The organism is Methanobrevibacter thaueri (genome assembly GCF_015062905.1).
Lineage (GTDB): Archaea > Methanobacteriota > Methanobacteria > Methanobacteriales > Methanobacteriaceae > Methanocatella > Methanocatella thaueri_A.
This window is the reverse complement of the sequence record NZ_SUTK01000003.1, coordinates 1-57,671: the sequence shown is the minus strand read 5'-3', so window position 1 is coordinate 57,671 and position 57,671 is coordinate 1. Positions and strand designations below refer to the sequence as shown.

Here is a 57,671-nt window from a genome sequence, read left to right as displayed (position 1 = left end):
ATCCAAATCAAAGCCCATGACCCCATGAGAACTACTAAAATCATGAATGGAATCCATTTAAAAGGATTTCTCAAAAATAGGTTATAGGTTTCATCTAAAATCTGAAAACCCCAAATAAAAAGATAATGAGTTAGGTAGATTCCATAGCTGCAAAGGCTTAAAGATAAAATTAATTTTCCTAATTTGGAATATTTAATTCCAAAATATATTTTCGAAATTAATGAACCCTCTCCGGATTCGGCAATTTTAGCGGAATATCTTAAAAATAAATATAATCCAGAAGCCTGGAATACAGGAATTGGAGTCAAATAGAAATTTCCTAAATCAATTGAATATAGAATCACATATAAATGTATGCCTGTAAAGACCAAAAACATTATACTGCTTATTGCAATCATTGCTTTATCAGACCATTTAAATTCCTTATTTGATAAATACCAACCCAATACAAAATAACCTAAAAATCCTGAAAAATATGTTAAATTAATTTTAGGAGGTATAAAGTGAAATACATTAGAGAAAAATGTAATAATCCAAATTATTAAGAAATATTCGGCACCTTTAAACTTAAACTTTTTAATGAAAGGACTTAAGACAGGAATAAACAAATATAATCCTGCCAATGTCCAAATGAACCAAACATATCCCTCTTTAAATATGATGTTCATGATATCATCAAAACCATAAGCATGGTCCATTAGGAACACTTTAAAAAGTATGACCACAGCCATCCAGAAAACAAACGGAACAAATATTCTACTGAATCTGCGTTTAAAAAATGATTTAAATTCATAGTCCCTATCCAATAATAATGCCCCACTAATCATGAAAAATAATGGAACTCCCAAATCACCCAATACTGCAAAAGAAGAAGAGAAATTACAATACAAAGTATTTGGAGTCTCCGCCCATGCAAACCATTTGCTTACATGAATAAAGATAACAAAAATGATGGCTAGTGCCCTTATTTCATCTAAATAAAATATTCTCTCCTTTTTTAATACCATATATTGACCTCAATTTTTCGATAAAGTCATAGTTTGAAAGGGTTAATGAGTGTTAAAACAGGATTAAAACTCTTAACATCCAATTTGATATAATTCAAATCCAATGTTTCTTATTTTTGGATTATAAATATTTCTTCCATCAAATATTATCTTTTTATTCAGCTTATCTGCAAGAAGATTAAAATCAGGATTTCTGAATTCCTTCCATTCAGTGATCAATATCAATGCTTCACAACCGTCCAAAGCTGAATATCTGCTGTCTGCAAATTCAATAGAATCCAAATATTTGTCATCAATGAACTTTTTAAATTCCTCGATTGCTTTTGAATCATATGCCTTAATCTTTGCACCTTTATCAATGAGTGATGAGATTACAGTAAGTGATGTAGCTTCACGAACATCATTTGTGTATGGCTTGAATGAAAGACCCCAAATTGCAAAGGTAAGGCCACTTAAATCATCTCCAAACCTACTGACCACCTTATTCACCAAGACCTTCTTTTGATGATTATTGACCTCTTCAACATTGGATAAAATTTTAGGGTCATAACCGTTTTGCTGGGCGGTATTAATCAAAGCCTGAACATCCTTTGGAAAGCAACTTCCTCCATAACCGCATCCGGCATAAATAAAATCATAGCCTATACGTTTATCAGACCCAATTCCCAAACGCACATTTTTAATATTGGCTCCGGTAACTTCACAGATATTCGCAATTTCATTCATGAATGATATTTTAGTTGCAAGCATTGCATTTGCAACATACTTGGTCATTTCAGAGCTTTTAATATCCATTAAAATAAATCGGTCATGATTAAAGACGAAAGATGAATATAAATCTTTTAAAGTTTCAAATACTTCGTCCTTTTCAGCACCCAATACTATCCTATCCGGACGCAAACAATCATTAACCGCACTGCCTTCCTTTAAAAACTCTGGATTGGATGCAATATCAATTTTAACATTTGAATTGTTTTCAGATAGAATATCCTCTATTTCCTTTTTTACTTCAAATGCAGTTCCTACAGGAACTGTGGACTTAATCACTATTAAGGAATCATGCGACAAGCTGTTTCCAATATTCCTTGCAGCTTCAAAAATATAGTCCAAATTTGCGCTTCCATCATCTTTCATAGGAGTGCCTACAGCTATAAAGATAATATCCGTATTATCCAACGCATCCCTAATGTTAGTGGTAAAAACTAGATCCCCTCTATCATGTGAAGTTTTAACGATTTCATTTAATTGAGGTTCGAAAATAGGTATAACATTATTCTTAAGGCCTTCAATTTTTTCACTATCAGTATCAACACAATAAACTTTATTTCCCATTTTTGAAAAGCAAGCGCCGGTTACAAGGCCCACATAACCGGTTCCTATTATAGTTATATTCATATAATCATCTCCATATTAATATTTAATAAAAAAATTATATAAATATGCATTATTTTTAATAGAAATCAAAGGATTAATACTAATCCAAAAAAAAGAAAAAATCAGTACTCAATTAGAATGTTTGAGTACCTGCTTCCGGACTTAAGCTTACACTTTTTGTATCAAGTAATTTGCTGCCTGATTCGTCGTATAAATTAATTTCAGCAAAGTCAGGGAAATATTTGTATGCATCTGCACTAGATACTTCAAGATGTCCGCTTGAATCCACGGTTACCGGAACCATATTACCATTGTTTAAAGTGGATCCGTCACGTGAATAAAAGATTTGCAAAATAACTTTCTCACCGGCATGCTGTGAACCTACATCAATAGAAGCATAAGTCTTGTCCTCCAGTTCCCCGCCAGTTGTAAAGCTTCCACCCCGTATGGACATGGAAGTGGTTTTTGGAGTGCTTTTAGAAGCTTGTGAAGCTTGTGATGAAGAAGAGCTTTCGGCCTGAACTGGTTCGCTGTCATCATCAGCACTTTGAATTTGTTGAGGTTGGGAATCATTACTTTGATGTGAACCAAATCCATAAATATAGACAAAAGCACCTGCAAGAACAATTGCAACAATTGCCAATGCAACAATTAGGTATTTGGTAGTATCATCTTTTCCTGATTTATTGTTCATAGAGTTAATCATGTTTTCATGACTCAGTTCTTTTTTCAAGGGAGTTCCACATTTTTTACAAAATTTTGCGGAATCATTATTTTCACTATCACAGTTAGGACAACGCATTAACTATCACCTCATATAAATCCATAGTTAATCATAATTTGTATACCATATTAAATATAATTATCCTATCTCATGCAATTCAGTCAAAATAAGAAAAATCTTAACGATGCATCCATATGACAATATACATAAGTATTCGAAATAATATGTGAAATGAAATAATTAAAAATGTAATTAATTAAATAATACGTTTCATTAAAAAATAATAATCTACATGAACGTGATTTTAATTATTCGAATAGTAGAAAAATATGAAAAAATAGATGATTAAAAAATTTAATCATAAAATTTACCTAAGAAATCCTTCATCCTCTGATTATCAGATGAAAATACTTCCTCAGGAGAACCTTCCTCCACGATAACTCCACCATCCATAAATATAATGGTATCAGCGACGTTACGGGCAAAGGCCATTTCGTGAGTTACAATTACCATTGTCATATGTTCAGCAGCAAGCTCTTTAATAACTGTCAAAATTTCCCCAGTCAGTTCAGGATCAAGCGCTGAAGTTGGTTCATCAAAGAATAGAATATCCGGGTTCATTGCAAGTGCACGAGCAATTGATACACGTTGCTGCTGACCACCAGACAACTCACAAGGATAGGCATCCTCCTTATCCTCAAGACCCATCTTTTTAAGTAAATCTCTTGCATGGGCATAAACTTCACTTTTTTTCCTCTTTTGAACACGCAACGGCGCATTGGTAATATTTTTCATCACGGAGTGATGTGGAAACAGATTAAAATTCTGGAACACTAAACCAAAAGTTCCATCAAATTTGATTTCACCGCTGTCTTCAGTTTCCAAATCTGTTATACATCTAAGCAATGTGGATTTTCCGGAACCTGACGGTCCTATAATAGCTAAAACTTCACCTTTTTCAACACTTAGAGAAATATCTTTCAAGACCACATTATCATCAAAACTTTTCTTAAGATTCTTTACTTCAAGTAAACTCATTTTACCACCTATTCATAATAATCCAATCTTTTTTCTAAGTGTTCCATAGCAAATGCCACTAAAACGTTGAATACATAATAGAATATACCTGCTACAAGCAATGCTGCAATTGAAGCGTCAGCTGCTGCAATCTGTTTAGCCACAGTGAACATTTCAGGAATTGCAATTACAAATGACAGTGAAGTATCTTTTACAAGTGTAATTACTTCATTAGTTACAGAAGGAAGAACTACCTTAACCACTTGAGGCATGATGATTATGAAGAAAGTTTCCAATTTTGAATAACCGAGTACTTGAGCCGCTTCATATTGTCCGCTGTTGATAGATTCAATTCCTCCCCTATAGATTTCAGCAAAGTAAGCTGCATAATTCATAGTGAATGCAATAATAACCGCAATGAATCTGTAATCAGGAGACAAGCTCATACCAAACACATAATATGGTGCGAAAAATACTACGATTAATTGTAACATCAACGGTGTACCTCTCATGATTGAGATATATACCTTCATCAGCCACCTTATCGGTGAAAAACTACTCATTCTTCCTCCGGCAATTGCTAAACCTAAAGGAAGAGAGAATAGTAGAGTAAGTAAGAATATCTCAATTGAGGTAACCATACCTCCAAGCAATTGTGAAATAACATTACTTAATATCATTTACTAATTCTCCCTCACAACTAATTTAAATTATTTAGATATTAAAGCGTCTTCAGAAATACCGTATTTTTCAGCGATTTTTAAAACGGTACCGTCTGCAAACATTTCATCTAAAGTTGTTTGTACTTGATCTTTTAAATCAGTGTTTCCTTTTTTAAATCCAACACCATATTTCTCAGTTGTGATGTATTGATCTAATATTGAGAAATCATCGGAGTTGTTTTTGTTTTTGATATCGTACTCTGCTACACCAATATCCATAGCTACTGCGTCACATGCACCGGATTCTAAATCCATGAATGCAGTGTTATAGTCAGCTACTTGATTTAATGTTGCGAATTTATCTGCAATAGTTTTGTTGTCACCTTCAAGTGCGGCTAATGCAGAAGAGTCTTTTTGTGTTTCTACAGTTTTTCCGGATAAGTCATCAATTGATGAAACACCAGCATCTTTTTTAACAACAAAGACCTGTTTGTTGTCAAAGTATGGGTCAGACCATAAGTAATCGTTTTCCCTTCCGTCAATGGTGAATCCGTTCCAGATACAGTCAATTGAACCAGATTCTAATTCAGCATCTTTAGCATCCCAATCGATTGGTTGTGCTTTGAAAGTCCAATTGTTTCTTTCACAAACTTCTTTTGCTAAGTCTAAGTCGAAACCAGTGTAGTTTCCACTATCGTCCTTATATCCGTAAGGCGGGAATTCTGCATCGAATCCGACAATGAAAGTGTTTTCATCGTTAGCAGTAGCATCGCCAGATGCTCCATCTCCCCCTAAAAAGTCAAATAAACCAGCGCTTGCAGTACCCATAACTAAAAAAGCTAGTAATACCAAAGCAAATAAAATACCTATCTTTTTATTCATTTTAAAACACCAAAATAGTTATAACTATATGGTAGAAATTTTTATCTACCAATAATATTTTTTATTTTTTAATATATTTAATTATTGTTTTGAGATTAATCAAAATTTGAATTTTTTAATAAATTTAAATAATTTATTTAAAAAAGTAGATTCATTATCAGATTTTTTATTACTATTTTTATTTAGTTTATCCAAAAATTCCGAATAATCATTAGATTCTAAAACACAATAATATTTCTTTAGATATTTCTTTTTAATTGATTTTTCATTTTTTATTTCAGTATTTGCAAATTCTTCTTTGGCCCTATTGAAATATTCTTCAGAATCTGTTGAAACGATGTATCGTAAAATCTGTACAATCTTAAAATATGTGAATTCGTTTACAAACTCTTCATAATAATCGTTATCCCTTAAATAATCTTCAACCAAGTCAATTGCATTAAATATATAAAAACCGGTTTCTTTTGTGTTAGAAATTGAAGTGGGATTGGAACGATAGTTATATAGAAATTCAGGTACAAAAGATATCCTTTTAGCATTTAACATTACCTCAACATGGACAAGCACATCCTCAAACCACAATCCTTCAGGAAATTCAAATGGAATAATGAATTCTCTTCTATATAACTTTAAACATGCAGAATAAGCGGAGTTCATAACATGCCGTCTGACATCATGATATGTAAAAGTGAAATTATTGTAATCTATTTCACCGAATATATCATCAATCTTGAAATCTACACCCCTTTTATGCAGATTTTTATGGTCATCGACATTTTGGAACTTGAATAAAACAACATCCGAATCATTTGAATCAGCATTGCTTACAAGCTTCTCCAAACAGGTCAAATCAATATAGTCATCAGAATCCAAGAAATAAACATATTTACCTGATGCCTCTCTCAAACCTGTGTTTCTGGATGCACCAAGACCTCGGTTAGATTGGGATATGATTTTAATCCGGCCATCCCTTTCGGCATAGTCATTCAATATATCAAGTGAACTATCAGTTGATCCATCATTAACGCAAATTATTTCAATATTTTCCAATGTCTGATTGCAAACGCTATCCAAACATTCTTTTAAGTATTTTTCAACATTATAAACCGGTATAACAACTGATACATCATACATTTGAACACGACTAGAATATTTTAAATCTCTTTTTGGATTTCTCTCTTTTCAATTTCTTTAATTCTTTTTTAAGTTTAAGATTTTTCCGGAATTCTCCTTCATATAATTCATTTAGAAAAGTCAATCTGCGGTTGTAATACTCATCAAATGAAAATTCCTCATCTACAAAGCCTTTATCATGTAATATTTCAACCAATGTTTCACCACAGCTATTGAAATCATGAATATCTGATTTATATCTTACATCAACAGAAGATAACGTGCTTCCCATTTCACATAAGGCCCAGATATCGCTTGAAGAGCCCAAATAATCTGATACCTTTGATGGCAAATACGGATTGACCTTAAAATTATCCTTTGTCATTACATCATTGACAATCAAGACATCAAATTTTGTGGTTGCATTAAGGAAACTCAAATAATCCAAGGGTTTCCTAATAGCAATATTCTCCTTAACAGAAAATTGGGATATCAGTTCCTTAATTAATTTTTTATCGTTCATATATAAATGTAATTTGATTTTATTTTTGTATTTATGATTTAAAGATTCAAGTGCATAAAACAATGCTTCAAAGTGCCTTTTACCATAATAATCCATTCCGAAATAGGCAATGTTTATAAATTCATCATTTAAATTTAAATCTAACTCTTTAATATGGTAATATTTGCTTTTCAGGGTAGGATGCCTTCTGATTTCGCTTTTGGCTAAAACAAAATCATAAATGTCAACAGGAAACTGCCTTAGCATTGTTTCCCTCTGGTTATCATTCGTGAATATCACATTATCTGCAAATAGATAAACCAAATATTCTGCAATAAAATAAGCGGATGAGTTATTTTCAACAAAAGGAAAAGACTTATTGTTATTTTGATTGAAAGTACCGATTTGATCATTTATTTTATCAATATACTTTTCATCATCGATTAACATCTTTTTATATTTTTTCGGCTTGTTGGACAAGTCATAAATTAATGGGTCTGAAAATTCTGCACTCCAAAATGCAGCAGGATGATTCAGTTTATATTCAAAAGCAAGAAAATGGTTAGACATTAGCCATGACCTTGAATAAATCTTTTTATAATCCTTTTTGATTGCATTAATTCCTAGCTTAACAAACTTAAAAATACAGTTGGCCGAATCTGTATCACAATCAATATCAATTAATATTCTATCATCAATAAAATCTTCTATAATTTCATTCAGGCCCGAATTAGAATTATCTTTAACGTTAGCATGAAGCACATCAACAATCTCATCGTTTTCGATTATCCTTTTAAATACCGTTATTCCTGAGACATAATCTGATGGGGGAAACATGAAAGAAATAACCAATTCATCGCTCATTGTAATTACCATACTTTTTTAATGTTTAAATTAATGTTCTAACAGCCATTCATAGACACGCTTACAATTGTTCCTGTCCGTGAACTTGAAGAATGAATCAACTCTTCTTTTATACTCCTCCTCCATTACACAGTCATTCTTCATATATTCAATTACCTTGTCAACAAGTTCATCCTCATCAAAAATGACTTTTCCAAAACCCATTGTTTCATAATCATAATATCCTTCACCATAATGATAGTTACCATCCTGATAATATATTACAGGCTTTTTAAGGTATGCAAAATCAAATGCCACTGAAGAATAGTCAGTAATCATCACGGAAGCTGTTTTGAACATTTCCTGATAAGGCCCTTCGGATAATTTTACATGTTCCAGGTTAAAGTAATCCAGGAATTTCCATAATTCCGGATGGGGTCTGAACACTAAAGTATAACCCATTTCATTGGCAGCTTTATTTAGTTTTTCATTATTCAAAAAGCTGTTGATGTTTTTAAGGAAATCCGAATTGATAATCTCTTCAGGAGTGTCCAGATCACGTCTCCATGTTGGCATGAACAATATTTCATTTTTGGGGTCATTCGACAGATTATCGTAACGCGGAAAACCCAGTACAGGAATCCTGAACTCCTCATAGTTATAATGACCATTTACCATTGAATCCCTTTCCAAATCGGAAACGGTTACAAACAGGTAAAGATTCTTGTGGAATTTCTTAATCCACCAGGATATGTCATCCTTTGTTACACCATGCTGCAGGAAACAGAACTTATAGGTGTTCAGGCCCTCATAGTTATAGCTGTTTTCATGGGTAAACGGATTCAATATTCCACGGGTTACCTGAGAAATCATGATCTTTTCTGAGAACAGATACTTAATCCTATGCTTGAATGAACCGAATGGAACTATTTTATAGTCTTTGCTCAATCTTTCAAAGTCGGGACTGTCCTTATTTAAGATAAAATACTTTTCAATGCCATCATCCTGCTTTATGCAGTATTTGAACAGATGTTCCGCATTATCATCAGCAAAGGTATCCCTATCAATGAATAACCAGATTTTCCTGTTTCTCCAGAACGGATATAAGACTAGATGCAATAACCTATAAAAAATCGCCTTGCCTAAAAATGGCCCATGAGCTTTCAGTATCCTGAATAGTGACTTGAACTCCAATTTGATCATAGTTTTATATGAATACGGTTCAACATAGAATGTTCTGCCCCTAAAGTAAAATATCCTATCATTTTTAATCAGATAATTACCATAAATTGACAGACCAGCAAATTCCCTAAACATAATATGATTGTCCATTTCGAGCTCATTTCCATTCTCATGGTAAACTAATCTTAAGTTTAATGTAGATTTCTCATCCTTTTTAAGAGGGATTTTAAAATCAAAGTTATAAGGAAATTCCCAAGTAATTCCTAAAAATGTCTGTTTTGCCCTATTGGTAGTAGGATATTCAACATATTTGGCGATGAACTCCTCTTTTTTAGAATTTGGGAATTCCTTTATTATCTTGACTGACAGATTCCGGTAATCACAATTGCTTGAAAGTGAACCGGATAAATTCAGGGTATCTCCTATTATTTCTACAATGTCAATACGTATCTTATGGAAATGCAAACTGTTAATAAGATAATCATCAGATTTTACAAATACCTTACTCTTTTCAGGTTGTAACTCAACGTGAAAATCATCATTTTTCAGATACACCAGAAATGACCTGACAATCCTAGGCATTTCCTCATGAACTTCCAAATATTCGAATTCCAATTTATCCAGAATAGCATATAACTGATTCCAAAAACCTTCAATCTCATCTTTAGTGTCATAAATGGAATTCAAATCAGCGATACGAATGATTTGAGTTAATTCATTAGCAAAAATATATTGCAAATAATTTGAAATATTGCCGTTGGTTTTAACAATCAAATGATTGAAAAACAATTCAAATTTGTTGTTAACATAATCCTTTGTGTAAAAATCCTGGTCATACTTATATTGAGGTAATGTTTCTAAGAAAACATTATTTACAAGAGCATATTTATCTTTTTTAAGCAATATTTCTGTTAAAAATAACGTTTTCTCACAATCCACCAATTCTTCTGAAAATCTGTTTTCAATAGCATCATACTTTATGAATGAAGCTCCCAAATGAATTGTAGAATGGTTATAATCTTTAGTTAAATCAATGATATCCTCATTGGAATACTCAATTTTTGGAATAAACGCCTTAAATTTACCCCTGTAATACTTAACAGGAAATGAAACAATGTCAACTTCATCATGATACTTTTTCATATATCTTTTTGCATTTAAAAATGCATTAAACGGCAGTTCCCCTTCATTATCAAAAAAGTGGACCCACTCTCCTCTTATATGTTCAAATGCCAAGTTATAGTAATGGCCCATTCCTTCATATTTTTCATTATTTTGAAGTAAAACTATATTTTCGGGATATTTTTCTTTAAATTCCTGCGCAATTTCATATGACCCGTCACTACTTCCCAAATCAATTAATATAAGTTGGATGTTCAGTTTAAAATCAGAATTGCTTTCAATAATATATTCAATCCTTTGCTTGACTGATAGAATATCATTATTTATTATATCAATTATAGAAAGTTTAAAATCACTCATGCCTATCCCTAACCTTTAATATTAATATATAGATTTATAATTAATAAAATAAATACTTTAACTTATTTGTGCATGAATTCACCGATTTTTTAAAAGCCATGGAGGTTCAATGTTCAAATAACCACTTATAAACACGAACACAATTTTTCTGGTCAGTATATTTGAAAAACTTGTCAACTCTCTGTTTGTATTTGTCTTCCATTTCACAGCCATTCTCCATATATTCAATGATTTTATCTACCAAATCATCTTCATTATCGATTACATCACCAAAACCCATTTCCTCATAGCTGAAATATCCGTCGATGTAATGGTAATCGTGCCCCTCATGGTAATAGATTACAGGTTTCTTTAAAAATGAAAAATCAAAAAACACGCTTGAATAATCTGTAATCATGACTGCAGAATTGTTAAAAATGGTTTGATATGAATCATGAGTGTTGACTTCAATAACGTCCTCATCAATGGTGAACAGATCCAAAAACGGAACCAAATCATAATGAGGTTTGAACACAAGCTTATATCCGTGGTCCTGAATGGACTTCAGTAGCCTTTCATTGGTCAAGAAACTATTTAGCCTGTAATAATAATCTGATTTTTCAAAGGCTCTCCTATTGATGAGATATTTTCTCCAGGTTGGTGAAAACAGTATCTCCTTTTTGCTTGCCCCAAACTTCAAGTTATCATGACGTGGAAGTCCAAAAGCCTGAACGACATCCTCTGAATAGTTATAGGTATCTCCAAGTATAGAATCCCTTTCATAGTCGGAGGAAGTTAAAAAGAGATGAAGATTCTGGAAATACTTCCTTAACCAGTCAGATAGGTCATCCTTAATTACGCCGTGCTGGAGGAAACATTTCTCTACTGTCAGTAACCCATTAAAGTAAGGGTGATGAGGATTGAAAAACGGATTTAACCAGCTGTGGTTAACGTGAGAGGAAATCATCTTTTCCGCAAACATGTATAAAAACCTGTTTTTGAATGAACCTAACGGAACAATGTTCTTATCGATTTTTTTCATCTCTGCAAAATCATCACAGTCTTTGCTTATCACATAATATTTTTTGATTCCGTCATCCTGTTTGATTGCATAGCTGAACAAATGCTTTGCATTGTCATCGGCAATGTCCACCCTATCCTGGAACAGCCAAATGCGCTTGTTTCTCATGAACGGATACAGGAATAGGAACAATAAATGATAAAAGATCCCTCTCCACAAGGAGGAATTATGGTCCTTATTCATTTTTAAGATTGATATTATCTCCAATTTTGCGGATTTGATAAAGGAATATGGCTGCAGATGCAGGGATTCATCTTTCTTGTCATATATCACCATTTCATTATCCTTGATTAGGTAGTTTGACACTTTTGAAAGCCCTGCATCATAGTTTTGAAACTGCAGGGGATTGTGCATTTCGGCATGCCTGCCGTCCTCATCATAAATAAGATTGAAATAGATTCTTGAAACTTCATTGGAATCTATTGGAATTGTAAAGTCAACGCTGTAATCATATTTCCAACATATGCCTACTGATTCCATAGGATATCTATTAGTTGTTGGATATGAGAAGAATTTGCCTTCATAAACTTCCTTACTTCCATTTTCTTTAATCCTAATGGCCTGTAACCTAAGGAAATCATAATCACAATTGCTTGAAAACCATGCAGAGATATTCAGATTGTTATCAATTATCTCAACAATATCTAGAATCAGAAGCATGTTATGAAGCTCATTAATTGTATAATCATTTGATTTGAGAAAAACCTTATTCGATTCGACATCTATATGGAATTCATCGTTTTTGAGATAAATCAGCATTGTCTTTATGGTTTCCTCAAGGTATTTATGGTCAGAAATGATTTCATCATCGATGAATGATAATGTATGCTGCAAAACATTTCTAAACTCATTATATTCAGATCTGTTCAGAATTTCGGATGTAGGTACCCTATAAAAGTGATATGCATCATATGCAATGGCATATTTGATGAAATCCGGCAAAAATCCCTTATATTCTATGGAGTAATCAATCAGATGCTGGTAACAATCAATTACCTTAGGTGTGAAGAACTCCTTTTCAGACTTGATTGTATCTGCAAGGGATGATTCATCAGGTCTTTTACGATAATAATAATTTGTATCATTGACCAATGCATATTTCTCCTCATGGAGCAACAACTTATTAATTAAAAGAGCCCCTTCACCAATCCTCAATCTTTCCTCAAAAGTCAAATCTCCTAAACTCTCCCTTCTAATAAAACAGGAGGAAATGTGCAATTGAGGATAAGTGTAATCCTCATATACATTAATCACTTTGTTTTCAATAAATTTTTGAGCCAACATGTGTTCATCATCAGAATCCAGATATGTCAAGGGAATGGAAACAATATTGATATCCTCATGATGGTTTAAATAATCAAGAACAATCTCCAGTGCGTTTGATTCAAGCTTATCATCACTGTCCAAAAAGTTAATATACCTTCCTGTGGCATGTTTCAAACCCAAATTTCGTGCTGAAGACGGTCCACCATTTTCCTTTGTGAGAACCAAAACGTTATCAGGATACCTTTCCTGATAATCCAATGCTATTGCTGTTGAATCATCACTGGACCCGTCATCAACTAAAATCAATTGGGCATTCTCTTTGAAATCAAGTGTTTGATTAATCACTGACTCGATACATTCTTGAATATAGAGTTCAGAATTATAAAATGCAGTAATTATCGAAAAATTATAATCCATAATATTATTTATAAAAAGATAATATTTAAATTTTAAAAACAAAAATAAAAAAATTAAATATAATTTAGTAAATTCCTAAAATTATATTTAATACGGTAAATGCAACAAATGCAATAGTGATTGCAATTATATAGTTGTCCATTTCCAATTTATCCCCGGACATATGGTTGAAACCGAAAATGAATGGAATCAATGGGAATAACGTATAGAAATATCTCGCTTGAACACCTGCAATCTCATTCAGTTGTCCGACTGGAGTCCAAGTCAATAAAAGAACAATATATGTTCCGACATATATCATCATAAGAACAATGAACGCCCCAATCCTTGACTTTAAATTAATCTTTTCATGAGGATACAGCAATCCGACAGCACCTAAAAACATCAGGTACACAGGAATCATATGAACCCATGAAAATGCCAGATCATTTTCAAAGTAGTTAGGAATCCTCAATATCTCAATAATTGCATCTTTTTTATGAGCCAACATGTAATCCACTTGCTGAGTACTGTTAACGTCATAGACTATCCATTTCTGAAGCCTGTATGATTCAAAGAACCCTGGATTTGCATAGAATTTAGACCATAAAAGCGCAATTACAGCCAACAATACTACACATAAAAATCCATAATAGTAATTTTTTCCTTCAAATCTGTCCCTTGGAAGGAATACCAACAGAATTATGAATGCAAAGCATGTCACCTTACACAATCCAATCAAAAGCACCAATAATGAGAATATGAGCAGATTCCTTTCATTCAAACTGCCTTTAGGAGATTTATACATGCTAAAGAAGTAAGCTATCACTATCAGACCCATTCCGTTTATGAACGAATCGATACTCATTGACGCGCCTATATAAATCATGGTAGGAATGCATGCCATTACAAACAAGGGCACTTTAAGGATAGGAGTCTTTTTGATAGCCACCGCCGCCAAGCTAGCATACAGCAACACATTGAACATCCTTCCCAGCCACAACATCCATATTGCATTCAAATCCAATAATTTGGCAATGAAAATACCTAAAGCCTGAGGCAGATAACCAAAGAATGGGTTTTGAGCAAATGCATTACGATATGGCACTTTGGTATCATTGATCGGTTTCGTGTCTGCATCCGTGCGCAAAATCGAAGAGTTGTCATGGTCCATCTTTTCCGCACCGGATTTAAGGTGCATTACACCTCTAGCAGTCAAATCCAATACTGATTGCGAAACCTGAAACGAATTATTCTCATGGTGTGGGAACAAATCACCTGAAGCAGTAATATCTGCCCGAGCGAAATGCTCAATTTCATCAGGTATAATACAAATCGGAGTAATAACAGAACATATTATACCAAACATCAAAATAACAACAAAGGCCGTTTTATACAAGCTCTTATTATCAGACTTATAATAGGCAATGGATAAAACACCTATTATTGAAATTAAAAGCAAGGTCACTAATTCCAATTTGGGATGAGCATAGTTATCAAACCCAAACCTGATTAAACAATGAAACACAATCAATAGAAGGAACAGTATCCAATATTTTTTTGTATTTAACAGGTTGGATTTCAAGTCCACCCAATTATTCTCAATATTTTCCTTGATATCCATAATTTTAACCCTTAATTTTAAATAAAATCTTTACCATAAAACATGAAACGTCTTGCTAAAAAATTCCAGAACAAGACAATGATTGCCGCAATGACTTTAGAAATCAGATAATATAATCCCAAAATATCAGTAAAGAAATACAGCAATATTTCAGTGAAAACCAGCCCTATAGTACTGATTACAATAAACAAATTAAACTCTAAAACCTTATTATCAATATTATCCTGGTTGAAAACCCATTTTGTGCTCATCAGGTAATTGACCAAAACAGAGATAATAAAAGACAGAACTGCAGAAATCAGATAGTAAATTCCGCAAATGTCACTGAAAAAGTAAAGAAAGAAGAAATCCACAACAAATGCTGTTCCGCCTACAAAAATATATCTGAAAAATTGCAGGTAGAAATTATCTGTCTTTTCCTTAAACAGTTTGTTGATCAATATTATTCCTCTTTATTCTTTTTTAACTCATTCAATATAATCAAATGATGTTCAAGGCTTTCAGAATGCTGTTTTTTAAGAACATGCAATAACACTCCAGTGAAAAAGATTATGACAGCAACTATCACTACAGTTGAAATCACAATGAGTGTCGGGATTTTCAATACAACCCCTGAACTGAAATATTTAAACAGAATAGGGAAGAAGTAAATTCCAGCAATTATCAGTAGAATCAATGAAATCAATGAAAAGAATAGCAATGGCCTTTGATCACGTATCAAAGCAAAAATCATATTTATTACTTTATAACCATCCTTATATGTATTTAATTTTGATTCACTGCCTTCTATACGATCACGATAATTAATAGGAATCTCTTTAATTTTAAAATCATTAATCAAAGCGAAAACAGACATTTCCGTTTCAATTTCAAACTCCTTGGATGAAATCGGGAATGACTTGACAAAATCATAACTGAATGCCCTCATACCTGTCATGATGTCCTTTAAGTCGCTTTTGAAGAAAACATTAATAAATTTCCTGACTACTTTGTTTCCAGTATTGTGGAACGGCCTGTCATTCTCTTCAAAATAAGTTGAAGATAGCCTGTCTCCAATAACCATGTCCGCTTCTCCGTTAAGGACTAATTTTTCAAATTCTAATGCCTCTTCAGCAGGATAGGTATCATCTCCATCGACCATAATGTAACAATCGGCTTCAATATCCCGGAACATTGACTTTACTACGTTACCTTTACCCTGTTTATATTCATAACGAACGATTGCACCGCTTTTTCGTGCAATATCATCAGTGCCGTCAGTAGAATTATTGTCATAAACATAAATTTCAGCATGAGGCATTACTCTTTTAAAATCCAAAACAACCTTTTCTATAGTTGCGGATTCATTATAACACGGAATCAAAATAGCAGTTTTCATAAATAACACAACAAATTTTATAAAATATATAATATAATATAGTTTAAATGCTATATAAACCTTATTATAACAATTTAATCCAAGAAAAAGATTAATTAGTAATTATTCATCAAATATGAATAAAAAAAATAAAATATTGTAAAAATTGAAATTTCATAACAAAATAACTAAGTTCCACTCACTTTTTTTAGATAAGGGATTTTTGAAAAAATCCATACCAATCCCCATGAACCCACAAGCACTATCAGATAAACAACAGGAATCCATTTAAATGGATTTCTTGCAAATATAGGGAAAACATGTTCACTGATATGCAACAATGTCCAAATGAACAGGTAATGAGTCAGATATATTCCATAGCTGCAGACACTGATTGAAGTAATCGCCTTTCCAAAAGAAGAGCTTTTCATTGAAGTAAAAAACCTGTTTATGGATGACTCTTCATGGTCATTAGAATATTCCTCAAAGAATCTGAAGAATACAAAAACGCTGGTAGCCTGAATAACAGGGAAAATTGTCCTGTAGAAACTATCCCATATGCCCATATGATGATTGAGGATTAAAAAGACTACAAACGCAGTAGTTATTAAAAATGCAATCAGAGAAATTATCATGATATACTTCTTGGAAAGCTTAGGCTGGAAATTCTTCAAGTAATAGCCCAGCATAAAGTATCCTACATATCCCGCAAAGTAACTCAGTTCAATCTTCATAAATGGGAACATGTTTAATGTTGTCAAAATAATAGTCACCAGCCAGATAACTAAAAAATACTTGACACCGTCAAGTCCCTTGTCCTGAACAAATGAATTAATCACCGGAGTGAACAGATAAACTCCAAGCAACATCCATATGAACCATACATACCCCTTCTGGAAAATCGCAGCTATAACAAAATGAATAGTTGCATTGTCAGGATTCAGATAGATCCTAAGCAATATTGCAATTATTATCCAAAATACAAATGGAATAAATATTCTTAACAGTTTACTCTTTAAGAAGAATTTGATATCATAATCCCTGTTAAGCAATAAGGCTCCGCTTATCATGAAAAACAAAGGAACGCCTACGTTTCCAAGTGCGGCAAATGATGATGAAAACGCCCAGAACAGTGAATCAGGTGTTTCAACATGGGCAAACCATTTAGTAACATGGATAAGCAAAACCAAAAGGATTGCCAATGCCCTTATCTCATCAATATAGAAAATCCTATTCTTAACCTTAGCCATGATATCCCTTAATCTATTTTACACCAATCACTTCATTGACATATGGAACCTTGTTTAAGAGTGTCAGCATTATCAACGGAACAAATATTGCAACAAGCAGCAAGATAATGTTCAATATATAATAATTCACTGTTGAGAAAAGAAACTTGGATGCAATCTTCAGGAAACACAAGTGAGTCAGATAAATTCCATAACTGCATTTAGCCATACTTGCCACAAATTTGCGGAAAATTCCATTAGGATTATATAAGAAGTTAGGCTTGAAATTAAATTTGCCAAAGTTTTTGAATAAAGTAAATACACCAATGACCTCAATAGCGCCGAAAATGGAATATCTGTCAAATGTATAAAACTTATGTGGAGTTGAATTCATATATGAGATTGCCATCATACATATAATTGGTATTACAATTAATATGATTGAGAAATACGGATTATTAAGTATTTTCCTTTCAGTGTGCCTTAAATAATAACCTAAAACTACAAGACCTATAGGGCTTGTGAAATAAATTAATTTGATTGGGAAAGGCTGGAACAGTGTAAAGTCAAAAATACATGTGATTAACCAGAATACCAAAAAGTATTCAGCCTCTTTCAATTCCGCATGCAAAAGCCACTTATTGAATATTGGCATTATGAAATATGTTCCCAGAATCATCCAGAAGAACCAATACGGTAAAAATGTTGGAGACTTATATAAATATGCATTAAATACAAAATGCAATACTGAATAAACACTTATAGAATCTATCCAATGAAAATTAAAGTAATATGAAAATGCTATTACTATCAGACTCATGAAAAATCCCCAAAATAAAAATGGGGCTACAATACGAGGAAGACGCTTGCCTAAAAATGACCTTATCTCCCAGTCACGACCCAATGACAGTGCACCTGAAAGCATAAGGAACAATACTACTCCAATCCTGAAAGATATCAGGTTAAAATCTGCAAAAAACCATCTGAATGTTGGAATTGTTCCATAACCCATTGCAGCCAGTGCATTGGTCTTATAGAATACATGAATCATGATAACTGATATAATTGCTAATGCCCTTAAGGCATCAAAATAAAAAATACGCTTAGATTTCTTTTTCCCTACGTTTGCGTTCGTCATAAATTTTCCCATCCCAAGTTTAATATAGATTACTTTTTATAAATTAGAATATATAAAATTAATGTAAAAAAAAGGATTTGATTAAATATATCAAGTTAATGACTGATTATCCAATCATAACACCGTTTAGAGTTGTTATGGTCATGGAATTTGAAAAATTCGTCGACACGCTTTTTGTAGATATCCTCCATCTCACAACCATTGTCAATATAATAAATTATTTTTTCAACCAATTGTTCCTCTTCGGACACTACTTCGCCGAATCCCATTTCCCTGTACTGGAAATATCCATTTTCTGAATCATAGTGATAGTCATTGGCATATTGATAATATATCAATGGTTTTTTGAGATATGAAAAATCAAAGAATATTGAAGAGTAGTCTGTAACCATTAGTGAGGATTCATTGAAAATATCCTGATACCTTCTGTTCAAATCAATCTTTACATAATCATTTTTTGAAAAAAGATCCAAATAGGGAGTCAGTTCAGGATGAGGCTTGAAAATAATTTCGTAGCCGTTTGATTTTGCATGTTCAATGAGTCTTTCGTTATTGATCAGTGAATCGAAACGCCTGAAGTACTCAGAATTTACGAGTTCCTCATCGTTTGTGATATAATTCCTCCAGGTCGGCATGATTACAATCTGTTTTTTCAATCCGGAATTGTCCAAATTGTCGTAGCGAGGAAGGCCTAAAAGCTGGATTACCTTATCCGAATAGAAATAACCCTCATCAAAGAGTGATTCGTATTCCTTTTGAGTGGATGAAACGATCAATTTCGGATTTCTGTCATATTTCCTAAGCCATGAGGACATGTTATCCTTAATCACTCCATGCTGTAAGAAATAAAAATCCAAATTTGTTATTCCTGCCATCAGAGGATAATTCTTATTCAGAAATGGATTTAAATCGAATTCTGACCCCTGAGATGAAATCAGCTTTTTGGTAAACATATAATAGAATCTGTGTTTAATTGAATCGCAATCCAGGATGTGCTTATTGAAAAGTTCAGTTAACCTATTGAAATCTCTTGATGAATTGTGAATGGCAAAAAACTTGCGGATGCCGTCATTCTGGCCGATTGCATATTTGAAAAAGTGTTCCGCATTATCATCGGCCATTGTTTTCCTATCCATGACAATCCATATTTCCTTATTTTTCATGAAAGGATAGAGCAACAGGTACATCATTCGAAAAACAAGTGCCTGAGCAAAAAAAGCGGGCCTTTCCTTAATTAAATTAAGCAATCCTTTAGATTCCAAACTTAATAATTTTGAATATGAATAATCCACTACATTAAACGACCCGTCATAAAAAACAATCTTGCCATCTTTCACATAATAATTACTGTATTCAGATAAATTGCAGAATTTTCTGAATCTTATTGGACAAGATTCACTGTTATCAGGCAGGATATCAATTTTCAATTCATTATCTTTAACAGGAACATTAAAGTCAAAATTAAATATGGATTCATCCCTTCTTGTTGGATAGTCATAGGAATCCGGAGAGAATTGTTGTCCGTTTACAAAAAATACGATTTTCGTGTTAACGTCATCCCTTTTAAGATAACCAGAAATATTTATGATTCCATCACGCAATGTGATGAAATCTATTTCCATTTCAGCCATTTCTTTCACGTTCAATACTTAATAACCATATCCATCGTCAATAACCAATGCATTCACACCATGATAAGCCTTGTTGAATAAAGTTCCGTTATAGTTGGTATGAATTGTATAGTTTCCATTATCATATGTTGATAAAACAACTGAGGCTTCACCTGAATCATCGGTTACAACATCATAATTGTTTGCCCATCCTGAATCATCAAGAATTTTAATATGGACAGGTTCACCAGGATAAACGTTTCTATACTCATCAGTCAAAACGATTTGGACCGCATCACCATTTTTCAGGGATGAATTACTGATTACATCAACTTTTGTATTGTGGGAATTTGCCTGGACAAACAAGAATCCGCCAATAAGGATTAAAAGAATTATTATCACTAATGTTATGATAGCTTTTGAATTCATATTCCACCTAATCATTGTGAACTAACAATACGTCCACATCACTGTTTTTAAGCACCTTTTCAGTTACGCTTCCAAGGACAAATTTGTGAATTCCACTTTTTCCTGAGGAAGATATCACAATCAAATCGACACCTTCACTTTCCGCCACTTTAATAATTGTTTCAGCCGCAAAACCTGTTACAACCATCTTTTTAACATTTACATCATCTTCAAATTTTGCAGCCATATTGTCAACAAATCTTTGAGCATCCTTTTTAAGCTTTTCATTCACTTTTTTGACTTTTTTTCTGGATTGAAAAGCACTGGATGTCAATCTGCCGGCAACAGATAAAACAATTACTTCACCGTCTTTATCAATTAGTTTTTCTACTCTATCAACTTCCTGGTCGGCATATGTTGAACCGTCTGTAGGTAATAAAATTTTTTCATACATTTGCTTGCACCTTTATTATGTAAAAATATCTCTGTATTTCATAGTTAATAATATTTAGTGAATGAAAAATCAGCTGAAAAACTTTAAATTAAAAAAAAAATTTAAAAAAAAGATTATAAAAGAGCTTTAATAGCTTCTTTTACGTCGTTTAAATCTTCTGTTGGCTCGAATCTGCGAACAACATTACCTTCACGGTCAACTAAAAATTTAGTGAAATTCCATTTGATGTCATTGTTATCCTTGTAATGCCTGTCCTTCATCTTAACGACAACCTTAAGTTTTCCAGCTCCTTTGCCTGTCAAGCCAGTGAATGGCTGTTCATTCTTAAGATATTCGAATAATGGGGATGCATCTTCACCATTGACATCAATCTTTTCAAAGATTGTATACGGCACCAGCCATTTGGATCGGCAAACCTCTGTGATTTCTTCAGTAGTTCCAGGTGCCTGACCTCCGAATTGGTTGCATGGAAAATCCAGGATTTCAAAACCTTGAGGGTTGAATTCTGCGTATATTTCGTTTAATTCTGTATATTGTGGTGTGAATCCACATTTTGTTGCTGAGTTTACTATTAAGAGTACTTTGTCTTTGTATTGGGATAGAGAAACTGTATTTCCATCACCGTCTTTTACTTCAAAATCATATACTGACATAGAAATGCCTCCTTGCAATTAGATTAACATTGAACCTATTTAAAAGTATTGTGAAAAAAACTATATAATTATGCCAAATAAATTTTAATGTATGACAAGACAGGAAAAAATTATAAAAACCAGCGTGATAGGCATCATTGTCAACCTCATTCTTGTTGCGTTCAAGGCATTTGTAGGAATAGTGACAAATTCCATTGCGATTACCTTGGATGCGGTCAATAACCTAACCGATGCACTATCATCCATTATTACGATTATTGGAGCGAAGCTTGCAAATAGGCCTCCTGATAAAAATCATCCGTATGGATATGGGCGTATCGAATACTTCTCATCAGTAATTATTGCAGCAATCGTATTGTGGGCTGGAATAACAGCCTTCATGGAATCCTGGCCTAAGATTTTCACACCGGATGTTACAAACTACACTACAGTTTCACTTGTAATCATTGCTGTTGCAATCGTTGTTAAGCTTGCATTGGGCAGATATGTGAAGAGCGTTGGTGAAGACATCAACTCACAGGCGCTTGTAGCTTCCGGAAGCGATGCCCTTTTTGATTCAATACTTTCACTGTCAACATTGGTTGCGGCTTTAGTCTCAATATTCTTTCACATTTCACTTGAGGGAATTCTAGGGGTAATCATATCAATTGTTATTATCAAGGCAAGTATTGACATGATAAGGGAAACTGTCGACAGCATGATCGGTTCAAGGATTGATTCAGAGTTATCCAGAAAAATCAAAGAGTCAATATGTGAGCTTCCTGAAGTCTATGGGGCATATGACTTGAGTTTGCACAACTACGGACCTGAAGATATGCAGGGATCAGTGCATGTGGAAGTCGATGACAGCCTGACCGCATTGGAAATACATAATTTGACACGCCAGATTTCACTCAAAATCTATGAGGAATTCTCAATCATACTGACAGTTGGAATATATGCCCGAAACAATAAATTCAATGATATCAAAAATGACCTATACGAAATTGCATCAAAATACGATGAGATTATTGAAATTCACGGTTTCATAGTCTATGAAACCCAAAAGCTAATAACATTTGACATGATTGTTGATTTCGATGCAGACAGGCAAAAGGTCAAAAACAAAGTATTAACAGAAATCAAACAAATGCATCCTCAATTTACCTATCAGGTAATTGATGATTTTGACGTGAGTGATTAATATATACTAGTTTAGACAAACATTATATCAAGGTGATAAACAATGGAAAAAAATAATATTATTTTAATTGCTATTGCAATTCTTGTGATTGCACTTTTAGCAGTTGGAGCATATATTATCGTCACCGACAGTGAAGCTCCAGTAAATAACGTTACTGTTGCTAATGCCACTCCAAATAAAACAGTCAATGACACTCCTAATGTCATTATGATTGATAAGGACGGCAATGTTTCAAATGACACTGTTGTTGGAGATAACTCACCAAGAAACGACACTAATACCACTAATAAGACTGCACGTGTATATAACCCTCAAACCGATTCATATGTAACTGTTGTCGGTGAAGGTTATGATGTTGAAGTTGACAGATGGTACACATACGATACAGACGGTGTAAGATACTACAATACAAGAATTAAATAACTTTAATTCTTTTCTTTTTTTTATTTTATAAAAACCGAATTTGTCAGATTATCCCGATATGTTGTCTCATCCCTCAAAGATTCGATGTGATGAATGACATTAAGCTTCAAATCCTCTAATTTTATGCGGACTTCCAAGTCATTGAAATCAACCTGAAAATGAAACACGTATTTCACATGCATATCATAGTCATATATTACCCAAGTGGGTCCGTTGATGTCTAGAAACTGAATTGACCATCTGTCCATGACTTTTGTGATTTGTGACGTTATCTTGTCAACATCAAAGTTTTCATCAAGAAAGATTTCCTTCATTGGTATAGATCCTCAGATTCGTTTTGAGGAGCAAAATTAAGCTCGATTTCCTCACGGTTAAAAATTCCGAATGTGGTGATTTCGCTTTTGCGGATGGTTAATGCCTGACCTGCGTTGCCGTCTTCAATTGATATCAAACTGACATTCAGCCATTCATCGTCCTCGGAAAGGTATGAGCAAGGCTCAAATAATTGGAATTTAGTAATGATTGTTAAAAGAAGGTCGCTGATGTCTGCACTTTTTCCGGTGTGTTCCTGATTCAGGTTTAAAATTTTGTCTTTTACATTCATAAAAGTAGTTTTGTTGTCAAAATATAAGTCATTTTCTAAAAGAAAAATGACAGTTAAAATCAGCAATATAACCTCAAGACAAGACATTAACAATACATGATTAAGCGAATTGAAGGATTCTTCTCCTAAATGGAAATCAATCGGTCAATGTTTGAGGCTGCAACTTCACAGCCCTCATTTAAAATCAGCCAAATCGCCTTAATAAAACCTTCATCATTTAAAATTTGGCAGTTTTCCATTTTTAAAGCAACATAATTCGGCCTGTCCAGAACATCTTTTAAGAATTGTTCCTTTATGTCTTCGCGCATTTCCCTATCAATCAAAGATTCCAAAATCTCCTTGATGGATAAAGCAAAGGTATTTCCAATTGATTTTGTTATTTCAATTTCGTCTTTTGTCATTTCCCCGTCCATTTTCCGTTCAATGTCTGTGAATGAAGAGTAATCCTGAAAACCGAAAATCGTGAACCTGCCCTCGACGTTGTGGGCTGCATACTCATCAATCAATTGGGTGAAATGAGTATATGACAATATAAATGTGACCAACGATTCAGTGAAGGAATTTCGTGTGCTATCCAATAATTTGCAAAGAACATGAATCAATATTTCCTGGATTAAAAAATGGGACAATTCATGAATCAATGTAGTGATTTGAAGGGATTTTGTTGATCTGTCATCAATGGCAATGGCATCTGATTCAAAATAACCCAGCTGACCACCAGATGACTTAAATTCAACCTTGACAAAGGATTTGACGAACAATATTACTTTTTCAAGGATGTCCAGACCATCATAGTATATCTCATTTTCCTTAACCAGATTGTCAAAATTTAAAAATGCCTGGGATTTAATGTCATGCAGAATAGTCGAATAATCATCTATTGTAAAGTCGAATTCATTTATTTTTAAGAGATTGTCTTTATTTAATAACTCATCAAATGAACTGTAATTATTTTGCCCAACAAAAGTGAATTTAGGCTCTGATTTAATATCTCGAACATCAACTTTATCTGAAATGTCTTTAAGATGAACCAAGCAATCAAGACAAACAATGTCAGCCTTTAGATATTTGCGACCGCATTTAGGGCAATATTTAGATGGGGTCTCCTTAAAGACAGGAGAGCATAATATTAATTTAGAATCATCAGATTCATCCAATTCATCGATGTCCTCAGAGAAATCAATGGATTCAATCTTACTACATGAAACATCTTTATAACAACATTTAATTGAATCAAAAAGAGGGAATTCTTTAAAAACCCCATTAATCAAATCCATTTTTTCAGTATCATTCTGACTATACGTTGACAGATCCCTAATATTTCCGGTCATGAAAATCCCCACAATTTAATAATATTTTTGACTTACTCACTTAAAAATTTTTCACAAATCAAGACAAATTAGAAAACTTTAATTTATAATGAAATATATATAATTAAATTAATGAAAACAATAGCTATTGGTGTTGGTGAAAACGAAAATATCATACAAGCTTGTCATATTTTCAAAGAAAAACACCCAAAAACGGATATAAGACTTATATATAGTGATGATGACTTAATAAAAGCTGTTTTAGACGATAATGTCGATGCAGTAGTTCGTGGGTCACTTCCTGCCTCCAATATTATGCAATATCTCAAAAAACATTACCCTAACCTGTCAAGGGCAACATATGTTAATGGAGACGGACATGAATTTCTGTTATCTCCTGTAGGGATTGATGAAGGCAATACCGTTGAGGAAAAATATGAAATCGTTCGGAATTGTATTGACTTTCTAAAAAAAGTGGGCAAAAAGCCTAAAATTGCAATTTTGGCTGAAGGAAGGGAAGATGACTTCGGAAGAGGCAGCGAAGTATCAAACTCAATAATCGACAGCAAAAAATTAACAAAAATGATACAAGAAAATACAGATGAAGAAGTCGAAAACTGCTTTATTTTAATAGAAAAAGCTATAAACAGCAAAGCCAACATTATCATTGCTCCTAACGGACGTGCAGGAAACATAATTTTCAGGACACTTGTTCTGGTCAGTTCATGGCCAAGTCATGGAGCAGTAACCTTCGGCATCGACAGGGTCTACATCGACACAAGCCGAGACCAAAGCATTGATGGTTATGTCCGTAGTTTAATTTTAGCTGATGAATTATCAAAATAAGTGATGAAAATGTCAGAAAACATACTTTATAGATTATATGAATGGTACATTACACGTGATTTAAAGCCGGAAAAAATGCCAAAACATGTTGCTATAATTATGGATGGAAACAGGAGATACTCCAAAATTCAAGGAAACATTGACGTTATAAAAGGTCACGAAATAGGAGTGGACACCTTGGAGAAGGTTCTTGACTGGAGTATCGAACTTGGAATTGAAATTATTACCGTTTATGCCTTTTCAACAGAGAACTTCAACAGGCCACAACATGAAGTCGAAGGACTGATGAAACTCTTTGTCAAAAACTTCAAAAGGTTAGTTGACCACGAAAAAATACACAGAAACGAAGTCAGGGTGAAAGTGGTCGGAAGAACCGAGCTAATGCCTGAAAGCGTGCGCGAAGCAATCAAGGAAGCTGAAGATGCAACATCAAAATATGACAAAAGATTATTTAACATAGCTATTGGATATGATGGACGTTTGGAAATCATAGATTCCTTTAAAAAGATTATTGAACAGGTGCAAGCCGGTGAAATCACTGTCGATGATGTTGATGAAGAACTTGTAAGCAAAAACCTTTATACAGGAGGACTGGCCGATCCTAATTTAATTATCCGTACCAGCGGAGAGGAACGCCTAAGCGGATTCCTGCTATGGCAATCATCCTATTCAGAGTTGTATTTCTGTGAAACATTATGGCCTGAACTTAGGAAAGTTGATTTTATAAGGGCCATCAGATCATATCAAGAGCGCGAACGCAGATTTGGAGTTTAAACATGATCGATACCCATTGCCACATTGATTTTAAGGACTTTGACAGCGACCGTGAGGACGTCATAAAAAGAGCCCGGGAAAAGCTTGACCATGTTATCGTTTCAGGATACAGCAACGACAGCAACATGGATGTCCTGCAGCTTTCAAAAGATTATGAAGGATTCATATATCCTACATTCGGATTTCATCCGGTAAGCTCACAGAACGCCACTGAAGAAGACATCAAAACAGCACATGAAAATATTGACAAATATCTAAATGACATTGTTGCAATTGGCGAAGTCGGAATGGATTACTTTTACGTTACAGACAAGGCATTGCGTGAAAGACAGCAGGAGATATTCAGAGGATTTCTGGAACTTGCAAACGAATATAAAGTGCCTATTGTCATGCATGTTAGGGACTGTGAGAAAAAGGCAGTCAACATCATTCCAGAATACGAAGACATTCCATATTTTGTTTTTCATTGTTACGGAGGAAGCCTTAAGACTGCAAAAAAGATTATGAACATGGACAACTGTGTTATGAGTTTTTCCACAATGTTGTGCTATTCAAAGCATCATCAGGACCTTATTGAAAAGATAGACCTTGACTATGTCCTAACCGAAACCGACAGCCCATATCTAGCCATGACAAAAGAAGAGAGAAACGAACCTGCAAACGTTGTCAATGCAGTTCATAAAATCGCTGAGATAAAAGATATGGACGTTGAAACTGTTGATGAAATCACCACCAGAAACGCCCTCAAGATTTTCAAAATCTAGAAATGCAGGGTGAAATTAAGGTTAATCAGCACATCCCTATTTTCTTTGACTGCTTCTATTTCCAGTTCAAATTCATCTAAATCGTTTTTAACAAGATTTATCAAGTGATAATCCAGAAGGGAATCGTTCAAATATACAATGAACTGATTCCTGTCTATTTTTATTGATTTTCGGCAGAACATTTTGAAGGCATAGAAATAATACTCCAATCTGAAAATCAGATCTTCCCTATCTCCATTGCCATTGATGAAATACTCCTTCAAATCTTTTTGCAGTATTTTTCCCTCATCACCAACATCCGCCTGGAATGTTTCCATTTCAATCAAATCATTCATCAATTGCTGTTTTTCTTCTTCATTATACATTTAATCACTTAACTTGAATTTCAATTTTAAAATATTATATGAATTAGGCAAAAATGTGATTTCAAACCTATCAAATGCATCATCCAAATTACGCAGGAGATCAAATTCCAAATCATCAGGAATGATATACAATATGAATGAATCCTCAGTTATTTCAACCCCCAAATCCTCTAAAAGAGGTATTCCAAGCTCAGAAATGAAAACATATTTGTACACTATAATCTCGTAATCATTCAATTCCTTATTGGATTTGATTATTTCAATCAATTCCTCTTGTAATTTACTTGCTATTCTTTCAAAAGTCATAAAAATCGTTTATATACATTTAACTTGTGTGACTTGTCATGATATTTGTTTGGGTCCTGTAAGCTGTCGAAGGTGCTGTTCGGCATGAATTGGCTACAGGCATCATTCGGATTTGTGTGGCCGTTTCCCAAACGGCAGACCACCCCCTGAGCGGGGCCTTCCAATTGGGTGACTGTTTGCCAGTACTTGCAGTTAAGGCATACCCTGTCATAGCCTGCCTCTGAAATGTTAATGTCATCAAGATACATTGTTCACCTAGAGCAGATTCCTTTCGGCAAATACCTCTTTTGCTGCCATGACTGCATTGATTGCTTTAGGAAACCCGCAATAAGCACTCATCTGCATCATGATTTCAACAATCTCTGTAGGAGTATTACCTACATTCAATGCGGCATTGATATGCTCCTTAAGCTGAGGAATTGTTCCAAGAGCGGTCAACGCTGAAATTGTACAGATTTCACGTGTCTTCAAGTCGACTTCGTCACGGGTATATATTTCAGAATACGGATACTCAATGACGAATCTTGACAAATCAGGAGCGATTTCATCAAGTTCCTTAAAGATTTCTTCAACTGACTTATTTTGAATGCCCTCCAAGCATTTTTTACCTTTTTCATATCTGTTCATAATTTATTGTATATCCCTAAATCCATTTAACATTAGCGGTTGTGTAGACATAATGTGGAGAAAACACCGGATTATACAACTTATTCGTTGATGATGTACTGTTGAAGCTTACAGCAATTGACTTTCTCAGGTTATAGTTTATCCTATCCCCAATGGAAACCAGTTCGGAACTGCTGAAGTGTTTGGACGTTTTGGCATATACCCTGAACTGTATCCTCTTTTTATCATAGTTAATGTCATGGCCCAATTCACTATACGAAACGTTGACTATTTCAACATCATGGGGATACAGCAAACTTGTCTTTGATTGCGAATAATCGCAAAACGTGTCCTTCGGATAGATTGCTACGGAAGATGTTGCAATCCCTTCATTTGCACCGCTTCGAGCTGCACTCATCGCAACATTCAATTCCTGTTCATTTGCTACAAAGACTATCGACAGCATGACAATCAGTATCAAAACGCCAAAAACAAAGAGGAATTCAGCTGAAATCTGTCCCCGATTATCCCTCATGATATCACAACCCCTTCAGCGGTTTTTGTTATCACATAGCTTCTTCCGCTGACCAGCTTATATTCCGAGTCCAGGTCTGCCAGCATCATCAATGTCTCACCTTTTTTATCTCCGTATTCCATAGTCAGCCTGTTCCTCTCAGCGGTAATCTCAAAATATCCCTTATCGGATGGCAGCCTGATGTATTTTGAATATCCGATTCCATTCGAGTTTACCTGACTGATTTGATTTGCCACATCATCAAGAATCATCCTGTGCATTGCACTATCTTCAATATTCAAACTTGACGATATTGCGGATGATGCGAAAAACAACACACCTAATGCAATAATGACAAGAATAAATAATGAAAATAGATATTCTATTGAAATAAAACCTTTATTATCCATATTTCTTAATTATTTTAGAAATTAATAAATTTTGCTCAAAATCAAAGTCAATTTTGATACAAAATGATTAAATAATAAATAAATTAAAAATAATATTATGAAAGGTAAAGTTGTTTTTATTGGTGCAGGACCTGGAGATCCTGATTTAATCACCGTTAAAGGAAGAAATGTAATTGAAAAAGCTGACGTAATCATCTATGCCGGTTCACTTGTCAATAAAAATGTTTTATGTCCTGCAAAAGATGAATGTGTAATCCACAATAGTGCTTATTTAAATTTAGAGGAAACTGACGCAATAATAACTGAAGCGGTTAATGAAGGCAAATTGGTAGCCCGTGTACATACCGGCGACCCGTCAATCTATGGGGCAATCGGCGAGCAAATACGCGAACTCAAAAAGCACGACATCGAATATGAAATCATACCGGGAGTAAGTTCCCTATTCGGTACTGCAAGTGTTCTTGAAGCGGAGTTAACTTTACCTGAGATTTCACAAAGTGTCATAATTACACGTCCGGAAGGCAGAACTCCAAAACCGGAAGGTGAAAGTCTTGCTAGCTTTTCAAAGCATCATGCAACCATGTGCATCTTTTTGGGCATAGGAATGATTGACAAGGTGGTTGATGAACTGCTGGAAGGTTACGAAGAAACAACTCCTGTTGCAGTAGTCAAAAAGGCAACTTGGCCAGACCAGCAAATAATTAGAGGAACCCTCGCAGATATTGCACAAAAAGTTAAAGATGCCAATATTACAAAGACTGCAATGATTGTGGTGGGAGATGTCTTAGACCCTGGAGACTTTAATGCATCCAAGCTATATGACAAGAACTTCAAACATGAATATCGTTAGATTTGGGAATTGATTTTTTATCCCACTTTACTTATTTTTTTAAACCGCACCTATGACATTAATATCATCAAACACATCATAGTCTGAAACATATACCATACAGACCTCATCTCTTATTCCGAATACGAATGCATAACCTTCATTTTCATATTCCAAATAATAACCTGTATAACCATACATTTTAGCAGGAGTTCCACCCAAATCCGCCGCTACCTTCTGGCTATCAATTCCGGCTCCGGGAGTCCTTGTAACTCCTATCTCAATATAATTGTCATCATTGCTCCAGCCCATTGCGCTTGACTTGACGTTTCCGTCGTAGCTGACATCGGTCCTCAGAGGTTCCTTGACATAATCGGCAGGGATTTCAAATTCCACATTGTCCACCTTGACCGTTTGAGTATGGCCAGTCAATAGAATGGATGATAAAAAGACCGCAATAATTGCAAAAATAACTATTATTATCAGCATATGCTTGTTTAAAAATCTGTTCTGTTTATTTGGAACCTTTTCTCCACAATTGGCACAGAACAATGCATCTTCCTTTAATTTTTCGCCACATTTACTGCAAAATTCGTCCATTTAAACACCAGTGATGATTAGGTAGTTGAAGAAATGATTAAAAATCTAGCTGTACTTATCCTTAAGTTCATTCATCAGTCTTAATTTCTCAAAAGCAACATCCTTTGGAGCCCTTCTCAATCCGCAATCAGGATCCAAAAGCAAATTATCCTTTCCGACAATTTCAATAGCTTCTGTGATGAGATTATCAACATCATCTGCATCATCAACAACGTTTACAGATGAATCGAGACATCCGAAACCTATCTTTTTGTTTGAAACAAGATTATAATTTTCCTTTAAAACATCAAGATTGACATTGTTTCCAGCAAACTCGAAATCCAATATGTCAACATTGAATCTGGAAATGTCCTTAAATGCATCCTTAAGGATTCCGCAAACGTGCATAGCCAACGGTATTTCCAATCCATCATGCAAAATGTCTATGGCTTCACGGGCGGTTTTCATATCCACCATTCCGGTTGATAGGAAAGGCTCATCGATTTGAATATAAACTGGATTGACCTTTTTTGCTATTGCATCCACTTCAAACTTCAAAGAATGTGCCAAATCGATTATGGCATCTTCCTTGTTTTTGTAAAAACCTGCGATTCTTGAAGAGTGAACGATTGTATTCGGACCTGTGATTATCCCTTTAACGCCTTTGCCTTCAGGAATTCTTCCGTTAAAGTAATCTTTCATGACCTTTTTGGCAAACTGCAGGTCCTTAACTGAAATCTCCTGAGTAGGATTTCTGATTTTTGAAACAATTTCAGTATTTCCGTCAACAATCCTCATTCCAGGAATATACTCTGTAAAAATAGAAACCATGTCTCCCCTGACCTGACCGTCGGAGATTATATCCACTCCTGCATCAAGCTGGGCAACTACACTACTTTTAATAGCCTCTTTAAAAGGGTCATATGCTCCAAATGCATTCAATAACTTATCTTTGGTTGAAGATGGCCCTTTTACTTCAACTGGAAAACTTCCAACAACTGTAGATCTCATTTTTTGTTACCAGTATCCAATTTTCTGATTTTTTCGACTTCTTCCTCATCGATTGGAAGCTCTACAACGGAAGTTCCGTGACACGGTTTTGTATACGGCAGGAATACTGTTCCCTTTTCATTGTCAAATCCTATTGGAATTGGTGGAATTCCAATAACGCGAACACCTAAAACCTCATCGCCAGGCTTAATGTAAACAATATCATCTGCCTTGAATCTGATAATCATTGCACAGTCCTTAAATCCTGCTTTGGATGCATGGATTTCATAGTTATCAGACTGTTGAAGGTAAGTATCTAAACAAAAAGACATTCTATTCAAACTCCTTTATTGCTCTTTCAAATTTAACTTTTATCGGTGAAGGATTATGGAAAGCCCTTACAGCCGCAATATATGCATCGCTTCCGCTCTCTTCAATCATTGTTACAAATTCAGCCACTTCATCAGCATCCCTTGAAAATACCAGTGCCAGGGATTTTGTCTGCAATATCTGGTCGAATGTTACGAAAAATGATGCTGCTGCATCCTTGTGAACAAAACCTACCAATAAATCATAATCTCCTTCTTTGATATCCCCCAATGTTCTTTCCAAATCAACAATATTAAGATTGTAAAGTCCTTCTGGGTCAGATATCTTTACAAGTTTGGAAGCCGCAGGGTTTGCAGCAATGGTAGTATCATAACCCATTTTTGTCAATTTATTAAAAACATAAACAGCCATCGGAGTTTGAGATGGAGTTTCTGGACATCCAAGTAAAACTAAAGCTTTCATAAAATTACCTCTATGATCTTGTTTTGAGTGTAACTACATTAGCCAAAATAAAAGTACCGACAAATATGAATGTTAATAATGCCATACCGTTGATTGTTCTGTTAAATACAAACATACCGATTAATGCCTGTGCACAGAATGAAGCCAATGCTCCTGTCAACAATACCTCTCTTCCCAAGTATTTCTTGTTGTTTTTCTCTCTTTTTTCTCTGTATCTGTTTAATACCTGGAAACCAATCAGTATAGTTCCAAGCACAAATACCATCAATCCTACAAGTCCCAATATACCAAAGTCAAAACCATAACCAAAGATACCTGGAAGCATATAATCGATTGTATCCTTTTGGTTTACCAGTATACCAAAGAACATTGGGAAAGGAAGTCCGAAGAATAAAACGAACTGCATCGGCAACGTAATATAACCTTCAGCAAATGCCGTACCTTCCGCTCCCCAATAGGAAGCCTTTGCACTGTGTCCTATTAGCTGAATGTTATGCAATACAGTCTTAATACTTGATAATGAGTATTGCTCAATCCTGCTGAACCTCAATATAGGTGAAAAGATTGTCATACCAGTTATTCTTGAAACGGCTTCCAGGAGAATAAAACCTACTCCTGCAACACCTAAGAACAAACCTACCCTTCTTAAGGTAATTACGGATTTTTCCCTGAATGATTTGGATATAATCAAATAACCGAAGAATAAACCAATCAGCCATAAGATTAAAAATGACCTGTGCATCAATCCACCGAAAATGGTGATTCCTGCCAGGAACAATATTACAAATCTTCTAAGAGGCCGTATATCCACACCCGATTCCTTCATTACCTTCAGCGATGCCAAAGCAGCAACCGAACCCATAAGAGCGATTGGCCCGAACGGGTGAGTGAATTCCGCTTGACTTGAAGACAATATCAAAAGAGCGATGTCCGCTCCAAAAATAAGTGTAAAACCACCCATAACAAACAATGATAAGAAGGTTACAACACTTAAGGACAATGGAATCAAGTTTAGTGCAAATATCCATGCAACTAATAGCATTATTCCTACTTCAACAATTAATTGTAAGTGGTTTTGAGCAATTAACAACATATTACTATCACAAATTTAATTTATTAAAATATAAAATGGACTGACCGGGATTTGAACCCGGGGCCTCCGCCATGCCAAGGCGACGATCTACCATCTGAGCTACCAGCCCAAAAAATCAATAATGAATATCATATTACTATATGACATTATTACTATAAAAAACTATTTACCATTTTTGGCCAAATCATATAAATTATCCATAATCACCTGGAATAAATCATCAGTCTCAACATCAATTTTTTCATGGGGATTGACTATATACTCCAGTGCCCTTTCAATGACATCATCGGTATCATTGGACCTGTACATCAAACCCTTATCCACATAATACTGGTCAACTGACAATGTTTCACCAGGATAGCAGGAAATGACCGGAGTCTGAAGGATTGCAGCTTCCCTGTTCATTGTTCCACCCGCACCGATTACAAGATCTGATTTTTTAATGATGCTTGATGTGTCGACAGGCGGTTTCAATATATGAACATTCTCAATGCCTTCAAATATTTCAGACTGTTCCTTGAATCTTGGCAATATCAAAATATTGGCCACATTTTTCAGCTCATCAACAATAGGTGACAGGACTGACTTCCTGCAGTCAACATCAAGATATGATGCAAGTGAAGGTTCAGGCCTCATCAATATTGTCTTTGAATGATTTAAGTTAAGATTCAAATCGTCAAAAATATTGTCGTTATATACAAAACTTTTAAAATGCATCAATTCAGAGGTACCGTCATATGGAATGATAGTGTTCGGATCTGCACCGAATTTCATCAATTGCCAAAAGTCGATGCTACTTGGAGCAATAATCCTGTCACATAACGGAAGGGTCAGCTTATTGGCTGCCAATGCCTTTTCGTTATCCAAAACGTACAAACTTGGAATTCCAAGACCGAATGAGATTCTAGGAAGTTCAATGGAATGCTTGCTAAGGGCGACATCAACCCTTTCACCATGTATAATGTCCACAAGGTTGAATACCCTTTGTGTGCTCTCCCTAAGTTTATCATAAAGACTTACGCCATGTTTTCCAACTGAAATGAAGTCTATATCATACATCTCAAGCAACTTATGGATATCCCCAAATTGTCTTGCTGTGACAATAACATCCTCACCTTCGGCTTCCAGATATTTGATTACATCCTTGAAAAACCTTACATGAGGCGCATTTGAGATATCAATCCATACTTTCATGTTACCACCTAAATTAATTTGATTATTTCATTGCTTCTTCAATGACTTGAATGATTTCATCCAATCCTAAACCTTGTTTAAGACTTGATTTGATTACTTTAACATTTGGGTTTAACCTTTTAGCATCAGCGACCATCTTATCAGCATCAGCGCCTACCGCATCTGCAAGGTCAACCTTGTTTATGACAACAACATCTGATGTCTGGAAAATGATTGGATGCTTTTCTACAGTATCGTCACCCTCTGTGACACTTACTACGACTATTCTTAAATGGGAACCCAATTCAAAGTCCACAGGACAGATCAGATTTCCCACGTTTTCGATAATCACCATATCAAGGTCGTCCAATGGCAAGTCTTCAAGGCCATGGCCAACCAGATGTGCATCCAAGTGACATTCCTTACCGGTGTTCAGGCCAACTACAGGAACATCATGCTTTTCGATACGTCCTGCATCGAATTTGGAGATGACATCCCCTGCCAAAACACCAATCTTATAATCAGTATTATCAATAATCTCTTCAACAAGTGTTGTTTTACCGGAACCGATTGCTCCTACGAAATCAACACAGAATATGTCTTTTTCTTCTAAATTTTTTAAGTTTTTATCCGCTAATCTCTTATTAGCATCCATAATATTTTTTGCTACTTCCACATCTGCTACTTGGTGCATCTTTTCACCTCAATTCATTTAAGCATCATCAGGTTTTTCTATAACAATATTCTTAACAACAATGTCCTTACCGTTTAAAGTCTCTACACTTAAGCTGTCGCATTCAGGACATTTGACAAGTGGAGCATAATGGTCACTATCATCAAGTATGGCTTCGCCATGGAATTTACAATCGTGACATTCGATTTCTGCCGGAATTTCTTCAAAGACTATCTTTGCATCTTCCATTATGGTATTTTCAATCAGAACACCTAAAATGAACTCCAGCTGTTCCGGATTAATCATTGCCAATCTTCCAACTTCAACGGTTACTTCATTAACTTCAGTAGCATTATTTGCTTCGGCAGTTTCGAGAACCGCATTGATAATGCCCTGAGCCATTGATAATTCGTGCATTTTTTTACTCCTCTATAAACATTAATATTTTAAGTTTAGTTTTGTTTACATATAAAACTATTTAATATACCGGCATTATTTGAGTAATACTTAAACTGTTGAGTAAAGCAACATTTATATATTCAAGTTAAATAAAAATATTACTCAAAGGAGATAGTATTATGACTTACAAATCAAAATTCGGTTTTGGATGCATGAGGCTTCCGCTGACCGACGAAAAGGACCCTACATCAGTCGACCAGGAACTGTTCAATCAGATGGTTGACATTTACATGGAAAAGGGATTCAACTACTTCGATACATCATATGCATACCATAATGGAATAAGCGAAGTTGCCATCCGGAAAGCGGTAGTTGAGAGATATCCTCGTGAATCCTACCAGATCTGCGACAAAATGCCTACATGGGCATTGAGCGACGAGAAGGACAATGAAAAATTCGTCAATGAAATGCTAGAAAGATTGAACATAGACTATTTCGACGTATTCTTCATACACAACATCAATACACCATGGCTCAAGCTGGCCGAAGCGCACAATGCATTCGAATACGTTAAAAAGATGAAGGAAGACGGAATTGCCAAAAAAATCGGTTTCAGTTTTCATGACCATGCAAGTCTGCTTGAAGAGGTTCTGGACAAATATGGTGATTTCCTTGATATTGTCCAATTGGAACTGAATTATCTTGACTGGGAAGACCCTGCCATTGAAGCCCACAAATGCTATGACTTATGCGTAAAGCACGGGCTTGACGTTTATGTGATGGAACCATTAAAAGGTGGAGTGATTGTTAATCCTAATGATGAAATCAAAAATGACTTCAAGCAATTCAATCCGGACAAGTCAATAGCCAGTTTTGCTATTAGATTCTGCGCTTCACTTGAACACGTCAAGATGGTATTGAGCGGAATGAGCAAAATGGAAGATCTGCTTGACAATTGCGACACTTTTGAAAATTTCGAACCATTGACTAGTGAAGAAAATGAGTTTTTAGAAAAAATGGCTGACAAACTTAATTCAAGCGTTGCAGTGCCTTGCAGCGAATGCGGATATTGTGTCGACGCCTGTCCTGAAATGATTCCGATTCCTGAATACTTCAGCATGTACAACCTAAGCAAAAATCGTCCTGAATCAAACATCTACAGGCTATACTTCGATAAGTTGGCTGATGAAAAGGTTCCAGCAGATGACTGCACATTCTGCGGAACATGTCTGGACTACTGTACCCAGCACATTGACATTCCTGAAGAGCTGGAAAAGGTATGCGAACATTTTGAGGAAGGATTTACACCTTATGCAGGTTCTCCTTAAGCCACCCTCATTTTCAACTCACGAACCATTTCACCATTCTTATTTATTTTTGATGCCTTCTTATAATACTCGATAGCCTTTGGAAACATTCCTGACTGATAATATATCATTCCCATCAATGCAAGGGCTTCAGCGTTTTTATCATCGAAATCCAGAAGCTTTTCCAATATCTCTGATGACGTTGCCAGGTCTCCCTGATTATACAAATCGTAGGCTTCCTCATATAAAGTGTCAATGTCATCAAGGGAGCTCAATTCGACCTCTTCCTTTTTCGGTTTGCTTGAAAGCAGCACTTCCAACTCGTTCGCCATCATATTAGACCTGTCGCATGAAAGGGCCTTTTTGGTGAATGCCAATGCAATGTCCCTCTGGTCCTGTTCGTATAATATCTGAGCTATTAATGCAAGAGCCCTTGAGTGCCTGCTATCGTTGGCCAAAATACCGTTCAAAACATCCTTAGAAGAGGAATAATCACCTTTTTCATACAGTGCATATGCCTCATCAAACTCGTCAGGGATTTCCACATTCTCAATAATCACTTCCCCCTCAACTTCCACATCATCCTTTGATATCAATTTGGACATGTATTCCAAGATATACTTAGTGGCATTCTTGTGCAGCGGCTTGTTATCGTTTCCGCATTTCGGAGAATAGATGCATGCAGGACATCCGCTTTGGCATTGGCAGTTATCCAGCAAGTCTATGGTTGAATTTAAAAGCTCGACAAAAACCTCAACTGCCTTTTCGCAGATTCCTATTCCTCCTTCATAACCATCATAGATAAATATGGTTGCCTCCTGAGTATCCTCATGATAATTGGTTGACAGTCCTCCAATATCAAACCTGTCGCACATGGTATGCAATGGGAACAGTCCAATCAATGCATGTTCAGCACCATGAAGGCCCCCAGCAAACACCTCCTCTTCGTTTGGAAACATATCTTCAAGTGTTTCCATGACCTGTTTCGGTATTGTGAACCATAAACCCTTTGTATTGAATTTCAATGGAGGCAGTTCAAGTGGGTATGTTCCTACAGTTTTTGAAAACTGCATTTTCTTATACTTGAAATAGTCCTCGCTAACGGTCAATTCACCAAAATGTATTGTCAGCTTGCCGTATTTGGTCTTTGACAATTTCTTTTTGATGCTAATGTCAGTCTGGTTCAAAACCATTGTATGATAATCCACGGCTTCTTTTGACACGTTGACAAAGCCGTTCTGCAAATTAACGCTGTTTACCACATAGGTGTCACCCTTGTTGATTAGAATAGCACCTTCATGGGCTTCACGGTAAACCTGTGAACGCTCCATTGTTTCAAGCAATGCACCATTGTTCATGACTTTGAACTCTTCAGAGGAAATTTGGTCAAGAGAATGGTCCATTGCAGGATTGTCATCATATGGATAGATGAAATCTCCCCTATGGTTTTCATGCAAATCCTTCTTTAAGACTAACTCATCAATCACGTCCTGAGAAATGTCAAAGTATTTTTCAGCCTCACCACGTTGAAGCGGAAGCTCCTTGGCCGCACATAGAAGGTGTGCCTCCTGCAAAATAGGATTTGTCAAATCTATAATGGCATTTTCATGAGGCTTGTCGAAGAAGAATTTCGGATTGTTCATGAAATACTGATCAAGCTGGTTTTCAAATGCAATCAAAACGGCAAGGGATTTCTGATTGCTTCTTCCTGCCCTTCCGGCCTGCTGCCAAGTGGAAATCATGGTGCCGGGATATCCTGAAATGATAACTGCATCAAGGGATCCTATATCTATTCCCAATTCCAACGCATTGGTGCATGTCACTCCAAGATATTTTCCGCTTTTGAGGCCGTCTTCAATCTCCCTCCTTTCAGCCGCCTGATATCCTGCACGGTATGCTGCAATACGATGGGCAAGCTGTCCCTTGACTTGAGTCATGTCATTTTTGGCCCACATTGCGATCAGCTCGGTTGTCTTTCTTGAAACAGTGAAGCACAATGTTTGGATGTTTTTAAGCATCATGTACATGAAAATGTTTTCTGTTTCCATATGCACTGAAGGCGCATTTTGCATGTTGACCTTTTTCCTTACATAATTTTTGAATGGATTGTACAGGATAAAATCCTTCTCTCCGCTTGGAGATGAGTCATCGTCTACAAGCACAAAATCCTCGCCGGTCAATCTGTTGGCCAGTTCCAAAGGATTTGCCAGTGTTGCTGAGGATAATATGAACTGAGGATATGATCCATAGAAATTGGCTATTCTTTTCAGCCTTTTTATAAGAAATGCTACATTAGAACCGAAAACTCCCTTATAGTAATGTGATTCGTCAATTACTATGTATCTCAGATTCTTATAAAATCTTGACCACTGGTGATGCCATGACAATATCAGGTGCAGCTGGTATGGGTTGGTAAGGACTATTCTTGACTTTTCGCGAATTCCGCGTTTATCCTCCCTTGGAGTGTCCCCATCATATGTTCTGGGCCTGATTTTAATATTCAGTTCACTTTCCAAACCCTCCAGAACATGCAGCTGGTCATTGGAAAGGGCCTTTGCGGGATAGATATACAAGGCAGTTGCATCCTTATCCTCGATCATTGTCTCCATTATGGGCAGATTAAATGCCAGTGTCTTTCCGGATGCAGTTGGTGTTGTGATGATTACGTTTTCACCGTCTTTAATCGCTTCATATGTATCTGCCTGATGCTTGTATAACTTTACATCTTTTGATGAAAGGTAATCAACAATCCTCTCATTCAGGTTATCGACCCTTTTAAAGCTTGCCTTTTTAGCCGGTATTGTCTCAATATGGGCGATGTTTTCCCTATATCTCACATCATTTTTGAACATATCTATTTTGTTTACCCCAGACATAATATCAGCTAAATTTCAATTTGTAAAACTTTTGAATTATATTTTTTATTATTATAATATAAAAGATTAATCAGAGAGCATTTGAAAAGTAATCCATTTAAAAAATTAATCCTCGCAACTGTTAAAATTAAACAGGCACCATTAAAGTGAATAATCAAAGGAAAAAAATAATTAGTTTAAGTTAGAAACGAAACGTTCCTAACTTATGCATATTATGGAAGTACCACTCCCATATATACAATTATGTTTATAACTTAATTAAATCTTTTTTGATTTATTTAATTTTAAATCAGAAAAAAAATGTTCAGATTAGTTTACAAATGCTCTTATCTTAAACGTGCAGGAATGCCCTAACTTCTTTAAGTCATGGATGAATTGCATGAATGTGAGCATTACTTTTCAAATGCTCTCTGATGATATTTAAATAACAGGATAACAAATAATAATAAATAACAATAAGAAAATTAAATTAAACTTTTTTAACGATAACCAAGTTTAAAAAGCAATATTAATTGAATCTGTCTGAACTTTCGAGACAAAGAGGATATCACGGTAACCCTATACTCATTAGAGTAGGCAACCCGTGAATTAAGAATCCTCAACTTCTATAAAGTTGAGGCGGTTCAACATGAGGGAAAAAATGATTTCAAATGAAGAATTTGAAGAAATTGTAGTGAATGTTCTTGAAAGGGACATTTCCTCGAATGAAGACCAAAAAAATGCCATCCTATCCCAACCCAACCAGTCATTGTTCCTAGTAGCAGGCCCTGGAAGCGGCAAAACCACCGTCATGGTGCTGAAAATATTGAAGTTCATTTTTGTCGACGACATAAATCCAAGTGAGATATTAGCAACAACATTTACCAAAAAAGCTGCCGAAGAGCTCTATTCAAGGATTCTGGGATGGGGAGATGAAATCAAAAACCACATCATTGACGAATCGGATGATTTTGAAATCTTTGAAAAGATTGCCAGAATAGACTTCAATCAGATTCAAGTCGGCACAACCGACAAGCTGGCCGAAGAGATAATGAGGCAGCACAAGGAGCCTGGAACAAACCATCCCATCATCATCGAAAACTTTGTTTCGAATTCCGCAATGATAAAGATACTCAGTGAAAACGAAAGGTATAAGGATGAGAACTTAAAAGAATGCCTTAAAAGATTGACCGGTCTGGAAAAGCTTGATGAACCGTCAAAGATGAGTGGAATCCTACTTGAAATCAAGGACAGGATTTTTCATGACCAAATTGATATGGCCAAATTATATGAGGAATTCGAAAGCGATAAGGGAATGTGCGTAATCCTTGATTGCATACAGGAATATGAAAACATCCTGATTAGAAGAAACACAATGGATTTTGCTATGCTAGAATCAAGATTCCTGAAGCTTCTAAAGCAGGGAAAGCTCGACATATTTTTAGACGACATCAGAATCGTTCTGATTGACGAATACCAGGACACAAATCTGATTCAGGAGGACATCTACTTCACAATCGCCAAGTCTGCCCTTGAAAACAACGGAAACATCACCGTTGTTGGTGATGATGACCAATCCCTCTACAGATTCCGGGGAGCGACAGTGGATCTTTTCACCAACTATAAACAACGCGTTAAAGATAAGCTGGGCATTGACGTTCTGGAAATAAATCTGAAGACAAACTATCGTTCTACAGAAAACATCATCAATCACTGCAATCAGTTTGTCGAAATAGATGAGGAATATCAGATGGCAAGAGTCAAGAACAAGCCTAAAATCATTGCTCCCGATTTCGACAAGGATAAAATGCCCGTGCTTGGAATGTTTAGGAACAATGTTGAAATGCTTTCCAAATCATTGGCCAATCTGATTGCAAAGCTGATCAATGAAGGCGAAGTGAGGCCGAAGGTTCTGAAGGTCCTTGATGAGGAATACTTCAAACAGCTGAATGGAAAAATTGATATCGCTAAATTTCAACAGATTAATGCTGAAAAGGAACGGGAAGGAAAACACATCGAAAGGCTGACTTTGAAATTGGATAGCAAATACGGATCCGCATCCGATATTGCAATATTATCCTATTCCCCAAAGGAAAAGCAATTCGGCAACAATTCATTATTATATTACTTGAGAAAACATCTGAAAAAGCAAAGGAAACCTATTGAAGTATTCAATCCAAGGGGAATTGAACTTCAAAAGGTCGAGATTGTGGAAATATTCTGCGGACTGATACTAGAATGCATCGACCCTGAAAGCAAAATCCAGATTAGCGACAAAAGCATTCCAAATCTGGCAAAGGTAACGATGACAAGATGGAGAGTGAAGGCACGCGAATACATCAAAGAAAATCCCGAACCTCATGAGCCAATTAATCTGAGCCAGTTTGTGCTTTACTGGCAGAACAGAGTACCGAGGGGAACAAAATTTTGGCCTAAAAAGGCAAGCCTAATGGAGCTCGCATATAAATTGGTCACATGGATTGAAGAGCTGCAGGATGACGCTGAAGGAATCGTATACCTTGAGGCGATTACAAAATCCATTACACAGACAGGGTTTTTCAGCAAATACTATTCACACATATCATTTGCCAACAAGCATGCCGAGAAGGAATCTATCCTCGAGGCCATCTGGAACATATTCATACCTCTTGCAACAGGAGGGATACAGATTGACGAGTCACTTCTTGAGACATTGCCTGACGATAGGGTGAACATCCTGTCAATCCATCAGTCAAAGGGACTGGAATTCCCTCTTGTAATTGTGGATGTGGGTTCCAAATTCAAGGACAACAATGTCAAAACACAAAAATTGAGATTTCCAAAAAAGCCTCCCGAAAACATCACAATTGAGGACAGCATACGGCAGTTCAGTGAACTTGGAGAGTCTGAAAGAAGTGAAAAGGACAGGTCATTTGACGATTTGACCAGACTTTATTTTGTCGCATTTTCAAGAGCGGAAAGCGTACTTCTATTGGTTGGCCTTAATTCAGCAATCGAAGGATACCCTCGTAAAAAAGACCATTTCAATATCCCTAATGTTGCTCTTGGATGGAGCAGGGATGAGAAATATGTTGGATTTAATGAAATTTATTTAATATAGGTGAAAAAATGAAATTGCCGTCAAGATCAAAAGCATACATGATTCCAGAATACAGCCTGACTGGAGACTTACTGTCATTTTTAACATGCAATCTGCAATACAGATATCAAAACAAGGGGACACTTCCGCCTTCAAAGCCTGTCCAGAGATGGTTTGGAGAGTTCATTCATGGAGTGATGGAAGAGGCTTATCTTCAATGGGATTCAGAAAATAAGCAATTCCCATGGGACTGGAAAACTGACATCAGACCAATAGAAGACATGATTGACATCAGGCTGCAAGTAGATGGACTATATCCTTATGACGAGGACTTGTTCTACAGCCTATTGAATAGCGAATTGTCTTTTGAGGATTTGAATGAGCATGACCATAAGAAATTAGCCAGTGCAAGAGCGGAAAGGGCCATCAATGTTTGGGGACCTCACCTGTTTCCCCTTATTGATTCCACTGAACTTCTAATAAAAGGCATCAGGAACATGCCCAACTATAATGAAAAGGTAAGCAGATCAAATTATTACGGAATCAATGGTGTTGTGGATGTTTTGAGCTCCATGAAAATCAACAAAAACATCAACCAAAGCAACTTGGACAATTATAACAATAAAATCATCGAATTTCTTAAAAAGGACCCTGAATTTCGAAAGAAAATTTCCAATTATTCTCAGGGCGACGAGTATGAAATCATAATTGACTACAAGGGCATGAAAAGACCGCCGGAAATAAACAATAACAAGTTCAACAATCCCTGGGAAAATCACAAGCAGCAGATTCTAACATATTCATGGCTTAGAAGCCAACAGGAAGATTCAAAACCGATTTTTGCAGGAATCATATTTTATCTGAACGAACTTGTGCCTTCAAAGGAAGATTTGCTTTTAATTCAGGACGAAATTGCCCATGACTTAACCGATGATGCCATAGACTATGGCAAATATGCACGGGATGTCGAACTGATAATGAATTGGAACGAAGACGACAAGGCGCCAAATCTGAGCGAAGAGTTCAAGATTGCAAGGTCAATACGTATCATCAACATTGACGATGAAGAGATTGAGGATTCACTTGACAAATTTGACAGCGTCGTGTTCAACATTGAAAGCTCTTTAATTAAAGAGATGAAAGGCTGTAAAATTCAAGAGGCCTGGAAAGCAGATTCTGATGAGAGAACCTGCACCGCATGCGATTTTAGGTCATTTTGTAAAAATAACAGCGTTAAAACAAAAGATATTAAAATTCCATAATCCAAATAATTAATTAAGGTGATTGTATGACTGATAATTTAGAGATAAACAAAAAGTATTGTGAAGTCATTGAAAGCAAAATCAAGCTTGACGCAAAACCTGTTGCAATGAAACTAATCAAAACAGAAGATGAATTGCCTGAGGGCATTGACTTGATTGATGAAAAAATCAGACACTGCGAAATGGTCAGAAAAGCTTCCCTTGGAGACAAATTCTACTCAACCATTGATCAGCAATTATGTTTAGGCGGTGCCGGAGCCATCGGACTCAGGGACATGCCTGAAAAATTGGCAAACGGTGAAAAATATTTTTCATTAGGAAGATTCCAGGATTTAGAAACCGCTAAAAAATTAACCAGCAAACTTTCAATCATAAAGGACATCAGCTGGGGAATAATATATTCTCCTTTGGATGAAGCCGATTTTGAAGCTGACGTTATACAAATTATAACCGAACCTGTTGGCGGAATGAAACTTGCACAAAGTATCGTTTACAAAACAGGTGAAAAAATCACTCCTTCATTTGCAGGTATCCAATCATTATGCGGAGATGCATTTTCAAACCCATATCTTTCAGATGGCGTGAATTTCACATTAGGATGTGACGGTTCCAGAAAAGCGGCTGACATTAAAGATAATGAAATGACTGTTGGAATCAGCAAAGCTAAAATCGAAGAAGTTATTTCAGGCCTTGAATCAATCTAAGAGTTTTAAATAATCATCATAATGATTAATATTTATTAACTCTTTTTCATTTTTTTCTTTTATTCCATAAAACACATATCCATCATCGAATATTTTTCTCAATATAGGATTCAGGTTATCGTTTTCATTTTTCAAATATTCCATCAGGTTTTCTCTAGGAGCTACAAAAGGCATTCCAAGGCCTTCTGCAGTGTCCAATAATCCTGTTTTTCTCCTACGCAATATTGATATTGTTTTATAGGGATCTTCAGATGCCTGACTTACCTCAATCATCCTTTCAAAAGTTTCAGGCAGTACTGTCGGTTGGTCTGCCGTAATGCATAACGCAAAATCGGAAGTGCAATTTGACAAACCATTGTACAATGATGTTGACAAACCTACATCTACAGGATTATTTTCGATGAATTTGACATCGTCTTTATAATTATCAAAAATAGCTTCTTTTATTTCACTGGCATAATGTCCAAGTACCACAATACATTCATCGATGTTTAAGGATAATGCATTATCTATAGTGGTCTCTATAACAGTTTTATTGTTGAATGGAAGAATAAGTTTATTTGTCAATTCGATGCCGCGAGAAATCTGGTCATTCCTCATTCTGGAATTCTTGCCCGCAGCAGTTATTATTGTTGAAACAGACATAAAAAAAGAAAATTGAAGACATGTTCAGTTAGGAACATATCTTATGATTTGGGCATAGATGCCCATTCCTGTACCTTCACCTTCGGTCCACATGTTAATTTTAACAGGATAAGTGTAATTGTTGTATACGGTAATGTCCTGTGCCGGATTGTAACCGAACAGAACTGCATCCTCATCCCAGCACATACCAACAGGAAGGTCGAATCCTTCGGAAGTAACAGCAGCCCTTAAAGCTCTAGCAGATGGACATACACCATGTGCTGCACTTCCACCAGGTGCTTTGGAATCACTAGCGGATTCAAAGTAAACATAATCCTTACCACTAGCAGATGTTTGAGGAGGAATTACTGTTCCATTCCATGCATCTACAAATTGTCTTGCATTTATTTCCCTTATCTCATCACCATATTCAGGGTGAGAACCTAAATCGGTACCGTAAGCTTCTCCAGCCTGTTCAGTATAATTACCTGCATATAATAAGATAGGGGATCCTGTTGGATATTCGGAAGCGTAATCAACCATGTCTTGCCCAAATATTTTAGGAACATCACTTGAACTGATGTTGTTCCTTCCATCTGAAAAACCAACCATTCCTTTTTCCAAAGTAAATTGTGAACCCTCTTGAGCATCATAATTGTACCAATCTACAATAGTGGAAGCGTTATAATATTCGTTCTTGTAATCCAAATTCTTAATTTCGCTTGCAGGAATAGATTTAATTTTTTTACCGTCTTCATATAAATCGACACCGGATGAGGTTTTCTGCAACCATTTATATGGAGCACTATATGCCCACACATAATGATCCGGCTGTTTTACAATCAACTTATCGCCCGCATAAGTTAAGAAACCCGGGCCTTTAACATCCACCACATTTCCGTATGAATCTATACCTTCCCCAGCAATGGTATCAAAATCGAATGGAACAACACCTGTTGACAATGCCATCAAAATACCATGCAAATCAAATGCCTGAAGTTGATGTGACAAGAATGCGAAATTATTAACTAAAGGAACTTGCACTGGGTCGGCGGTACCGACAATAGATTGATTTTCAAACATAGATTGTCCAATTGGAAGATCATAGTCATTGGCTACGGACTCTGCAGTATAACTAGCACTTGCAGAATTAAAGACTGCAATAAACATACATAAAGCAATTAATGCTATAAATATTACAATAGAAATTTTTCTCCAACCATGACTCATTTAATAACACCTAATATAACAATATAATAATACATATATAAATATACACGAACTATTATAAAAAGGTTATTAAAAAGTTATAGTTTTTCAGAAATTTGTCTAATCCTTTCTTGAATTTCTATAATGACATCTTGACCGTTGCCCCCAATGAGAATTGCTTCCTCATGTGAATATTCGGCAACCAATTCAATTATCTGATCAAGAGTGTTTACAGTGATAATATTGCCCATATAACCTAGAGAATTGAGTCTGTAGATTGCAATGTCCAATGTGTCATCCAATCCCGGAAACAGCACGATTACTTCAGGATTATAATTAGCGGCAACATCCAATATATCAAGCCTATGGACCTCATTGTGTCTAGGAGTTCCAATAAAGAGTGCATAAAAGTTTTTCTCTGACAAAACTGAGGCCAATGCATCTGAATTATCAGTCTTACCTACATAAACTTCTGCATCATTGATTTTATAGACATCCAATCTGCCTTCAACGGCCTTGAATTCAGCAAGAGTTGATTTGATGACATCTTTCGGAACCTTAAGCTCACGGCAAATGGCACTTGCAAGGCCCGCATTAAGCAAATTGAATTTACCCACCAATTTCAATTCATCCTGATAGGCAAAATAAGGGATTGCAGTTCTGGCGGATTCCTTAAAATCACTGTTGAAATCCTGATTGAATGCAGTGAATATTGTCTTATCAGCAAAAAACCTGACCAGGGAATTCTTATAGTTGGCAATGGTCTTGTGAACGTCCATATGGTCGTTGCCGATATTGGTCAGGCCAACCATATCAAAGTCAAAGCAATAATTGGCAAAGTCAAGGGTCATGTCACATACCTCAACAAGAAGTATGTCATAATCACCTTCCTGGGCATCAAGAATAAGGTCATAATATCCGGAAAAGCCTCCGCCACCGTTTCCGCCGACCAACACTTTCTTGCCGGCACCCTCAAGAATGCTCTTCAACATGTGGACTGTGGTGGTTTTGCCGTTGGTGCCTGTAATTCCGATTGTGAAAATATCCTTGTGTCGTGTCACCACATCACTCAACAGCTCTCCATCCTTAAGCAATCTCTCAGCAAACGCCCCTCCATACATACTGGGACTGATGGCTATCGCATCGCAATTTTCAATGGCATAAGAGTTAGTGAATCCAAGATCAACTGTGATTTTTTCGCCGACAATCGAAACTGTCTCCTTATCCTCAATCATATTCATGTCCAACATTGGCAAATCCAAACCGGACAAATCAACATTAATGTTCAAATCAGTGGCATAAACTTCCCAACCATGTTTTAAAAGAGAGTTTACAGCCTTTTTACCTTCTACACCCAATCCTATTACTGCCGCCTTCATGTAAAATAATTCCTTTGAAATTCTAATATAATCTTAAATTTTAAAATTAATAAATATTTTTATACTATAATATTAAAAATTAAAGCAAGGTGAAAGATATGTTTGAAGATGAACGGGATGACAAAATTTACAATTTAATAATTACCAACGGTTTTGACAAGAATAACGAATATGGCCAATTTACAGAAAAATTATACTCAAAAGTTGATTTCAGATGGAAAGAATCAATTTCAGGAGCATATGCTACCGCAAGCGAAGAATTCTATAACAAGGTTGACAGGATCATCATGTTGGCTGGCCTCTACAATGACAACAAGGAACTGTTCCACGACCTGCTGGATGCCAGTGAAAAATACAACATACCTATCGTTCTTGTAAGACCATACGGACTTGAAGAAGTTCCTGAAATACTGGAAGAACGTGCAGCAACCATCGTCGGATGGAATGCCAACTGCATCCTAGATTCAATTAAAGACGCGCCACAAACCATTTAAAAAAAAAGAGAAGGTAATAATGTGACTACATTATTACTTTTGAAATACCATTTTCCTTTTCGACCTTTATCAAATTATCAGCAGCATTTTCAAGTTGAGCCTCATGAGTTACAATAATCATTTGAGGAAGTGAAGACATTTCCTTTAACAGATTAATCAGTTCATGTCTCCTTGAAGCATCCAAATGAATGGTAGGCTCATCCAATAGGATAGTATCCAATTCACCATTAGCCATTGCCTGAGTAATACCTAATCTCAATGCAAGTGCAATGGCAATCTTTTCACCACCACTGACCATGCTCATTGATGATTCCCCTTCAGGACCATAGACTGTCACTTCATATTCATCATCAATAGTCAAATCAGAGTAGTTGAAATTGAACTCCTTGAAGAATTCCTTTGTGTGCTTTTGTATGGCAGGGCGTGAGATATTCCTTAAATCCTTCTGGATACCTCCACGACTGTACAACTCACGAATATGTTTTAGAATACCAATATACTCATCAATGTTGTTATATTCCTGCTTGAATTGATTGGCCATCTTGATTTTGTCGGTCAAATCCTGAAGACTTACAATTGACTCCTTGGCCCTTCCCTTAATCTCGAAAAGCTCCTCATTGAAAGTGTTTTTCCTTCTTTCATAGCGTTCAAAGTTATATAGCAGTTGCTCATACCTTTCCTCATCATACAATGATGCATCAATCTTGTTCTGAATGATATCTTTCTGATTAATTGAAACCCCAATGTCCTCCTTAATAGAGTCCAATTGAGTCATGAAAGAATTTTTGTTTTGGACAAAACCTTTCAATTGATGGTATACATCATTTTTACGTTTTAAATCTTCAATACGACTTTTTAGCTCATTAGGTCCGATGTCCCCACTCAAATGAGGATCCTGACTTATGGCCAACTTGATGTTGGTTACATGATTGTCAATCTCATTTTGAACCTGCTTCAACTTATATTGGATTTCGGTTTCATCGCCTAAAACTTCCAATGCTCCCTTGGATTGAATATATGAATCATGTTCCTGTTTGAATGATTCGCGTTCCTCTTTTTTAGTTGCTATGAATAATATAAGCTCACCAAGCTTATTGCTGATGAATTCTTTAGATTCAAGGTCCTCATCCATCTTATTCAATCTGATGAGCTCATGCTGAAGATGCTCAAACTTATGCTTATACTCAATTATGCTTTTGGACAAATCTGTGAGATTTTGAAGCTTTTCTTCAAAAATGCTCTTGTTTTCTGTCAATAAGCGGACAGTTTCATCATTTTGGGCAATCAACTTTTTGTTCTCATTGATTTCATCAGTATAATGCTTTGTCAATTCTTTCTTCTTATAGGAGCTGATGTCAGATTGACAAACCGGACATTTATTGTCAATACCTTCCAAGTCATTTAAAGGCTTTTCGCATGCCTTAATGTTCTGCCTGTATACAACGATGTCCTCATTTTTAGTGATGATTTCCTTGCCCAATTCATCAATTTTATCTGAGGTCTCATTAATGAACTCATTGGTGGCCTGTTCAAGATGGCTGAAATCATCAATTTCAGCCAATTTGTCCTGATCCAATCCATAATCATCCAATCTATCTTTGGATTTTGAAAAGAATTTGTCGATGTCATCTCTTTCATCTTCAATGTTTTTCAGCAATTCCTTCTTATCCTTTTCAAGCTTGGCCATTGTTGCCAGATCTTTTTCCAGATTGTTCTTCTCATCGGACAGCCTGTTTATTTCCTCATCGGATGAAAGATAATTATCATAACCTTCCTTGCTATTTGAAAGTATTTCCTTTTGCTCAGCAATGGAATCAAGTTTATCATCAATTTCCTCTTCATCCTGCTTAAGCCTTTGGATGCTTGTAACGGATTTTTCAAAGTCGAGATAAACATCCAATTTGGAAACGAATTTTTCCAACCTGTCGATTTCCTCTTCATCTTCACGGATTTTATCCAGTTCTTCCTGAATCCTACGTTTTTCATCTTCCAATTTGGCCAATGTCTTTTCTTCCATTTCCAGATTGTTTAATTGGGTTTCATAGATTTCCTTTTCACGTTCCATATTTCGCTTGTTTTCAGAAATCTCATTAATCAATCCGTCAACTTCAGCAATTTGCTCTTCCAGCTCATGGCCTCTGTTCTTTAGGCTTTCAAGTTCATCCTTTTTCTTCTGATAATTTTCCATCAGTTCTTCGGAATTATATAACTTTCCGCTTAGTTCAGCAAGTTGGGATTCATAATCTGTGATGAATGGCAATAGATTTTTCCATGCCTTTTCCAGAGAGTCTATTCCCAATAATTTACCGATTAACTGTTTTTTCTCAGCAGGAGTCTTGTCAACCAATTCTGCAATTTCTCCCTGTCGGATATAGATTGCATTCAAAAACAGGTCTGAATCGATGTCAAGAATCTGGCGAATCTCATTGGAAACTTCCTTGTCCCCTGTGCAAACGTGCATGTATCCCCCTTCAGAAGAGACTCTTTTAAATAGGGATGACTTCAGGCTGGATTTCTTTTCACGAACAATCTTGTAGTCCCTATTATTGGATGTGAATTCCAATTCGATAGACATTGAACTTGCATTATTCCTAACCAAATCATCGATTTTCTTACCTGTGTGCTGTTTGAATAAAGCGAAACTGATTGCTTCAAGGATTGTTGACTTACCTGCACCATTTTCACCGACGATGACGCTAATTCCCTTATCGAACTGAATCACGGTATGTTCATGTGATTTAAAATTGTTCATTTTAAGTCTTGTGAAAATCATTGTGAAACCTCCTTATCAAATGTTGCCTGCACATCCTCTTTTTCCTTCGGACGCTGCATCACATTTAAATCCTCGGTTTTAAACTCATCATTATCTACATTATTGGTGTAATGGTCATCAAAGTACTGATTGATCAACTCCTGTGACTCATCAAGCTTTTCTTTTGAAAGCAGATGGTACAGGTCAATGGCAAGAGTTGTAACTTCACTGTTGCCATATCCTTCAAGTTGGCTTTCAAGCAGTTGTTCGGGACCCAACTTTTTAGATTCGACTTCACTTATCTCGATTTCCTCACCGGCCATTATGAATGTTGGCCTTATCATCAAAGCCAAATCTCCAAGCTCTTCCTTGATGATTTCATATACTCTGCTGGTATCCGATTCGACATCCTTGATTGTTATCTTTAGGATTGGTTTTTTATCAAACCCTTTGATAACCTCCTTGATGCTTGCAATGCCTGCTTCCAAATCATTATAGTTAATGTTTTTCTCAATGAATTCACGGGGAATGTCAACAGTTACCCTTTTGACAACAGGTTTTGAACCGTCAAAATCAACTACAACGAAACCCTTTCCGTTTTTCTTATAGTCCGGCAATTCTGATGTTTTCCAGATTTCACCAGACCCAGGATAGACAAGCCTGCCTTTTCCATAAGCGTCATTGACATATTTGTGGATATGCCCCAATGCATAGTAATCAAAGTTATCAGGGATTTCACCAATTTCCAATTCATAATTAAATTTGAAATACTTATCAATTCCCTGATGCAGAACCAGAATTGACTTTTCATGGCTATTCGCCTTTTTGGACAGATCTGCCAACTTGCTTTTCAAGGCCTTTCCGTGTGAAGCCGGATAGTATGGAAGACCCGCTATGAATATGTCTCCCTGCATATATGTGGGATTGATGGTACTTATGACCTTAAGGCCCAATTTCTTAAAAATTACATGAGGAGGTATGGATCCTTTTCTCATTACCACATCATGATTTCCTGCTATTGCATACATAGGGATTCCTGCACCTTTCAGCTTTAGCAAACCTTTTTGAAAGGTTAAAAGTGCCATAGGTGAAGGTCTTGCGGTTTCAAACAGGTCACCGCTATGTATTACAAAATCGACTTTTTCTTCAATTATCTTATCAATAACCTTATCAAACACTTCATAAAAGTCCTTTTCCCGTTCAAACAATCCGTATTGACGGTAACCTAAATGAGTGTCTGCCAAATGTGCAAATTTCATTATATTACCTACTTTTGTTTTATGTATATAACCAATTTAAACACTATTTCAAGCATTTAATGTTTAATAGTATATTCTAATTTATATTTAATAGTTTGCCAAGAGAGCATTTGAAAACTAATCAATATTGATTTGAGTGTGTAAAAATTAATATTTTGAAAAAAAGTAAAAAAAGAGTATGATTAGTAATCATACCCCATGTCCATCAGTTCATCTTCCTGCCTTTCGATTTCCTCGGCTTCCTTTTCCACTGAATCCTTAAAGAATGAAATGATATCCATGTCGTCACCATGGCTGCGACCTTGGAATTTGTCAATCTTTACAAGAGTCGGCACTTTTGTCATCAGACCCAAAACAATAGCCTCCCCGACATTCAGGGACGGCAACTGGTTAATAAGGTCCTGTGACAGGCTTTCGCTTGCTGACTGAACATGCCTTTGGTCTTCAGGTTCGACAAGCCTAAGGATAATCATGTTGTTCATCTGTGACAGCGCATCATGGTCAACGGTTTTCGGTGACTGGCTCACTAAACACAATCCCAATCCAAACTTACGGCCTTCCCTTGCAACCCTTTGAATCCAGCGTTTGGAATCGCTGTCTCTCTTGTTTGGTGCAAGTATATGAGCCTCTTCGAGAATATAGAATACTGAGTTTTCAAGCAGTTCATCCCTGTTTCCACTATGGGCAGCTCTTTTGGATCTTTGAAGTGAGTTCCTTAAAATATGGCTTACAAGCACACTTGCAACAGATTCGTCAACCTGGCTCAGGTCAAGGACATTGACATGTGCCTTCTTGATGCTGGTCAGAATGTTTCCAACATATTGATCGAATAGATTGGAATACCTATCCATAGAATCGTCGATTTTGTTCATAACATCCACAATCTGCTTGTCTGAGCCTTCTACCTCCGAATCGGCCTCCAATATGTCATACATCAATTTAAGGAAATTGTTCTCATGGGCAACTCCATCCTCAATTCTGTTTTTGGCCTCCTTGAAGGCCCTTCTGAAGTGCCTTTCCTGAATATAACCGTTGCTTGGAATGTTTACTAGCTTCTTGATTTCATTGAATGACATGTATTTAGGATTGATTTTCGGCCTTATGACATTGACATTGCCGTTCGGGAATTCCGCACCCTTATACTCGCCATGCATGTCGAATACGAATACGGGAACATGATATGACAGCAATTGGTCAATCAATACAGATACAGTGTTTGACTTGCCCGCACCGGTCATCGCAAGTATCGCCAGGTGTCTTGAAAGTATTGGATTTGCATCGACATTGACGTCTACTTCACCCTGATTGACAAGTGTTCCAAGCTTTATAGGATTTTTAACCTTAAATATCTCATTAAGCATCTCCGCATCGGCATGATGAATTTCGGTTCCAGGCAGTACAGGTGTTCTCGGCAGCTTTAGATTGTCGTTGACATCTCCGAGTATTTTGACCTTTCCCCTGATGTAGTTGTCCTCAACGCCTATTTTGGAGATTTTTTGGATTGCCTTGAAGTCATTGATGTCAACGTTGAGGGCATCATTGCCTCTCACAAGATTTTCTACCATTCCCAATACCTTTTTGTCATCATATTCTATTGTCACATATTGGCCAACCTGTGGCATCTTATCTGAAATGAATGTTACTTCGTTTAAATTAGTTTCTCCTACGCAGATTCCTACTACCATGACATCACTTCCCTGTTTGTTGTCTCATAAATCTTAGCTATTTTCATTAATTCCTTCATGTTCCTGTCGGTTATCACCACATCATTATGTGCCTTGTTCAAAAGGTAAGGATAGCCCTGAACCGACATCACATTAATTTTCCTTATTATCTCAAAAACATCTTCCTTTGTTGCCCGGTATGGCAGTTCAACCTTCAAGACATTCTTGTTGTCTTGCAGGCGGACATAAAATACTGTGAATATCAGACTCTTGAAGAAGTCGTTGAAATACGGAAAGGCGGCATTATCATGAACCTTTCTGTACTTTATGAATGTCATTCCCTGCTTTTTGGTGAACTTGTCAAGAAATGCAATGTCCGGAATGTTCCAATGGAAGAGGTCATTGCCCGATGATGTTTTTGAGATTGAAATTATCTTTTTTCTGAACTGCAGAATCTCATATAAGACAATGATCTTTTCAACGGAGGCTAGATGCAGATTTGTCTCATTCAAGATATTCGAATCCTCACTTTTAGGCATCTCCATCAACTTGAAACTATCCCTAATATCAGGAAACAGCAATCCATAATGCCTTACCCCAAGCCTTGACTGAAACTCCTTGAGAAGCGAATCGTCAAGGTTTTCCTTAAGTTTTGACGGCATCTTCGCACCTCTTGGAAAAGCGTTCTGCAAGTCCCCAAGAACTGACCCGTCAAACATGTAATAGTCAACATCATAATCTCTGAGTGTCCTCAACGCGCATTTAAGTTCATATATGGCCATGTAATTGCTTAAAAGCTCGTCTAGAAATGACACATGAGGAATGTCAAAAATGTCAGAATCGTCGATTTTTTTAATCTCCCCATCATAGATTATGGATTCGGCACCAACAGCGCAGAAATTAGTGGTTAGGAACTTCTTCTTGTTAAAGCTTCCATCACCAGCAGCAATTGAAAAGTCTGCCTTGCTTTCGCCGATTGTCCTGTCAAACCATTTATGTTCAAGTTGAGATTCAATATCTGCCGTAGGTTCGATATCGAAATTAAATCCTCTTTTGGCGATGGCTTTTTCATACAATGAATTTAACATAATATCACAATCATTAATTATAATCATTAAATTATTTAAATCAAATGAGAGAGCATTTGAAAACTAATCAAAGAAAAAAAGTTTGGAAAGAGCAGTATGGGACTACTCTTTTGAAGCCTTTAGGATGGCTCCGGTAATTTCTTGAATTTTGGATTTGACATCGTCAACTTCTTCTACAACAGTACCGGTAACGATAATATCTCCACCAGCCTTTGCTGCCATATAAGCTGCCTTGCCGTCACGGATTCCTCCTCCAACAACTAAAATGTTTTTAGGAGCTGCCTTTTTGGAATATGCAACCATTTCAGCAGGAACCGGTTCCTGTGCGCCTGAACCAGCCTCAAGATAGAAGAACTTGATACCGTAAAGTTCGGCCGACATCGCATATACTGCAGGTATCTTCGGCTTGTTTCTGGGTACGAGATTGGCGTCTCCAACCCAACCGACAGTACCTCCAGGAGAAATAACCATATAATGCATAGGCAATATTTCCATTCCGGAAGCCTTCACGGCAGGTGCGGCCAATGCCTGAGCACCGTTAATCCAATAAGGATTTCTGGAGTTAACAAAACTCATGTAAAAAATTGCATCAGCATAACTGCTCACACTGCTTGTATTTCCAGGGAAAATGATTATCGGAACTGCAATGTTTTCGGACAGTATTTTACAGGTGTTGTCCACATCATCCCCATTTACAGTGGAGCCTCCAATCATGATTCCATCACTTCCGCCTTCAATAGCTTGAGTAGCGATATCCAAAGCTTCCTCAGGTGTCTGTTCGTCAGGATCGATTAAAGTAAAATGAAGTTTTCTTGTTTTCAAAATATCTCTAATGTAATTTTCAACGTCTTTCATAAGAATACCTAAAAATAGTTTTGTATAAAATAATATTTAATGTTTTAGAAAAAAATAGTAAAAATAAAAGAGAATATGTTTATCCTCTTTGTTCTTTTGCTTTGAATCTTAAACCTTTGTAACCGCATTTTCTACAGGTTGTAGCACCAGCAGGGTTACGAGCATTACATTTTAAGCAGATTTTAACATTGAACATTCTGTTTTCTGCTTCTTCAAATCTTGCCATTAATAACTCCTCCTTAATAATCGTGAAAATTGAATAAAACTAAATTGTTATGCTATACATAACTATTAATTAATTATTTTGATTTAATAGTATTTAAAGGTTTAGTTAAAATGAGTTAAATTAAGGAAAAAATGGATTTTTTGAAAATATTGAAATAACAACCAAAAAAATAAAAAAAAAATAATGTAATATTAATTACATCATAATTTTAGAGAAAAAGGCTTTGCCTTTTTGGCGCTTTTCTTAATGATCATGCTGGTTTTCTTATATCCGCTATACTTGAAATCCGCCGGCATGA

General features: G+C 35.9%; 57 protein-coding genes and 1 tRNA gene (1 of these 58 running past the window's edge). 11 read left to right on the top strand and 47 right to left on the bottom strand.

Annotated features, from left to right (window positions below):
- From E7Z79_RS01265 to E7Z79_RS01175, 19 genes are all read right to left on the bottom strand, one after another.
- Nucleotides 1-1,007: the 5' portion of an acyltransferase gene (locus tag E7Z79_RS01265; protein WP_303738169.1), read on the bottom strand. Its footprint begins 43 nt before the window's first position; 1,007 of the gene's 1,050 nt are visible here — the first part of the coding sequence; its start codon is at nt 1,005-1,007; its stop codon lies off the left edge, out of view.
- Nucleotides 1,008-1,079: 72 nt separating this feature from the next.
- On the bottom strand, nt 1,080-2,402 hold the full coding sequence (locus E7Z79_RS01260) for a UDP-glucose/GDP-mannose dehydrogenase family protein (RefSeq protein ID WP_303738168.1): 1,323 nt from the start codon (nt 2,400-2,402) through the stop codon (nt 1,080-1,082).
- Nucleotides 2,403-2,514: 112 nt separating this feature from the next.
- Nucleotides 2,515-3,183 (bottom strand): zinc ribbon domain-containing protein, encoded by a 669-nt coding sequence (locus tag E7Z79_RS01255; RefSeq protein ID WP_303738167.1) that lies wholly within the window; start codon nt 3,181-3,183, stop codon nt 2,515-2,517.
- A gap of 276 nt (nt 3,184-3,459) precedes the next feature.
- The gene (locus E7Z79_RS01250; protein WP_303738166.1) at nt 3,460-4,143 is read right to left on the bottom strand and encodes an amino acid ABC transporter ATP-binding protein; all 684 of its coding nucleotides are present in this window, start codon (nt 4,141-4,143) and stop codon (nt 3,460-3,462) included.
- Nucleotides 4,144-4,151: 8 nt separating this feature from the next.
- Nucleotides 4,152-4,802, bottom strand: coding sequence for an amino acid ABC transporter permease (locus E7Z79_RS01245; protein WP_303738165.1), 651 nt, complete (start codon nt 4,800-4,802; stop codon nt 4,152-4,154).
- Nucleotides 4,803-4,832: 30 nt separating this feature from the next.
- Complete coding sequence (locus E7Z79_RS01240) at nt 4,833-5,666, bottom strand: amino acid ABC transporter substrate-binding protein (protein ID WP_303738164.1); 834 nt, start codon at nt 5,664-5,666, stop codon at nt 4,833-4,835.
- Between the two features lie 99 nt (nt 5,667-5,765).
- A complete protein-coding gene (locus E7Z79_RS01235; RefSeq protein WP_303738163.1) occupies nt 5,766-6,800 on the bottom strand; it encodes a glycosyltransferase in 1,035 nt (344 codons plus the stop codon).
- A gap of 10 nt (nt 6,801-6,810) precedes the next feature.
- A complete protein-coding gene (locus tag E7Z79_RS01230) occupies nt 6,811-8,145 on the bottom strand; it encodes a hypothetical protein (protein ID WP_303738162.1) in 1,335 nt (444 codons plus the stop codon).
- A 30-nt stretch (nt 8,146-8,175) separates the two neighbouring features.
- On the bottom strand, nt 8,176-10,788 hold the full coding sequence (locus E7Z79_RS01225; RefSeq protein WP_303738161.1) for a CDP-glycerol glycerophosphotransferase family protein: 2,613 nt from the start codon (nt 10,786-10,788) through the stop codon (nt 8,176-8,178).
- A 106-nt stretch (nt 10,789-10,894) separates the two neighbouring features.
- On the bottom strand, nt 10,895-13,531 hold the full coding sequence (locus E7Z79_RS01220; protein WP_303738160.1) for a CDP-glycerol:glycerophosphate glycerophosphotransferase: 2,637 nt from the start codon (nt 13,529-13,531) through the stop codon (nt 10,895-10,897).
- 64 nt (nt 13,532-13,595) lie between these two features.
- Nucleotides 13,596-15,134 carry a DUF2142 domain-containing protein gene (locus E7Z79_RS01215; protein ID WP_303738159.1) on the bottom strand — a complete coding sequence of 513 codons (1,539 nt, stop codon included), beginning with the start codon at nt 15,132-15,134 and terminating at the stop codon, nt 13,596-13,598.
- Nucleotides 15,135-15,151: 17 nt separating this feature from the next.
- Nucleotides 15,152-15,574, bottom strand: a complete 423-nt coding sequence (locus E7Z79_RS01210) for a GtrA family protein (protein WP_303738158.1) — start codon at nt 15,572-15,574, stop codon at nt 15,152-15,154.
- 2 nt (nt 15,575-15,576) lie between these two features.
- Nucleotides 15,577-16,512, bottom strand: coding sequence for a glycosyltransferase family 2 protein (locus E7Z79_RS01205; protein ID WP_303738157.1), 936 nt, complete (start codon nt 16,510-16,512; stop codon nt 15,577-15,579).
- A gap of 167 nt (nt 16,513-16,679) precedes the next feature.
- Complete coding sequence (locus tag E7Z79_RS01200) at nt 16,680-17,741, bottom strand: acyltransferase (protein ID WP_303738156.1); 1,062 nt, start codon at nt 17,739-17,741, stop codon at nt 16,680-16,682.
- Between the two features lie 13 nt (nt 17,742-17,754).
- Nucleotides 17,755-18,858, bottom strand: a complete 1,104-nt coding sequence (locus E7Z79_RS01195; protein WP_303738155.1) for an acyltransferase — start codon at nt 18,856-18,858, stop codon at nt 17,755-17,757.
- A gap of 95 nt (nt 18,859-18,953) precedes the next feature.
- Complete coding sequence (locus E7Z79_RS01190) at nt 18,954-20,489, bottom strand: CDP-glycerol glycerophosphotransferase family protein (protein ID WP_303738154.1); 1,536 nt, start codon at nt 20,487-20,489, stop codon at nt 18,954-18,956.
- An 18-nt stretch (nt 20,490-20,507) separates the two neighbouring features.
- The gene (locus E7Z79_RS01185; protein WP_303738153.1) at nt 20,508-20,897 is read right to left on the bottom strand and encodes a hypothetical protein; all 390 of its coding nucleotides are present in this window, start codon (nt 20,895-20,897) and stop codon (nt 20,508-20,510) included.
- A 7-nt stretch (nt 20,898-20,904) separates the two neighbouring features.
- Nucleotides 20,905-21,330 (bottom strand): universal stress protein, encoded by a 426-nt coding sequence (locus E7Z79_RS01180; protein ID WP_303738152.1) that lies wholly within the window; start codon nt 21,328-21,330, stop codon nt 20,905-20,907.
- A gap of 113 nt (nt 21,331-21,443) precedes the next feature.
- Entirely contained in the window at nt 21,444-21,983 is a 540-nt protein-coding gene (locus E7Z79_RS01175; protein ID WP_303738151.1) for a glutathione peroxidase, read from the bottom strand.
- 91 nt (nt 21,984-22,074) lie between these two features.
- Between E7Z79_RS01175 and E7Z79_RS01170 the strand changes: the two genes are divergently transcribed.
- Nucleotides 22,075-23,166 (top strand): cation diffusion facilitator family transporter, encoded by a 1,092-nt coding sequence (locus tag E7Z79_RS01170; RefSeq protein WP_303738150.1) that lies wholly within the window; start codon nt 22,075-22,077, stop codon nt 23,164-23,166.
- 42 nt (nt 23,167-23,208) lie between these two features.
- Nucleotides 23,209-23,589 carry a hypothetical protein gene (locus E7Z79_RS01165; RefSeq protein WP_303738149.1) on the top strand — a complete coding sequence of 127 codons (381 nt, stop codon included), beginning with the start codon at nt 23,209-23,211 and terminating at the stop codon, nt 23,587-23,589.
- 20 nt (nt 23,590-23,609) lie between these two features.
- Here the strand turns inward: E7Z79_RS01165 and E7Z79_RS01160 are convergent, their stop codons facing one another.
- From E7Z79_RS01160 to E7Z79_RS01150, 3 genes are all read right to left on the bottom strand, one after another.
- A complete protein-coding gene (locus E7Z79_RS01160; protein WP_303738148.1) occupies nt 23,610-23,903 on the bottom strand; it encodes a hypothetical protein in 294 nt (97 codons plus the stop codon).
- On the bottom strand, nt 23,900-24,193 hold the full coding sequence (locus E7Z79_RS01155; protein WP_303738147.1) for a hypothetical protein: 294 nt from the start codon (nt 24,191-24,193) through the stop codon (nt 23,900-23,902). The genes E7Z79_RS01160 and E7Z79_RS01155 overlap by 4 nt, the downstream gene beginning before the upstream one ends.
- A gap of 125 nt (nt 24,194-24,318) precedes the next feature.
- Nucleotides 24,319-25,524, bottom strand: coding sequence for a hypothetical protein (locus E7Z79_RS01150; RefSeq protein ID WP_303738146.1), 1,206 nt, complete (start codon nt 25,522-25,524; stop codon nt 24,319-24,321).
- Nucleotides 25,525-25,635: 111 nt separating this feature from the next.
- Here E7Z79_RS01150 and mtxX point away from each other — a divergent pair, with 111 nt between their 5' ends.
- Genes mtxX through E7Z79_RS01135 form a run of 3 tightly spaced genes read left to right on the top strand, consistent with a single transcriptional unit; the run spans nt 25,636 to nt 27,887 of the window.
- On the top strand, nt 25,636-26,349 hold the full coding sequence (gene mtxX / locus E7Z79_RS01145) for a methanogenesis marker protein Mmp4/MtxX (RefSeq protein WP_303738145.1): 714 nt from the start codon (nt 25,636-25,638) through the stop codon (nt 26,347-26,349).
- 9 nt (nt 26,350-26,358) lie between these two features.
- Nucleotides 26,359-27,123 (top strand): polyprenyl diphosphate synthase, encoded by a 765-nt coding sequence (gene uppS / locus E7Z79_RS01140; protein ID WP_303738144.1) that lies wholly within the window; start codon nt 26,359-26,361, stop codon nt 27,121-27,123.
- Nucleotides 27,124-27,125: 2 nt separating this feature from the next.
- Nucleotides 27,126-27,887 (top strand): TatD family hydrolase, encoded by a 762-nt coding sequence (locus E7Z79_RS01135; protein ID WP_303738143.1) that lies wholly within the window; start codon nt 27,126-27,128, stop codon nt 27,885-27,887.
- Here the strand turns inward: E7Z79_RS01135 and E7Z79_RS01130 are convergent.
- Genes E7Z79_RS01130 through E7Z79_RS01105 form a run of 6 tightly spaced genes read right to left on the bottom strand, consistent with a single transcriptional unit; the run spans nt 27,884 to nt 30,088 of the window.
- A complete protein-coding gene (locus E7Z79_RS01130; RefSeq protein ID WP_303738142.1) occupies nt 27,884-28,252 on the bottom strand; it encodes a hypothetical protein in 369 nt (122 codons plus the stop codon). The two genes, E7Z79_RS01135 and E7Z79_RS01130, sit on opposite strands and share 4 nt — an antisense overlap.
- Nucleotides 28,253-28,558: a hypothetical protein gene (locus tag E7Z79_RS01125; RefSeq protein WP_303738141.1), complete on the bottom strand. Its 306-nt coding sequence runs from the start codon at nt 28,556-28,558 to the stop codon at nt 28,253-28,255.
- On the bottom strand, nt 28,555-28,806 hold the full coding sequence (locus E7Z79_RS01120; RefSeq protein WP_303738140.1) for a hypothetical protein: 252 nt from the start codon (nt 28,804-28,806) through the stop codon (nt 28,555-28,557). Before E7Z79_RS01120 ends, E7Z79_RS01125 begins: the two co-directional genes overlap by 4 nt.
- Before the next feature lie 7 nt (nt 28,807-28,813).
- Nucleotides 28,814-29,185 carry a carboxymuconolactone decarboxylase family protein gene (locus tag E7Z79_RS01115; protein WP_303738139.1) on the bottom strand — a complete coding sequence of 124 codons (372 nt, stop codon included), beginning with the start codon at nt 29,183-29,185 and terminating at the stop codon, nt 28,814-28,816.
- Nucleotides 29,186-29,201: 16 nt separating this feature from the next.
- Nucleotides 29,202-29,699 (bottom strand): TadE/TadG family type IV pilus assembly protein, encoded by a 498-nt coding sequence (locus tag E7Z79_RS01110; RefSeq protein ID WP_303738138.1) that lies wholly within the window; start codon nt 29,697-29,699, stop codon nt 29,202-29,204.
- Complete coding sequence (locus E7Z79_RS01105) at nt 29,696-30,088, bottom strand: hypothetical protein (protein ID WP_303738137.1); 393 nt, start codon at nt 30,086-30,088, stop codon at nt 29,696-29,698. The genes E7Z79_RS01110 and E7Z79_RS01105 overlap by 4 nt, the downstream gene beginning before the upstream one ends.
- Before the next feature lie 97 nt (nt 30,089-30,185).
- Between E7Z79_RS01105 and cobM the strand changes: the two genes are divergently transcribed.
- A complete protein-coding gene (gene cobM, locus E7Z79_RS01100; RefSeq protein WP_296782337.1) occupies nt 30,186-30,938 on the top strand; it encodes a precorrin-4 C(11)-methyltransferase in 753 nt (250 codons plus the stop codon).
- Nucleotides 30,939-30,977: 39 nt separating this feature from the next.
- On the opposite strand, the gene E7Z79_RS01095 is transcribed toward cobM, so the two are convergent.
- The 9 genes from E7Z79_RS01095 to hypA form a co-directional block, all read right to left on the bottom strand.
- A complete protein-coding gene (locus E7Z79_RS01095) occupies nt 30,978-31,517 on the bottom strand; it encodes a zinc ribbon domain-containing protein (protein ID WP_303738136.1) in 540 nt (179 codons plus the stop codon).
- A 45-nt stretch (nt 31,518-31,562) separates the two neighbouring features.
- Nucleotides 31,563-32,507, bottom strand: a complete 945-nt coding sequence (locus E7Z79_RS01090) for a methionine synthase (protein ID WP_303738135.1) — start codon at nt 32,505-32,507, stop codon at nt 31,563-31,565.
- Nucleotides 32,504-32,818: a DUF1894 domain-containing protein gene (locus E7Z79_RS01085; RefSeq protein WP_116591629.1), complete on the bottom strand. Its 315-nt coding sequence runs from the start codon at nt 32,816-32,818 to the stop codon at nt 32,504-32,506. Before E7Z79_RS01085 ends, E7Z79_RS01090 begins: the two co-directional genes overlap by 4 nt.
- 1 nt (nt 32,819) lies before the next feature.
- Nucleotides 32,820-33,278 (bottom strand): DUF1890 domain-containing protein, encoded by a 459-nt coding sequence (locus E7Z79_RS01080; protein WP_303738134.1) that lies wholly within the window; start codon nt 33,276-33,278, stop codon nt 32,820-32,822.
- A 10-nt stretch (nt 33,279-33,288) separates the two neighbouring features.
- A complete protein-coding gene (locus E7Z79_RS01075) occupies nt 33,289-34,371 on the bottom strand; it encodes a hypothetical protein (RefSeq protein WP_303738133.1) in 1,083 nt (360 codons plus the stop codon).
- Nucleotides 34,372-34,407: 36 nt separating this feature from the next.
- Nucleotides 34,408-34,480: transfer RNA gene (locus E7Z79_RS01070), tRNA-Ala, on the bottom strand.
- Between the two features lie 53 nt (nt 34,481-34,533).
- A complete protein-coding gene (locus tag E7Z79_RS01065) occupies nt 34,534-35,565 on the bottom strand; it encodes a DUF354 domain-containing protein (protein WP_303738132.1) in 1,032 nt (343 codons plus the stop codon).
- Nucleotides 35,566-35,587: 22 nt separating this feature from the next.
- Nucleotides 35,588-36,238, bottom strand: coding sequence for a hydrogenase nickel incorporation protein HypB (gene hypB / locus E7Z79_RS01060; RefSeq protein ID WP_303738131.1), 651 nt, complete (start codon nt 36,236-36,238; stop codon nt 35,588-35,590).
- Nucleotides 36,239-36,256: 18 nt separating this feature from the next.
- Nucleotides 36,257-36,634 carry a hydrogenase maturation nickel metallochaperone HypA gene (gene hypA, locus E7Z79_RS01055; protein WP_303738130.1) on the bottom strand — a complete coding sequence of 126 codons (378 nt, stop codon included), beginning with the start codon at nt 36,632-36,634 and terminating at the stop codon, nt 36,257-36,259.
- A gap of 161 nt (nt 36,635-36,795) precedes the next feature.
- On the opposite strand from hypA, the gene E7Z79_RS01050 reads away from it, so the two are divergent.
- Nucleotides 36,796-37,944, top strand: a complete 1,149-nt coding sequence (locus tag E7Z79_RS01050) for an aldo/keto reductase (RefSeq protein WP_303738129.1) — start codon at nt 36,796-36,798, stop codon at nt 37,942-37,944.
- Here the strand turns inward: E7Z79_RS01050 and E7Z79_RS01045 are convergent.
- Nucleotides 37,941-40,799: a DEAD/DEAH box helicase gene (locus E7Z79_RS01045; RefSeq protein WP_303738128.1), complete on the bottom strand. Its 2,859-nt coding sequence runs from the start codon at nt 40,797-40,799 to the stop codon at nt 37,941-37,943. The genes E7Z79_RS01050 and E7Z79_RS01045 overlap by 4 nt on opposite strands.
- 640 nt (nt 40,800-41,439) lie before the next feature.
- Here E7Z79_RS01045 and E7Z79_RS01040 point away from each other — a divergent pair.
- The 3 genes from E7Z79_RS01040 to E7Z79_RS01030 are packed head-to-tail and all read left to right on the top strand — an operon-like array spanning nt 41,440 to nt 45,823.
- Entirely contained in the window at nt 41,440-43,878 is a 2,439-nt protein-coding gene (locus E7Z79_RS01040; RefSeq protein WP_369693416.1) for a UvrD-helicase domain-containing protein, read from the top strand.
- An 8-nt stretch (nt 43,879-43,886) separates the two neighbouring features.
- Nucleotides 43,887-45,119, top strand: coding sequence for a PD-(D/E)XK nuclease family protein (locus E7Z79_RS01035; protein WP_303738126.1), 1,233 nt, complete (start codon nt 43,887-43,889; stop codon nt 45,117-45,119).
- A gap of 26 nt (nt 45,120-45,145) precedes the next feature.
- Nucleotides 45,146-45,823 (top strand): DUF169 domain-containing protein, encoded by a 678-nt coding sequence (locus E7Z79_RS01030; protein WP_303738125.1) that lies wholly within the window; start codon nt 45,146-45,148, stop codon nt 45,821-45,823.
- On the opposite strand, the gene E7Z79_RS01025 is transcribed toward E7Z79_RS01030, so the two are convergent.
- The 3 genes from E7Z79_RS01025 to E7Z79_RS01015 all read right to left on the bottom strand — a co-directional run bounded on the left by E7Z79_RS01025 (nt 45,815) and on the right by E7Z79_RS01015 (nt 49,035).
- Nucleotides 45,815-46,468: an NTP transferase domain-containing protein gene (locus E7Z79_RS01025; RefSeq protein WP_303738124.1), complete on the bottom strand. Its 654-nt coding sequence runs from the start codon at nt 46,466-46,468 to the stop codon at nt 45,815-45,817. The genes E7Z79_RS01030 and E7Z79_RS01025 overlap by 9 nt on opposite strands.
- A gap of 24 nt (nt 46,469-46,492) precedes the next feature.
- Nucleotides 46,493-47,677: a hypothetical protein gene (locus E7Z79_RS01020; protein WP_303738123.1), complete on the bottom strand. Its 1,185-nt coding sequence runs from the start codon at nt 47,675-47,677 to the stop codon at nt 46,493-46,495.
- 77 nt (nt 47,678-47,754) lie between these two features.
- Nucleotides 47,755-49,035: a Mur ligase family protein gene (locus tag E7Z79_RS01015; protein WP_303738122.1), complete on the bottom strand. Its 1,281-nt coding sequence runs from the start codon at nt 49,033-49,035 to the stop codon at nt 47,755-47,757.
- Nucleotides 49,036-49,133: 98 nt separating this feature from the next.
- Between E7Z79_RS01015 and E7Z79_RS01010 the strand changes: the two genes are divergently transcribed.
- The gene (locus E7Z79_RS01010) at nt 49,134-49,529 is read left to right on the top strand and encodes a nuclease (protein ID WP_303738121.1); all 396 of its coding nucleotides are present in this window, start codon (nt 49,134-49,136) and stop codon (nt 49,527-49,529) included.
- Between the two features lie 25 nt (nt 49,530-49,554).
- Here E7Z79_RS01010 and E7Z79_RS01005 read toward each other — a convergent pair whose 3' ends face one another.
- The 6 genes from E7Z79_RS01005 to E7Z79_RS00980 all read right to left on the bottom strand — a co-directional run bounded on the left by E7Z79_RS01005 (nt 49,555) and on the right by E7Z79_RS00980 (nt 57,373).
- Nucleotides 49,555-52,302: an AAA family ATPase gene (locus E7Z79_RS01005; RefSeq protein ID WP_303738120.1), complete on the bottom strand. Its 2,748-nt coding sequence runs from the start codon at nt 52,300-52,302 to the stop codon at nt 49,555-49,557.
- Nucleotides 52,299-53,540: a DNA repair exonuclease gene (locus E7Z79_RS01000; protein ID WP_303738119.1), complete on the bottom strand. Its 1,242-nt coding sequence runs from the start codon at nt 53,538-53,540 to the stop codon at nt 52,299-52,301. The genes E7Z79_RS01005 and E7Z79_RS01000 overlap by 4 nt, the downstream gene beginning before the upstream one ends.
- 182 nt (nt 53,541-53,722) lie before the next feature.
- On the bottom strand, nt 53,723-55,225 hold the full coding sequence (locus E7Z79_RS00995) for an ATP-binding protein (RefSeq protein WP_303738118.1): 1,503 nt from the start codon (nt 55,223-55,225) through the stop codon (nt 53,723-53,725).
- Nucleotides 55,219-56,292, bottom strand: coding sequence for a DNA double-strand break repair nuclease NurA (locus E7Z79_RS00990; RefSeq protein ID WP_303738117.1), 1,074 nt, complete (start codon nt 56,290-56,292; stop codon nt 55,219-55,221). The genes E7Z79_RS00995 and E7Z79_RS00990 overlap by 7 nt, the downstream gene beginning before the upstream one ends.
- Nucleotides 56,293-56,394: 102 nt before the next feature.
- Nucleotides 56,395-57,147 carry a geranylgeranylglyceryl/heptaprenylglyceryl phosphate synthase gene (locus E7Z79_RS00985; RefSeq protein ID WP_303738116.1) on the bottom strand — a complete coding sequence of 251 codons (753 nt, stop codon included), beginning with the start codon at nt 57,145-57,147 and terminating at the stop codon, nt 56,395-56,397.
- 79 nt (nt 57,148-57,226) lie between these two features.
- Nucleotides 57,227-57,373, bottom strand: a complete 147-nt coding sequence (locus E7Z79_RS00980; protein WP_116591610.1) for a 50S ribosomal protein L40e — start codon at nt 57,371-57,373, stop codon at nt 57,227-57,229.
- Nucleotides 57,374-57,671: the final 298 nt, after the last annotated feature.

Excerpts from the sequence above, each read along its gene's own strand:
- E7Z79_RS01260 (WP_303738168.1), bottom strand. The coding sequence starts at position 2,402 with ATGAATATAACTATAATAGGAACCGGTTATGTGGGCCTTGTAACCGGC.
- E7Z79_RS01255 (WP_303738167.1), bottom strand. The coding sequence starts at position 3,183 with ATGCGTTGTCCTAACTGTGATAGTGAAAATAATGATTCCGCAAAATTT.
- E7Z79_RS01250 (WP_303738166.1), bottom strand. The coding sequence starts at position 4,143 with ATGAGTTTACTTGAAGTAAAGAATCTTAAGAAAAGTTTTGATGATAAT.
- E7Z79_RS01245 (WP_303738165.1), bottom strand. The coding sequence starts at position 4,802 with ATGATATTAAGTAATGTTATTTCACAATTGCTTGGAGGTATGGTTACC.
- E7Z79_RS01240 (WP_303738164.1), bottom strand. The coding sequence starts at position 5,666 with ATGAATAAAAAGATAGGTATTTTATTTGCTTTGGTATTACTAGCTTTT.
- E7Z79_RS01235 (WP_303738163.1), bottom strand. The coding sequence starts at position 6,800 with ATGTATGATGTATCAGTTGTTATACCGGTTTATAATGTTGAAAAATAC.
- E7Z79_RS01230 (WP_303738162.1), bottom strand. The coding sequence starts at position 8,145 with ATGAGCGATGAATTGGTTATTTCTTTCATGTTTCCCCCATCAGATTAT.
- E7Z79_RS01225 (WP_303738161.1), bottom strand. The coding sequence starts at position 10,788 with ATGAGTGATTTTAAACTTTCTATAATTGATATAATAAATAATGATATT.
- E7Z79_RS01220 (WP_303738160.1), bottom strand. The coding sequence starts at position 13,531 with ATGGATTATAATTTTTCGATAATTACTGCATTTTATAATTCTGAACTC.
- E7Z79_RS01215 (WP_303738159.1), bottom strand. The coding sequence starts at position 15,134 with ATGGATATCAAGGAAAATATTGAGAATAATTGGGTGGACTTGAAATCC.
- E7Z79_RS01205 (WP_303738157.1), bottom strand. The coding sequence starts at position 16,512 with ATGAAAACTGCTATTTTGATTCCGTGTTATAATGAATCCGCAACTATA.
- E7Z79_RS01200 (WP_303738156.1), bottom strand. The coding sequence starts at position 17,741 with ATGGCTAAGGTTAAGAATAGGATTTTCTATATTGATGAGATAAGGGCA.
- E7Z79_RS01195 (WP_303738155.1), bottom strand. The coding sequence starts at position 18,858 with ATGACGAACGCAAACGTAGGGAAAAAGAAATCTAAGCGTATTTTTTAT.
- E7Z79_RS01190 (WP_303738154.1), bottom strand. The coding sequence starts at position 20,489 with ATGGCTGAAATGGAAATAGATTTCATCACATTGCGTGATGGAATCATA.
- E7Z79_RS01185 (WP_303738153.1), bottom strand. The coding sequence starts at position 20,897 with ATGAATTCAAAAGCTATCATAACATTAGTGATAATAATTCTTTTAATC.
- E7Z79_RS01180 (WP_303738152.1), bottom strand. The coding sequence starts at position 21,330 with ATGTATGAAAAAATTTTATTACCTACAGACGGTTCAACATATGCCGAC.
- E7Z79_RS01175 (WP_303738151.1), bottom strand. The coding sequence starts at position 21,983 with ATGTCAGTATATGATTTTGAAGTAAAAGACGGTGATGGAAATACAGTT.
- E7Z79_RS01170 (WP_303738150.1), top strand. The coding sequence starts at position 22,075 with ATGACAAGACAGGAAAAAATTATAAAAACCAGCGTGATAGGCATCATT.
- E7Z79_RS01165 (WP_303738149.1), top strand. The coding sequence starts at position 23,209 with ATGGAAAAAAATAATATTATTTTAATTGCTATTGCAATTCTTGTGATT.
- E7Z79_RS01160 (WP_303738148.1), bottom strand. The coding sequence starts at position 23,903 with ATGAAGGAAATCTTTCTTGATGAAAACTTTGATGTTGACAAGATAACG.
- E7Z79_RS01155 (WP_303738147.1), bottom strand. The coding sequence starts at position 24,193 with ATGAATGTAAAAGACAAAATTTTAAACCTGAATCAGGAACACACCGGA.
- E7Z79_RS01150 (WP_303738146.1), bottom strand. The coding sequence starts at position 25,524 with ATGACCGGAAATATTAGGGATCTGTCAACGTATAGTCAGAATGATACT.
- mtxX (WP_303738145.1), top strand. The coding sequence starts at position 25,636 with ATGAAAACAATAGCTATTGGTGTTGGTGAAAACGAAAATATCATACAA.
- uppS (WP_303738144.1), top strand. The coding sequence starts at position 26,359 with ATGTCAGAAAACATACTTTATAGATTATATGAATGGTACATTACACGT.
- E7Z79_RS01135 (WP_303738143.1), top strand. The coding sequence starts at position 27,126 with ATGATCGATACCCATTGCCACATTGATTTTAAGGACTTTGACAGCGAC.
- E7Z79_RS01130 (WP_303738142.1), bottom strand. The coding sequence starts at position 28,252 with ATGTATAATGAAGAAGAAAAACAGCAATTGATGAATGATTTGATTGAA.
- E7Z79_RS01125 (WP_303738141.1), bottom strand. The coding sequence starts at position 28,558 with ATGACTTTTGAAAGAATAGCAAGTAAATTACAAGAGGAATTGATTGAA.
- E7Z79_RS01120 (WP_303738140.1), bottom strand. The coding sequence starts at position 28,806 with ATGTATCTTGATGACATTAACATTTCAGAGGCAGGCTATGACAGGGTA.
- E7Z79_RS01115 (WP_303738139.1), bottom strand. The coding sequence starts at position 29,185 with ATGAACAGATATGAAAAAGGTAAAAAATGCTTGGAGGGCATTCAAAAT.
- E7Z79_RS01110 (WP_303738138.1), bottom strand. The coding sequence starts at position 29,699 with ATGAGGGATAATCGGGGACAGATTTCAGCTGAATTCCTCTTTGTTTTT.
- E7Z79_RS01105 (WP_303738137.1), bottom strand. The coding sequence starts at position 30,088 with ATGGATAATAAAGGTTTTATTTCAATAGAATATCTATTTTCATTATTT.
- cobM (WP_296782337.1), top strand. The coding sequence starts at position 30,186 with ATGAAAGGTAAAGTTGTTTTTATTGGTGCAGGACCTGGAGATCCTGAT.
- E7Z79_RS01095 (WP_303738136.1), bottom strand. The coding sequence starts at position 31,517 with ATGGACGAATTTTGCAGTAAATGTGGCGAAAAATTAAAGGAAGATGCA.
- E7Z79_RS01090 (WP_303738135.1), bottom strand. The coding sequence starts at position 32,507 with ATGAGATCTACAGTTGTTGGAAGTTTTCCAGTTGAAGTAAAAGGGCCA.
- E7Z79_RS01085 (WP_116591629.1), bottom strand. The coding sequence starts at position 32,818 with ATGTCTTTTTGTTTAGATACTTACCTTCAACAGTCTGATAACTATGAA.
- E7Z79_RS01080 (WP_303738134.1), bottom strand. The coding sequence starts at position 33,278 with ATGAAAGCTTTAGTTTTACTTGGATGTCCAGAAACTCCATCTCAAACT.
- E7Z79_RS01075 (WP_303738133.1), bottom strand. The coding sequence starts at position 34,371 with ATGTTGTTAATTGCTCAAAACCACTTACAATTAATTGTTGAAGTAGGA.
- E7Z79_RS01065 (WP_303738132.1), bottom strand. The coding sequence starts at position 35,565 with ATGAAAGTATGGATTGATATCTCAAATGCGCCTCATGTAAGGTTTTTC.
- hypB (WP_303738131.1), bottom strand. The coding sequence starts at position 36,238 with ATGCACCAAGTAGCAGATGTGGAAGTAGCAAAAAATATTATGGATGCT.
- hypA (WP_303738130.1), bottom strand. The coding sequence starts at position 36,634 with ATGCACGAATTATCAATGGCTCAGGGCATTATCAATGCGGTTCTCGAA.
- E7Z79_RS01050 (WP_303738129.1), top strand. The coding sequence starts at position 36,796 with ATGACTTACAAATCAAAATTCGGTTTTGGATGCATGAGGCTTCCGCTG.
- E7Z79_RS01045 (WP_303738128.1), bottom strand. The coding sequence starts at position 40,799 with ATGTCTGGGGTAAACAAAATAGATATGTTCAAAAATGATGTGAGATAT.
- E7Z79_RS01040 (WP_369693416.1), top strand. The coding sequence starts at position 41,440 with ATGATTTCAAATGAAGAATTTGAAGAAATTGTAGTGAATGTTCTTGAA.
- E7Z79_RS01035 (WP_303738126.1), top strand. The coding sequence starts at position 43,887 with ATGAAATTGCCGTCAAGATCAAAAGCATACATGATTCCAGAATACAGC.
- E7Z79_RS01030 (WP_303738125.1), top strand. The coding sequence starts at position 45,146 with ATGACTGATAATTTAGAGATAAACAAAAAGTATTGTGAAGTCATTGAA.
- E7Z79_RS01025 (WP_303738124.1), bottom strand. The coding sequence starts at position 46,468 with ATGTCTGTTTCAACAATAATAACTGCTGCGGGCAAGAATTCCAGAATG.
- E7Z79_RS01020 (WP_303738123.1), bottom strand. The coding sequence starts at position 47,677 with ATGAGTCATGGTTGGAGAAAAATTTCTATTGTAATATTTATAGCATTA.
- E7Z79_RS01015 (WP_303738122.1), bottom strand. The coding sequence starts at position 49,035 with ATGAAGGCGGCAGTAATAGGATTGGGTGTAGAAGGTAAAAAGGCTGTA.
- E7Z79_RS01010 (WP_303738121.1), top strand. The coding sequence starts at position 49,134 with ATGTTTGAAGATGAACGGGATGACAAAATTTACAATTTAATAATTACC.
- E7Z79_RS01005 (WP_303738120.1), bottom strand. The coding sequence starts at position 52,302 with ATGATTTTCACAAGACTTAAAATGAACAATTTTAAATCACATGAACAT.
- E7Z79_RS01000 (WP_303738119.1), bottom strand. The coding sequence starts at position 53,540 with ATGAAATTTGCACATTTGGCAGACACTCATTTAGGTTACCGTCAATAC.
- E7Z79_RS00995 (WP_303738118.1), bottom strand. The coding sequence starts at position 55,225 with ATGGTAGTAGGAATCTGCGTAGGAGAAACTAATTTAAACGAAGTAACA.
- E7Z79_RS00990 (WP_303738117.1), bottom strand. The coding sequence starts at position 56,292 with ATGTTAAATTCATTGTATGAAAAAGCCATCGCCAAAAGAGGATTTAAT.
- E7Z79_RS00985 (WP_303738116.1), bottom strand. The coding sequence starts at position 57,147 with ATGAAAGACGTTGAAAATTACATTAGAGATATTTTGAAAACAAGAAAA.
- E7Z79_RS00980 (WP_116591610.1), bottom strand. The coding sequence starts at position 57,373 with ATGGCAAGATTTGAAGAAGCAGAAAACAGAATGTTCAATGTTAAAATC.